General features: G+C 26.7%; 75 protein-coding genes and 1 pseudogene. 62 read left to right on the forward strand and 14 right to left on the reverse strand.

Annotated elements, in window-relative coordinates; genetic code table 11:
* The 30 genes from AJ939_RS07345 to AJ939_RS07495 form a co-directional block, all read left to right on the forward strand.
* The coding region (locus AJ939_RS07345; protein ID WP_186820913.1) for a hypothetical protein at window positions 1–305 on the forward strand (305 nt) is incomplete at its 5' end.
* A gap of 1,262 nt (window positions 306–1,567) precedes the next feature.
* Window positions 1,568–2,482, forward strand: a complete 915-nt coding sequence (locus tag AJ939_RS07350; RefSeq protein ID WP_070283402.1) for a ParM/StbA family protein — start codon at window positions 1,568–1,570, stop codon at window positions 2,480–2,482.
* A gap of 17 nt (window positions 2,483–2,499) precedes the next feature.
* The gene (locus AJ939_RS07355; RefSeq protein ID WP_070283403.1) at window positions 2,500–3,003 is read left to right on the forward strand and encodes a hypothetical protein; all 504 of its coding nucleotides are present in this window, start codon (window positions 2,500–2,502) and stop codon (window positions 3,001–3,003) included.
* Window positions 2,987–3,208, forward strand: coding sequence for a hypothetical protein (locus tag AJ939_RS07360; RefSeq protein ID WP_070283404.1), 222 nt, complete (start codon window positions 2,987–2,989; stop codon window positions 3,206–3,208). The genes AJ939_RS07355 and AJ939_RS07360 overlap by 17 nt, the downstream gene beginning before the upstream one ends.
* A gap of 54 nt (window positions 3,209–3,262) precedes the next feature.
* A complete protein-coding gene (locus AJ939_RS07365; RefSeq protein ID WP_070283405.1) occupies window positions 3,263–3,544 on the forward strand; it encodes a hypothetical protein in 282 nt (93 codons plus the stop codon).
* Window positions 3,525–3,908 carry a YopX family protein gene (locus tag AJ939_RS07370; RefSeq protein WP_070283406.1) on the forward strand — a complete coding sequence of 128 codons (384 nt, stop codon included), beginning with the start codon at window positions 3,525–3,527 and terminating at the stop codon, window positions 3,906–3,908. Before AJ939_RS07365 ends, AJ939_RS07370 begins: the two co-directional genes overlap by 20 nt.
* Complete coding sequence (locus AJ939_RS07375; RefSeq protein ID WP_070275216.1) at window positions 3,905–4,465, forward strand: hypothetical protein; 561 nt, start codon at window positions 3,905–3,907, stop codon at window positions 4,463–4,465. Before AJ939_RS07370 ends, AJ939_RS07375 begins: the two co-directional genes overlap by 4 nt.
* A gap of 12 nt (window positions 4,466–4,477) precedes the next feature.
* Window positions 4,478–5,143, forward strand: coding sequence for a hypothetical protein (locus AJ939_RS07380; RefSeq protein ID WP_070283407.1), 666 nt, complete (start codon window positions 4,478–4,480; stop codon window positions 5,141–5,143).
* Between the two features lie 190 nt (window positions 5,144–5,333).
* Window positions 5,334–5,684 (forward strand): hypothetical protein, encoded by a 351-nt coding sequence (locus tag AJ939_RS07390; RefSeq protein ID WP_070283408.1) that lies wholly within the window; start codon window positions 5,334–5,336, stop codon window positions 5,682–5,684.
* 183 nt (window positions 5,685–5,867) lie between these two features.
* The gene (locus tag AJ939_RS07395; protein ID WP_070283409.1) at window positions 5,868–6,308 is read left to right on the forward strand and encodes a YopX family protein; all 441 of its coding nucleotides are present in this window, start codon (window positions 5,868–5,870) and stop codon (window positions 6,306–6,308) included.
* Entirely contained in the window at window positions 6,305–6,796 is a 492-nt protein-coding gene (locus AJ939_RS07400; protein ID WP_070283410.1) for a hypothetical protein, read from the forward strand. The genes AJ939_RS07395 and AJ939_RS07400 overlap by 4 nt, the downstream gene beginning before the upstream one ends.
* Window positions 6,793–6,948: a hypothetical protein gene (locus tag AJ939_RS10940; protein ID WP_186820916.1), complete on the forward strand. Its 156-nt coding sequence runs from the start codon at window positions 6,793–6,795 to the stop codon at window positions 6,946–6,948. Before AJ939_RS07400 ends, AJ939_RS10940 begins: the two co-directional genes overlap by 4 nt.
* Entirely contained in the window at window positions 6,941–7,174 is a 234-nt protein-coding gene (locus AJ939_RS07405; RefSeq protein WP_070283411.1) for a hypothetical protein, read from the forward strand. The genes AJ939_RS10940 and AJ939_RS07405 overlap by 8 nt, the downstream gene beginning before the upstream one ends.
* Before the next feature lie 31 nt (window positions 7,175–7,205).
* Complete coding sequence (locus AJ939_RS07410) at window positions 7,206–7,685, forward strand: hypothetical protein (RefSeq protein WP_070283412.1); 480 nt, start codon at window positions 7,206–7,208, stop codon at window positions 7,683–7,685.
* On the forward strand, window positions 7,682–7,900 hold the full coding sequence (locus AJ939_RS07415; protein WP_070273888.1) for a hypothetical protein: 219 nt from the start codon (window positions 7,682–7,684) through the stop codon (window positions 7,898–7,900). Before AJ939_RS07410 ends, AJ939_RS07415 begins: the two co-directional genes overlap by 4 nt.
* 70 nt (window positions 7,901–7,970) lie before the next feature.
* Window positions 7,971–8,570, forward strand: coding sequence for a hypothetical protein (locus AJ939_RS07420; RefSeq protein WP_261666735.1), 600 nt, complete (start codon window positions 7,971–7,973; stop codon window positions 8,568–8,570).
* Window positions 8,571–8,921: 351 nt separating this feature from the next.
* Window positions 8,922–9,572, forward strand: coding sequence for a DNA/RNA non-specific endonuclease (locus tag AJ939_RS07425; RefSeq protein ID WP_042971654.1), 651 nt, complete (start codon window positions 8,922–8,924; stop codon window positions 9,570–9,572).
* 179 nt (window positions 9,573–9,751) lie between these two features.
* Window positions 9,752–9,970 carry a hypothetical protein gene (locus tag AJ939_RS07430; RefSeq protein ID WP_002801018.1) on the forward strand — a complete coding sequence of 73 codons (219 nt, stop codon included), beginning with the start codon at window positions 9,752–9,754 and terminating at the stop codon, window positions 9,968–9,970.
* A gap of 8 nt (window positions 9,971–9,978) precedes the next feature.
* Window positions 9,979–10,503 carry a hypothetical protein gene (locus AJ939_RS07435; RefSeq protein WP_070283413.1) on the forward strand — a complete coding sequence of 175 codons (525 nt, stop codon included), beginning with the start codon at window positions 9,979–9,981 and terminating at the stop codon, window positions 10,501–10,503.
* Window positions 10,500–10,967, forward strand: a complete 468-nt coding sequence (locus AJ939_RS07440; protein WP_070283414.1) for a hypothetical protein — start codon at window positions 10,500–10,502, stop codon at window positions 10,965–10,967. Before AJ939_RS07435 ends, AJ939_RS07440 begins: the two co-directional genes overlap by 4 nt.
* A gap of 20 nt (window positions 10,968–10,987) precedes the next feature.
* Window positions 10,988–11,422, forward strand: a complete 435-nt coding sequence (locus tag AJ939_RS07445; protein WP_070275208.1) for a hypothetical protein — start codon at window positions 10,988–10,990, stop codon at window positions 11,420–11,422.
* Complete coding sequence (locus AJ939_RS07450) at window positions 11,409–11,837, forward strand: hypothetical protein (protein WP_070283415.1); 429 nt, start codon at window positions 11,409–11,411, stop codon at window positions 11,835–11,837. Before AJ939_RS07445 ends, AJ939_RS07450 begins: the two co-directional genes overlap by 14 nt.
* 20 nt (window positions 11,838–11,857) lie before the next feature.
* Complete coding sequence (locus tag AJ939_RS07455) at window positions 11,858–12,250, forward strand: hypothetical protein (protein WP_070283416.1); 393 nt, start codon at window positions 11,858–11,860, stop codon at window positions 12,248–12,250.
* Between the two features lie 436 nt (window positions 12,251–12,686).
* Entirely contained in the window at window positions 12,687–13,085 is a 399-nt protein-coding gene (locus tag AJ939_RS10945; protein WP_171831880.1) for a hypothetical protein, read from the forward strand.
* Window positions 13,086–13,197: 112 nt separating this feature from the next.
* Window positions 13,198–14,202 carry a toxic anion resistance protein gene (locus tag AJ939_RS07465; RefSeq protein WP_052804590.1) on the forward strand — a complete coding sequence of 335 codons (1,005 nt, stop codon included), beginning with the start codon at window positions 13,198–13,200 and terminating at the stop codon, window positions 14,200–14,202.
* A 14-nt stretch (window positions 14,203–14,216) separates the two neighbouring features.
* On the forward strand, window positions 14,217–15,062 hold the full coding sequence (locus AJ939_RS07470) for a BspA family leucine-rich repeat surface protein (RefSeq protein ID WP_070283417.1): 846 nt from the start codon (window positions 14,217–14,219) through the stop codon (window positions 15,060–15,062).
* A 16-nt stretch (window positions 15,063–15,078) separates the two neighbouring features.
* Entirely contained in the window at window positions 15,079–15,471 is a 393-nt protein-coding gene (locus AJ939_RS07475; RefSeq protein ID WP_002794923.1) for a hypothetical protein, read from the forward strand.
* 1 nt (window position 15,472) lies between these two features.
* Window positions 15,473–15,868 (forward strand): hypothetical protein, encoded by a 396-nt coding sequence (locus AJ939_RS07480; protein ID WP_070283418.1) that lies wholly within the window; start codon window positions 15,473–15,475, stop codon window positions 15,866–15,868.
* Between the two features lie 437 nt (window positions 15,869–16,305).
* Window positions 16,306–16,647 carry a hypothetical protein gene (locus tag AJ939_RS07490; RefSeq protein ID WP_002897966.1) on the forward strand — a complete coding sequence of 114 codons (342 nt, stop codon included), beginning with the start codon at window positions 16,306–16,308 and terminating at the stop codon, window positions 16,645–16,647.
* Complete coding sequence (locus AJ939_RS07495; protein WP_023890799.1) at window positions 16,637–16,957, forward strand: hypothetical protein; 321 nt, start codon at window positions 16,637–16,639, stop codon at window positions 16,955–16,957. Before AJ939_RS07490 ends, AJ939_RS07495 begins: the two co-directional genes overlap by 11 nt.
* Window positions 16,958–17,203: 246 nt before the next feature.
* Here the strand turns inward: AJ939_RS07495 and cas9 are convergent, their stop codons facing one another.
* From cas9 to AJ939_RS07550, 12 genes and pseudogenes are all read right to left on the reverse strand, one after another.
* On the reverse strand, window positions 17,204–20,101 hold the full coding sequence (gene cas9 / locus AJ939_RS07500) for a type II CRISPR RNA-guided endonuclease Cas9 (protein ID WP_070283420.1): 2,898 nt from the start codon (window positions 20,099–20,101) through the stop codon (window positions 17,204–17,206).
* Window positions 20,082–20,351, reverse strand: coding sequence for a hypothetical protein (locus tag AJ939_RS07505; protein ID WP_070283421.1), 270 nt, complete (start codon window positions 20,349–20,351; stop codon window positions 20,082–20,084). The genes cas9 and AJ939_RS07505 overlap by 20 nt, the downstream gene beginning before the upstream one ends.
* A gap of 1 nt (window position 20,352) precedes the next feature.
* Window positions 20,353–20,568: a hypothetical protein gene (locus tag AJ939_RS07510; protein WP_070275201.1), complete on the reverse strand. Its 216-nt coding sequence runs from the start codon at window positions 20,566–20,568 to the stop codon at window positions 20,353–20,355.
* A complete protein-coding gene (locus AJ939_RS07515; protein WP_070275200.1) occupies window positions 20,565–21,461 on the reverse strand; it encodes an HDOD domain-containing protein in 897 nt (298 codons plus the stop codon). The genes AJ939_RS07510 and AJ939_RS07515 overlap by 4 nt, the downstream gene beginning before the upstream one ends.
* A gap of 18 nt (window positions 21,462–21,479) precedes the next feature.
* On the reverse strand, window positions 21,480–21,920 hold the full coding sequence (locus AJ939_RS07520) for a lytic transglycosylase domain-containing protein (RefSeq protein WP_070283422.1): 441 nt from the start codon (window positions 21,918–21,920) through the stop codon (window positions 21,480–21,482).
* Complete coding sequence (locus AJ939_RS07525) at window positions 21,917–22,213, reverse strand: hypothetical protein (RefSeq protein ID WP_002793632.1); 297 nt, start codon at window positions 22,211–22,213, stop codon at window positions 21,917–21,919. The genes AJ939_RS07520 and AJ939_RS07525 overlap by 4 nt, the downstream gene beginning before the upstream one ends.
* A complete protein-coding gene (locus tag AJ939_RS07530) occupies window positions 22,210–24,615 on the reverse strand; it encodes an HD domain-containing protein (protein ID WP_070283423.1) in 2,406 nt (801 codons plus the stop codon). The genes AJ939_RS07525 and AJ939_RS07530 overlap by 4 nt, the downstream gene beginning before the upstream one ends.
* Window positions 24,608–25,975: a type IV secretory system conjugative DNA transfer family protein gene (locus AJ939_RS07535; RefSeq protein ID WP_002800912.1), complete on the reverse strand. Its 1,368-nt coding sequence runs from the start codon at window positions 25,973–25,975 to the stop codon at window positions 24,608–24,610. Before AJ939_RS07535 ends, AJ939_RS07530 begins: the two co-directional genes overlap by 8 nt.
* 14 nt (window positions 25,976–25,989) lie before the next feature.
* Complete coding sequence (locus AJ939_RS07540; RefSeq protein WP_070283424.1) at window positions 25,990–26,718, reverse strand: Bro-N domain-containing protein; 729 nt, start codon at window positions 26,716–26,718, stop codon at window positions 25,990–25,992.
* A 17-nt stretch (window positions 26,719–26,735) separates the two neighbouring features.
* Window positions 26,736–27,539 carry a hypothetical protein gene (locus AJ939_RS10950; RefSeq protein WP_002840135.1) on the reverse strand — a complete coding sequence of 268 codons (804 nt, stop codon included), beginning with the start codon at window positions 27,537–27,539 and terminating at the stop codon, window positions 26,736–26,738.
* Window positions 27,540–27,619: 80 nt separating this feature from the next.
* Window positions 27,620–27,735: pseudogene (locus AJ939_RS11210) on the reverse strand (phage regulatory protein); the annotation flags it as partial.
* A gap of 17 nt (window positions 27,736–27,752) precedes the next feature.
* Window positions 27,753–28,442: a hypothetical protein gene (locus AJ939_RS07550; protein ID WP_070283425.1), complete on the reverse strand. Its 690-nt coding sequence runs from the start codon at window positions 28,440–28,442 to the stop codon at window positions 27,753–27,755.
* A gap of 267 nt (window positions 28,443–28,709) precedes the next feature.
* Between AJ939_RS07550 and AJ939_RS07555 the strand changes: the two genes are divergently transcribed.
* From AJ939_RS07555 to AJ939_RS07710, 32 genes are all read left to right on the forward strand, one after another.
* On the forward strand, window positions 28,710–29,279 hold the full coding sequence (locus AJ939_RS07555; protein WP_070275194.1) for a helix-turn-helix domain-containing protein: 570 nt from the start codon (window positions 28,710–28,712) through the stop codon (window positions 29,277–29,279).
* 1,222 nt (window positions 29,280–30,501) lie between these two features.
* Window positions 30,502–31,062 carry a hypothetical protein gene (locus tag AJ939_RS07560; protein ID WP_250540941.1) on the forward strand — a complete coding sequence of 187 codons (561 nt, stop codon included), beginning with the start codon at window positions 30,502–30,504 and terminating at the stop codon, window positions 31,060–31,062.
* A 344-nt stretch (window positions 31,063–31,406) separates the two neighbouring features.
* Complete coding sequence (locus AJ939_RS07565) at window positions 31,407–31,649, forward strand: hypothetical protein (protein ID WP_070283426.1); 243 nt, start codon at window positions 31,407–31,409, stop codon at window positions 31,647–31,649.
* Window positions 31,650–31,776: 127 nt separating this feature from the next.
* Window positions 31,777–32,226, forward strand: a complete 450-nt coding sequence (locus AJ939_RS07570; protein WP_070283427.1) for a single-stranded DNA-binding protein — start codon at window positions 31,777–31,779, stop codon at window positions 32,224–32,226.
* 95 nt (window positions 32,227–32,321) lie between these two features.
* Window positions 32,322–32,528, forward strand: a complete 207-nt coding sequence (locus AJ939_RS07575; RefSeq protein WP_070283428.1) for a hypothetical protein — start codon at window positions 32,322–32,324, stop codon at window positions 32,526–32,528.
* 256 nt (window positions 32,529–32,784) lie between these two features.
* The gene (bet, locus tag AJ939_RS10645; RefSeq protein ID WP_079861381.1) at window positions 32,785–33,666 is read left to right on the forward strand and encodes a phage recombination protein Bet; all 882 of its coding nucleotides are present in this window, start codon (window positions 32,785–32,787) and stop codon (window positions 33,664–33,666) included.
* A 133-nt stretch (window positions 33,667–33,799) separates the two neighbouring features.
* The gene (locus tag AJ939_RS07585; RefSeq protein ID WP_002897725.1) at window positions 33,800–34,381 is read left to right on the forward strand and encodes a hypothetical protein; all 582 of its coding nucleotides are present in this window, start codon (window positions 33,800–33,802) and stop codon (window positions 34,379–34,381) included.
* A gap of 11 nt (window positions 34,382–34,392) precedes the next feature.
* On the forward strand, window positions 34,393–34,524 hold the full coding sequence (locus AJ939_RS11215) for a hypothetical protein (protein ID WP_002897723.1): 132 nt from the start codon (window positions 34,393–34,395) through the stop codon (window positions 34,522–34,524).
* Window positions 34,525–34,619: 95 nt separating this feature from the next.
* Window positions 34,620–35,579: a PD-(D/E)XK nuclease family protein gene (locus AJ939_RS07590; protein WP_070283429.1), complete on the forward strand. Its 960-nt coding sequence runs from the start codon at window positions 34,620–34,622 to the stop codon at window positions 35,577–35,579.
* A 46-nt stretch (window positions 35,580–35,625) separates the two neighbouring features.
* Window positions 35,626–35,793 (forward strand): hypothetical protein, encoded by a 168-nt coding sequence (locus tag AJ939_RS07595; protein ID WP_186820915.1) that lies wholly within the window; start codon window positions 35,626–35,628, stop codon window positions 35,791–35,793.
* On the forward strand, window positions 35,783–36,193 hold the full coding sequence (locus tag AJ939_RS07600; RefSeq protein WP_070283431.1) for a hypothetical protein: 411 nt from the start codon (window positions 35,783–35,785) through the stop codon (window positions 36,191–36,193). The genes AJ939_RS07595 and AJ939_RS07600 overlap by 11 nt, the downstream gene beginning before the upstream one ends.
* Window positions 36,194–36,278: 85 nt before the next feature.
* On the forward strand, window positions 36,279–36,488 hold the full coding sequence (locus AJ939_RS07605; protein ID WP_070283432.1) for a hypothetical protein: 210 nt from the start codon (window positions 36,279–36,281) through the stop codon (window positions 36,486–36,488).
* A gap of 1 nt (window position 36,489) precedes the next feature.
* Window positions 36,490–37,323, forward strand: coding sequence for a hypothetical protein (locus tag AJ939_RS07610; RefSeq protein ID WP_070283433.1), 834 nt, complete (start codon window positions 36,490–36,492; stop codon window positions 37,321–37,323).
* A 1-nt stretch (window position 37,324) separates the two neighbouring features.
* Window positions 37,325–37,573, forward strand: a complete 249-nt coding sequence (locus tag AJ939_RS07615) for a hypothetical protein (protein WP_070283434.1) — start codon at window positions 37,325–37,327, stop codon at window positions 37,571–37,573.
* Between the two features lie 94 nt (window positions 37,574–37,667).
* Entirely contained in the window at window positions 37,668–37,964 is a 297-nt protein-coding gene (locus AJ939_RS07620; RefSeq protein WP_052795948.1) for a hypothetical protein, read from the forward strand.
* Window positions 37,965–37,973: 9 nt separating this feature from the next.
* Complete coding sequence (locus tag AJ939_RS07625; RefSeq protein WP_052804578.1) at window positions 37,974–38,264, forward strand: hypothetical protein; 291 nt, start codon at window positions 37,974–37,976, stop codon at window positions 38,262–38,264.
* Window positions 38,264–38,479, forward strand: coding sequence for a hypothetical protein (locus AJ939_RS07630; protein ID WP_052804577.1), 216 nt, complete (start codon window positions 38,264–38,266; stop codon window positions 38,477–38,479). The genes AJ939_RS07625 and AJ939_RS07630 overlap by 1 nt, the downstream gene beginning before the upstream one ends.
* A 9-nt stretch (window positions 38,480–38,488) precedes the next feature.
* Window positions 38,489–38,980: a thymidine kinase gene (locus AJ939_RS07635; RefSeq protein WP_070283435.1), complete on the forward strand. Its 492-nt coding sequence runs from the start codon at window positions 38,489–38,491 to the stop codon at window positions 38,978–38,980.
* Window positions 38,981–39,075: 95 nt separating this feature from the next.
* On the forward strand, window positions 39,076–39,501 hold the full coding sequence (locus AJ939_RS07640) for a hypothetical protein (protein ID WP_070283436.1): 426 nt from the start codon (window positions 39,076–39,078) through the stop codon (window positions 39,499–39,501).
* Window positions 39,502–39,679: 178 nt separating this feature from the next.
* Window positions 39,680–40,039 carry a hypothetical protein gene (locus AJ939_RS07650; RefSeq protein ID WP_002794775.1) on the forward strand — a complete coding sequence of 120 codons (360 nt, stop codon included), beginning with the start codon at window positions 39,680–39,682 and terminating at the stop codon, window positions 40,037–40,039.
* Window positions 40,040–40,054: 15 nt separating this feature from the next.
* Window positions 40,055–40,438 (forward strand): hypothetical protein, encoded by a 384-nt coding sequence (locus tag AJ939_RS07655; protein ID WP_002794777.1) that lies wholly within the window; start codon window positions 40,055–40,057, stop codon window positions 40,436–40,438.
* An 87-nt stretch (window positions 40,439–40,525) separates the two neighbouring features.
* A complete protein-coding gene (locus AJ939_RS07660) occupies window positions 40,526–40,933 on the forward strand; it encodes a hypothetical protein (RefSeq protein ID WP_070275182.1) in 408 nt (135 codons plus the stop codon).
* 98 nt (window positions 40,934–41,031) lie between these two features.
* Window positions 41,032–41,814 (forward strand): hypothetical protein, encoded by a 783-nt coding sequence (locus AJ939_RS07665; protein WP_002840595.1) that lies wholly within the window; start codon window positions 41,032–41,034, stop codon window positions 41,812–41,814.
* 289 nt (window positions 41,815–42,103) lie between these two features.
* The gene (locus AJ939_RS07670; protein WP_070283437.1) at window positions 42,104–42,688 is read left to right on the forward strand and encodes a hypothetical protein; all 585 of its coding nucleotides are present in this window, start codon (window positions 42,104–42,106) and stop codon (window positions 42,686–42,688) included.
* A gap of 43 nt (window positions 42,689–42,731) precedes the next feature.
* Window positions 42,732–43,205 (forward strand): hypothetical protein, encoded by a 474-nt coding sequence (locus AJ939_RS07675; protein ID WP_070283438.1) that lies wholly within the window; start codon window positions 42,732–42,734, stop codon window positions 43,203–43,205.
* Between the two features lie 2 nt (window positions 43,206–43,207).
* Complete coding sequence (locus AJ939_RS07680) at window positions 43,208–44,455, forward strand: hypothetical protein (protein WP_070283439.1); 1,248 nt, start codon at window positions 43,208–43,210, stop codon at window positions 44,453–44,455.
* 59 nt (window positions 44,456–44,514) lie between these two features.
* Window positions 44,515–45,681, forward strand: a complete 1,167-nt coding sequence (locus tag AJ939_RS07685) for a toprim domain-containing protein (protein ID WP_070275178.1) — start codon at window positions 44,515–44,517, stop codon at window positions 45,679–45,681.
* 11 nt (window positions 45,682–45,692) lie between these two features.
* The gene (locus tag AJ939_RS07690; RefSeq protein WP_070283440.1) at window positions 45,693–45,992 is read left to right on the forward strand and encodes a hypothetical protein; all 300 of its coding nucleotides are present in this window, start codon (window positions 45,693–45,695) and stop codon (window positions 45,990–45,992) included.
* Window positions 45,993–46,022: 30 nt separating this feature from the next.
* On the forward strand, window positions 46,023–46,388 hold the full coding sequence (locus AJ939_RS07695; RefSeq protein ID WP_070283441.1) for a DUF2493 domain-containing protein: 366 nt from the start codon (window positions 46,023–46,025) through the stop codon (window positions 46,386–46,388).
* 19 nt (window positions 46,389–46,407) lie between these two features.
* A complete protein-coding gene (locus AJ939_RS07700; RefSeq protein ID WP_070275175.1) occupies window positions 46,408–47,022 on the forward strand; it encodes a hypothetical protein in 615 nt (204 codons plus the stop codon).
* A 15-nt stretch (window positions 47,023–47,037) separates the two neighbouring features.
* A complete protein-coding gene (locus AJ939_RS07705; RefSeq protein ID WP_410002387.1) occupies window positions 47,038–47,514 on the forward strand; it encodes a hypothetical protein in 477 nt (158 codons plus the stop codon).
* Window positions 47,515–47,662: 148 nt separating this feature from the next.
* A complete protein-coding gene (locus AJ939_RS07710; protein ID WP_070283442.1) occupies window positions 47,663–48,151 on the forward strand; it encodes a hypothetical protein in 489 nt (162 codons plus the stop codon).
* Window positions 48,152–48,624: 473 nt separating this feature from the next.
* On the opposite strand, the gene AJ939_RS07715 is transcribed toward AJ939_RS07710, so the two are convergent.
* Together AJ939_RS07715 and AJ939_RS07720 are read right to left on the reverse strand one after the other, a co-directional pair.
* Entirely contained in the window at window positions 48,625–48,852 is a 228-nt protein-coding gene (locus tag AJ939_RS07715) for a WGR domain-containing protein (protein WP_002799350.1), read from the reverse strand.
* Between the two features lie 12 nt (window positions 48,853–48,864).
* Window positions 48,865–49,095: a hypothetical protein gene (locus tag AJ939_RS07720; protein ID WP_002779694.1), complete on the reverse strand. Its 231-nt coding sequence runs from the start codon at window positions 49,093–49,095 to the stop codon at window positions 48,865–48,867.
* Window positions 49,096–49,464 lie beyond the last annotated feature (369 nt).

Consider the following 49,464-nt stretch of genomic DNA (forward strand, 5'->3'; position numbering starts at 1 on the left):
TAACTAGCTGTCTAGCATTCATACTCTCAATCTATGGCAAAACAGATGAAAACAAAAGCAAAATGACACCTGCTGTTATAGCTTATATCAAAAAAACAAAAAACACTTTTATTGCCAAACTAAAAAGAGTTAAAAACCATGAGAGCATTATCGATTTACAAGCCAAATACCCAAAGCTTGATATAGTTTCAGCCTATCAATTCCTAACCCTCAAAGATAAATTCAAAATTACCAAATCAGAAATCCAAGATTTTGAAACACTAATCGATATTCTTTCAAAAAACGCCCAAAAATCAAAAAAATAACCCTAAAACGATAAAAACATTAAAAAAATCATTTTAGCCTTTTAAAGGCTAATTCTGTCATTTTAAACCCTATATCCATTCAAGATACCCACTTGCAATCAAAAAAAACACAAAAAAACCTACAAAAATCGCAACACAAAACAAAAACCACAGCCCATTTCAAAACTGCAAAGCATTTTTGAAAATTCGCAAGAACTTCTAAAATAAGCCCTAGCTCTCATATTATCGCTATAAATCAAGCACAATCAAAAATACACGCCATGAAGAAAATTTTGCAGTTTTTAGCTCTAAAGTCTATTTTTGCCAAAAATCTTACACAATAACTCGATTATCAACAATGCTTAAAAACCTACAAAATAGATATTTTAAAAGCTTTTTACAAATCGCAAAATGTCGGTAAAACATTGATGATTACTTGCCCGCAATAATAAGCTTTAAATGCCTATATTTGGGCTATATTATTGCATTATGCCCATTGGCTCAACTTTTTACATTTTTTTCAAAAAAAGCAAAAGAACCTAAAAATAAGGGTTTTAACATAATAAGCCCTAAATATTGATATTTTATTTTTTATTACACTTTTTAGTATATTTTTTCAACAATAAAAATTAAATTAATATTAAAAACCCTATAAAATAGTATTTTAAATAAACTCTTTTTTGTAGTTAAGTTGTAATAAAGTTGCACTCAAGTTGTAATAAAAATAACATTAACTACATATTAACTACACTTTTACTTCAAAAAACATGCAAATTTTCACATTTTTGTAGTTAAAGTGTAGTGAAAGTGTAATAAAGTTGAACTCAAATTGTAGTTAAGTTGAAAATAATTGTAATAAAGTTGCACTCAAGTTGTAGTTAAGTTGTAGTTAAGTTGTAGTTAAGTTGTAGTTAAGTTGTAAATAAAGTGCAGTTTATCAAGTAGCGTTTTTTTGCACTCAAGTTGTAATAAAAGTGTAGTGAAGTTGTAGTTAAGTTGTAAATAAAGTGCAGTTTATCAAGTAGCGTTTTTTTGCACTCAAGTTGTAATAAAAGTGTAGTGAAGTTGTAGTTAAGTTGCACTCAAGTTGTAGTTAAGTTGTAGTTAAGTTGTAAATAAAGTGTGATTTATTTCAAAAAAAAGTGTAATTAAGTTGTTTTTTATGTTTATTTTATGTTTCTTTTTATACAATTATATTATATATTTATTACAAAATTTAAAAAATATGTAATATAATTATATATAAGATAAAAAACAATTTTTTACCAAAAAAGGAGTAAATAATGTCAACACAAAAAATTGCCATTGATATAGGATATGGAGATACAAAAGTATTTTTCAATGGAAAAACTTTAAAATTTCCATCAGCTGTTTCTGAGGTGAGACAAGCTCAAGTAGATTTATCTGAAACAAAAACAGATATATATACCTATAATGGAACTCAATATAGAGTAGGGGAAAAAGCAATTACAAATGCTATAGCAACTAGGGGTTTTAATTTTTTAAATAAATACTCTCCTTTGTTAGTTTTTCATGCTCTTAATCAAGCAGAAGCAGATTTATCACAACCTATTGAAATAGCAACAGGGCTTTCTATTTTAAATTATCATAGCGCAAATGATTTTAAAGAAGTGATAGAAAATTTTACAATTAATAAAATTCATCTTGAACCAAGTGTATTTTTATTTGCACAAGGGCAGGGTATATTTTTAGAATATCCAAATCATGAAGATAGTCTTGTGGGTGTGATTGATATTGGCTACAACACTTTAGACTTTTTGGTTTTTGAAGATAAAGAACCAAGATCAGATCTTTGTTTTGCAAATCAAGGCGGAGCAAATCGTATTATAGTAGATTTACAAAAAATATTAACAAGAGAGTTTAGAGTAGATTTTAGTGAGCAAGAAGCTAAGAAAGTATTCTTAAATAAGGAAGTTAAAATCGCTGGTAAAGTAATTGATTTTAAAGATGAAATTAAATCCATGACTGAAAGATATATTGATTTTGTATTAGATGAATTTGCTAATAAGTGTGGTGATTTGATGGTGCGTTCTGATGGTGTTATTATAGGCGGAGGCGGCGCTTATTTCTTAGATCAAGAATATATAAAAGAAACGCACCCAAATATTATTTTAGCGCCTAGTCCGCATGAATTTTCAAATGTTAGAGGTTATTATAAAGGCGCTTTTGAAAACTAATATATAGGAGATAAATAATGTTTTCTTTAATACTTGATATAAATATTGATTATTTTATTATTATTTTGTCTTTAATGGCTTTAGCGAGCTTAGTGATATTCATGACAAAACGGTATAGTGAAAATATAAACTTTAAAACCACATTAGTTTTGATATACTTAGTGTTGTTTATTTGGTTTTTTGTAAGTTATAAGCTTTATAACTTTTTTTCTTATGAAACAAATAGCGCCAAAAAAGAAGCTGTTCAAAACTATATACAAACTATAGAAAACAAAATCGATCCAAGATTTAAAGATAAAATCAAAGAACAATTTAGTTCTATACCCAATACTTTTGGTTTTAATTTATGCTATGAGAATAATTATACAGGTAAAACTTGCTTAAACTATCTTTTTTATTTTGAAAACAAGATTAAAAATGAAGTTAAAAAAGCTAGGGAAGAGTTTGTTAAAGCTAGAGATATTAACAATAATATCAATGATAAATTCAACAAAGGAGAAGAAAATGAATCAAGAAATTAAAAATGTAGAAGTCCCAATGAATGAAAATGCTTATAAAAAATGGCAAAGAGTTCCAAAAGACATGCAAGAAAAAGCTATTGAAGCTGCTCTTACAATGTTATGGAGAGATGAAGTATTTTTCTATACTTTTTTTAATGGACACATTGAAGAAGGCGAGAATAGAATAGAAGCAAAGCGTGAAGAAAAAGTTGAATTTCCTTATTAGGATATTCAACGCATGAATCACTTTAGGCACATATTATAATACAGAAGAGAATATATGAAAACTTTTAATACTGATGATTATATTGCGATTGTAAAAATCATACCATTTAGTGAAAGAAGAAGTTGTTTTTGCGATTTTGCAAAACAGAATGAAATAAAAATTGAGAAGATAAATTGGAAAAATTACATAAACAAAGAAGATCTTAAAAAAGTTTATGCAATTTATAAAAACAAACCACATGAAAGAAATTTCTTTCATGAAAAAAAGCTTATTGTTAAAGCTTTTGAAGATGTTGAAAAATTTTTAAGGAGCGAGAATGAAATTAAAAGATTTTGATTTTAGGATTTGGGATAAACATCACAAGGGTTGTGGCAATAAGGATTGCAAATGCCAAACAAAATATGTTTATGGTGAAGAAGCCAAAACAAGGTTGTCCGAGTTTAAAGAAGATTGTGAAATAGAGCTTTTCACTGGACTTTATGATAAGAACGGAAATAAGATTTATGAAGGGGATATTGTTAAAACTAAAAGTCCATACGATTGCTTTTTGGCAAAAGTTAGCATTCATAAAGAAGGGACTTTTTATCTTGAGAGTAAAAGTAGAGATTACATAGGCTCTTTAATTTATTTAGTTAAAGATGAAGGATATGATACCGAAATAATAGGCAATATCCACGAAAACAAGGAGTTATTAAAATGAAAACTTTAAAAGAAAAAATAGAAGTTATGGAAGCTTTCAAAAACGGTAAACAAGTTCAGGTTAAAGATACAAATTCTGATTGGCATGATGTAAAGGAACCACAATGGAATTGGTTATCTTGTGATTATAGGGTTAAGCCTAGAGAAGAATTAAAATATAGCTTAACACAAGGGGATTATTATGTCTGTGTTAATAAAAGCAATAAGTATTACTATGGAAAAGTTTATAAATTCGTAGAATCTAAATTAGAAACTAAACAATATCTTTTTAGAAGCGTTGATACATTACATTGCGAAAAGTTTTGTAGGGAATATATACTTGAAGAAGATTTAAAAGATTTTATGAATATTTTAGATGATAGGATTTTTTGGTTTTGGGAGGTTAAAGTTGAAGATGAAGAAAATATAAAAGTTACACTTAGACGATTAAATTATAATGATATGAAAGAAAATGAAGACTCTTATAAAATAGAATATGCAAGACCTATATATTCTTTAGGTTTTATCTTAAGAGATAAAAAAGGCAATTTAGACTTAGACGGATTTTTTAAAGTATAAGGATAATAAAAAATGACAGAAATACAATTTAACGAAATTAAAGAAAAATTGACACAATGGAGACAAGAAAGACATTTAACCTATGAAAATCAGCAAGCAGAATTTTTGGGTAATGTTTTTGAAAAAGTAAGCGAGTATTTTAGAGCAAAAGATGATTTAGAAAGAGTTGAAGCACTTTGTGACATAGCAGTGTTTTGTTTTAACGTTTTTGATACTATAGATTTTGATTATTACTACGAATTTAGAAGCAGTAATGAGAATATAGAAATATATAAACTTACTGATGCGATTAGTGAAGTTTGTTACAGAGAAATTAAAAAAATATATGCAAAATCATATATACCTTTAATTATATCTTATTGTCAATATCTTTGTAAAAACTTAGGTTTTGACTTCTATAAATGTATGCTAGAAAAAATTAAAGAGATTGAAAGTCGTACAGGGTTTTATGATGAGAGATTAAATAGATTTGTCGAAAAAATAGGAGCTTATTGTGAAAGAGAGGCTTTTGATTTAGCAATTAATGATTTTAAATTAACAAATGTACCAAATAAATATTTTTTAGACAAAGAAGGCAGTGATTTTTGGTGTATAAGAATCGAAGATAATAATGGAGATTACGAAGATTATTATATTAGAAAATGGTATAAAGCTGATTATAAAAGTTACAGGTTATAAAATGTTAAATATCATCTTAGTTTTACTTTTTATATTATTTTTCATTCTGATGTTTTTTAACTATAAATATCAAAAAGCACAAGTTGAGCTTTTAGAACAAAACAAAAAAAACATTAGAATTAAATATTAAAATCTTGGAATTAAATATTAAAAAAATTGAGCTTTTAGAAAAAAGAATTAAGGAGAAACAATGAAAGATAATGAAAATAAATCAACAAGAGTAACTTTTTTTATAAATGATGAAAAAGTTGCTTCGATTTTAGAGCAATTACCGAAGGGCGTTAGGAGTATGTTTATCGAACAAGCCATTTTAGAATATTCTTCAAAAAAACCTAAAGTAGAATTCTTTTTTCATGGAATTACCAAGACAAGAAGAATAAATAAGGTAAAACAGCAAGATAAAAACTCTAAAGAGAATAATTTACAATCTAAAATTTCAAAAGAAAACAATGTTCAAACTAATATAAATGAGCCTAAAAATGATAATAAGGCTCAGAAAAAAAGCGGTGGAATGATGTTCAATTTTAGCCGCAAAGAGTAATACCAATTTCATTTGCCCTAAGTCCAAAGCTTAAAGTAAAATAAAAATAAAAAATTTTATTTAGCGGATTTAATATAAAAATATATATATTACACTAATATTTAAGCATAAAATAAGTGTTAATGATATATACTCTTTAAAGACAAAAAAGACAATTGCTAATGAAACTAACAAGGAGAAACAATGAGACTACAAGATTTTGATTTTAGAATTTGGAATAATAATTCTAAAACATATGAAGCGGAAACTATAGTAGAGTCGTTAGGCTTTATAACTGGCGTACTTAATCAATTAAGCTATGAAAAACCTACTATAGATTATGAAATAGAATTATTTACAGGACTTTATGATAAAAATGGTAAAAAGATCTATGAAGGTGATATTGTATCTTACATAACATTTCAAGGAACAACTCTTTTTTATTTTGTAACTATAAACAAGGATATTAATATCTTTGAGATATTTAGAATAGCTAATTTAGAAAAGTTTGAGCTATATAATACAACTGAAAGCGATAGATTTTCATTGTATTTATTCTCAAAAATTAATGATATGAAAGATATCGAAGTCATTGGAAATATACACAATAAAGCGGAGTTATTAGAAGTTAAGGAGTTAAAATGAGTTTTTATTATGATATATTAAATGCAGGTTTTTTTTATTTTGTATCCATTGTCACAGGTTTAACAATAATATTAACGATGGTTTTATTCTTAATGCTAAATAAGTTTTTTTCAGTAAAATTATTTGAATTCAATATCAAAAAAGAAATAATTAAAGCAATAATAATTTTCTTAGGAGGTATAAATATTATTGTTTTTATAGCCATTTTTATTTCTCAAGCCAGAATACCTAATCAAGCTTATATCTATAAATTAAAAAAAGAAAATATAGTTATAAAACCTTATGATTTTTTATATAGCAATTATAATACTTTAGGTTTTGGAATTTGTGAAAATGATAATTATACAGGTGAAACTTGCTTAAACTATCTTAAATATTTTGAAGAAATAGAAAAAAGGAAAGCATTAAAAACAGAAAAACAAAAAAAATCTTATGACGAAAAACAAAAAATTATAGAAGAGAATATCAATAAATTGGAGAAACAATGAGACTACAAGATTTTGATTTTAGGATTTGGGATAAACATCACAAGGGTTGTGGCAATAAGGATTGCAAATGCCAAACAAAATATGTTTATGGTGAAGAAGCCAAAACAAGGTTGTCCGAGTTTAATCAGAATAAAAGGAGAAAAAATGAATAACAAAAGAAAAGTTAGGGAATATGCGGAGAAATATATGTCTTATGTCTTATTTATTTGTATAAGTTCTTGTTTCGTTGCTTTAATGCTAAGTGCGGTCATTGATAGTGATTTTTACTCACTTTTTATTATTTTATTTTTAACAACTACGGTTAGTCCTCTTATTTGTATCGGGTTGTTTACATTAATAGAAAAATTGATAAAAATAATAAAAAAAGAAAAACAATGAAAATTGCATAAAAAATAAGGTGAGAACAATAATGCTTGATTATGAAAAATTTCAAACAATGAGTAAAGAAGAATATTTTAAAAAATATAATGTCGGAATTAGGTTTTTGTTTGGGTGCGATCTCAATCAAAAAAATGAAACTGAGATGATAAGTCTTAGAGTTTTTTTGCCAAAGAAGCACTTTCAAGAATACAAAAACATTGATATTTTTAAAACAATGGACTTGTTTAAAGAAACGCTATTGTTTAAAGGATTAACAGAACAAAGCATTAAGATTGATTTTGAAAAAAGAGAAATTGTAATGCCTGATTTTTTTATTAAACACGATATAGAAATCATTCCTTATTTTACGCAAGGTGGCGAAAAAGAAGAAGAATTAAGCAAAGAGAAATTTTTTGAACTTTTAAAGCAAAACAAGATTAAAGAATTAAACTATTTATGCTTTTTATTTTTCGGCTCTTTTTGTAAAGAAGAGTATGAGTATTTTTATAATCAGGAGTTACTAAAATGAAAATATTAGATTTATTTAAAGTCAAGGCTTATTATTTTTGTAGTTATAAGGCAAATAAAGAGGATAAAATTATAACAGGCAGTTGTTTAGTAGATTATAGTAGATATTTTTGGAAAAAAACAGATTTTGAAGTTGTTTATCATCTTATTTCTAATCAAATAAAAAAAGATTTAAAAGCTACTGGTATTTATTTCACGCAATTTCATAAATTATAAATCGGAGAATTAAAATGAATTATGAAGCATTAACCATTAAGCCAAAAGCTTTTGGGACAATTTTTGGATTATGTTTATTGGCAATGTTTTTTTAATGGTTACTTTTCTATGGATACCTATAGGTATTTATATAAAAAATTTTCTACCTAGCTACTTGTCTTTATTTTATGTAGTTGTTAGTCTTTTTGCTTTTGGTGTTTTGGTGAAAATTTTTAGCTTATTTGTTACAATATTTTTTGTAAAAGATAAAATGAACAAATTAAGAAGCATAAATGAATCGTTGTCATCTTTATTATTATCATCTTTAATAGGAATTGTTTTTACAGCTTTTCAGTCATTTTTTTCATTAGAACTATTTTTAAATGATAAACCTTATAATCCTGATAACATGATCTCGGTTGCATTATTTAGCTTAGGCAATTATTTTGTTGAAAATTCATATTTTTATTATTTATTGGGAGCTTCTTTGATAGCTTTTTTGTTTTTTAAGTTTTATTTGCTAAGAAATAAAATAGTATTAGAATTAGAAACAAAAGAAACTACAGAAACTACATTCTCGGAAAAGGAAAAATTCTATCTTAGTCTATTAGCTTGTGTAATATTGATATTTGTTACTGTAGGGACATTTTTTATGTTATTTTGGTTTTTAGTTCTATTGATAAATAAATAATTATATAAAGGAGAAACAATGAAAAAACTTACATAGGAAAAATCAATGACAAATCAAAAAATTATAACTAAAAGACATTAATCTAAATCAAAGGAGTAGCATGACAGAAGAGAAAGAAAATAAAGGAAGTTATAGCCTACAGATTAAAATTCCAAATGAATTAAAAGATAAATTAGAAAAAAAGCAGAAAAAGCTGGGGTATCTTTAAATCAGTATATAATGTATCTTTTTATTGATGATATAAAAGAGAAATGCAATTAGTTTTATTTTTCTCATTTTTGAGAAAAATAAAACTAAACTTTTCAACAAATTTATTGAAAAGTCTTAAATAAGAAACATAAAGGAGAAATAATGAAAAAACTTATGATTTTACCATTGCTAGTAACTCTAGCCTTAGCTGATTATACTCAATACAAACCAAGCGAAGATTTTGCTAAGTATTTTACTAAGCAAAGTTGTTCACAAGTTTTAGATAAGTTTTATTATCTAAATTGCTATGATTATAATTATAAAGGCACAAAAGCCGTAGCTTATAGATTAGAAGCAGATAATCTAAAAGGCGAACAAATCAAAAAACGCCCACGATTTGAAGATGATACAAATATACCTAAAAAATACCGCACTACATGGAGTGATTATAAAAATAGCGGTTATGACAGAGGACACACTCTTTCTAATGCTTCCATGAGAAAAACAACTCAAGCTCAAAGAAGCACTTTTTTAATGAGTAATATTACTCCACAAAATCCACAAATCAATCAAAGAGTTTGGAATAAAATTGAAAAAAGAGAAAGACAAGTAGCTTTAAAGCTTGGAAGTTTAGAAGTTTTAAATTTAGTTAATTATGATAACAATCCACAAAGAATAAGAAATCAAATTGCTATTCCAAGCTCTTACACTAAGATTTTAAAAGGTGATAATTTTAAAGAATGTTACCAAGTGCCAAATCATGAAGTAGAAGATGAGAGTATAAGATCTTATCAGATCAAGTGTCAATTCTAACACTCCACAAATATCAACCATGAAGCCCCTAGAAAATAGGGGAGATTTTCTACAATAATCTTAAATATAAATCCAAAGTTTAGTGTATTTAATATAAAAATATATTTAATACACTAATATTTAAGCATAAAATAAGTGTTAATAGTGTATGCTACATTAATAAAAATCAAGGAGTAAAAATGAAATTAGAAATAAATATAAGTGCAAACGATATCAAAGAAATTCATGTAGAAGATGTTGTTTATTTATATGAAAAATTAAATCAAGAACAACAAGATTTATTTCTTGGGTTAATTAATGCCACTAAAAATATGGGTGAAAATAAAACCATTAAAATTTTAAAAACTCACTTTAGTGGTTTAGTAAAAGATTTTATCCAAGAAATAAATAAAAAATAGGAAAAAAAGTGAAGCTAAAAATAGATAGCACAGGTTTAATATTACTTTTTATGATATTAATATCTTTAATTTTTATAAATATAGAATACTTAATAAAACCTATATACAATGAATTCTATAGAATATTTCTTACAACATTGATATGGATACTTTTATCCATATTAACTGAAACTAAGGATAAGAAATTTATTAAAGTTTTTTATAACTTAAAAGGTATTATCAATTCAATACTAATTTCATTTGTGATAGCAATAATCTTATCATATTTTATGGAATTTAATGATTCCTTTGGTAGTACTTCATATACTGTATTTATTGTAGTAATGAATTCAACAATGCTTGTAATAATAGTTAATTTTAATAGAATATTAATCATTTGTGAAAAAGATTCTTATGTTATCAAGCGTTCTAATGATATAAATATTGAAAGTTACATTCAAAAGCAAAATAATAAAATACTAATAATTGATAATACTCAGGATGATTTATTTCGTATTTCTATATCAGATTGGAGAAATCAGGAGTTAAAATGAACTTATTAAATTTTATTTTAGGTATAAGTGGATATGGTGATTTTGTTTTTATTTTATTCATATCTATGATTATTTATGCAATTGCTTTTTTAATTATTATTCTTTTATTTAATGTAATTTTTGAGTTATTTAAGTTTTCCGAAAAAAATACAAATATTATAAATAATAAATTAATATTTTTATTTTTTTTATCGTATTCTTGTTTTGGCATTGCATTTGCTTTGATTTTTATTGTTTTATTTGGAGAAGCTAATAAATCTTATATTGAAAAAATTAATAAAAAATATAATATCAATTTAGAGGCTATACAATCAATAGGCTTTGGAGTTTGCAATAATAGCGATTATAAAAGTCAAACCTGCAAAAACTATCTTAGATATTTTGAAAATTCTTTAGAACGATCAATAGCTCAAATTAAAAAAGAAGAGATTGAAAAAATATCACACGGAAAAAGTAAAAAATAAATTTTATTAAAGGAGTTCGTATGGAAAATAAAAAATTTATTTTAGCCTATATTATTTATATAGGCATTATTGCTTTTATTATTTTTTTTGGAAAAGATTTTCTAAATTTAACATTTTTAATATTTGAAAATTTATGGAACTTTTTTTCAGCGATAGAGGATGTTTATTATTATACAGGCATTGTTTTATTTTGTAGCCTAGCCTTTGTTTGTGTAACATTAATATGTTTAGAAAATAAAATAGTTGGCATTTTAATATTTTTATTAATTGCTACTCCATTGCTTTTTTTATTTTTTTATTATTCTGACGCTAATTTTAGTCTCAATTATTTTAGAAAACTTTGCGACTTGCAATTTTTTCCTATTAAATTTATTATACTTATTGTTATATTTTCTTGTTTTGTAACAGCAGTAATAGTTCATTTTACAGGATTAAATACCGATGAAAATCAATAAAATAATTTGGACTTGTATTAATTGTCAAAAGATTAATGATACAAGCTTAGGAAGTTTAAAAAGTTTAGAAAAAACAGAACAAATATTGACTTCTTTTAATGAAGAAGTAATCTTGCTTGCAAAATGTAAAAAATGTAAGAAAAATAATGAATTGCTTATGAAGTTTAAAATAATAGGATTAAGTCAGTTCCAAGATGAAAATAAGAGTAAAAGAACACTTAATATGGTTAAAATTAACAAAGAAAGAGCCAAGAATAAAAAGGAGAAAATTTTTTCCCTTTTAAGCGGATTGTTTTTAGATAGTTATAAAGATGAAAAAGGAAATTTTGATATAGAAAAAATAGCTTTACACGCAAAAGTAAATATAAAAACTGCAAAAAAATATATTTTAGAGTATGAAAAAATCATTGACTGAAAATATAAAAAGGAGTGAAAATGTATGAAAAAACAATGAAAGAAGTTTTAAGCGATATTTGGAATAGAGCTTTTGCCAAAAAAATAGGATTTAACGAAAAACACTTTAGTTTTACTTATAATAAAAATAAAGAAACTTTTCTAGTTATTATGCGTCTTGAATATACTATAAGCGATTGCGATTTATTTATTAATGAAATAAGTTATGAAATAACTAATGAAAAATTAGGAGGTCGTATAGTAAGATATGGTCGAATTTCAAAATTTAAAGGATTTTCACAAGAAAAAAGTTTTTATAATAAAACTAGAAAAGAGATTAATAGTACTATAGCAATTTATATGGATAAAGAAAGTTTTAAAAATTATTTACCATATCACTTTTTAAACGCTTATTATAAGAAGGAACCAAAATGAACTTATTAGGTAAATTAAAAAAAGAACAAATTTATTTTTTAGGATTGTTTTCGTTAGTTTTGATGTTAATATCTAATATTTTTAATATTGACATTTTGTGGGGTATTTCCTTATGTTTTCTTATAATTATTTCTTTGGCTTTAATTAAAAAAGATAAGAATTATAAGGAGTAAAAAATGATTAAAAATATGGATATATTAATTAATATTTTGACTAATTTAAGTTTTTTGCTACTTGTAAATATCATATTTATATTTATATATGATGCAATTGATAAAGAGATATAAAAGGCTTTAATTTCATTGGGAATGCTTTATCTTTCACTTTTATAGCTGTATTATCAATTATGGCTGCAATAGGTTCAATAATGTTTTTAGGGCTTTATACTTATAGATTAGAGAATTTCTAATTAATTATTAAAACTAAAGGAATAAAAATGGAAATATTATTAACAATAATACCGCGAGTATTTTATGAAGAAATGATTACAAGCTCACTTATTTTATATTTTACGGCAGCTATTTATCTTGCAACATTATCTATTTTGTTTATGTATTATAAGGAAAAAAATAATATTCCTCATCAGGCAGTTATGCTAGGGACTTTTATTTTTTGCATTATTTTTAATGGATCAATAATTTATGTTATTTGCTCTTTTATTTTTCAATATTACACAACAGAAATGCCGTGTTTATTTTTATGGAAAATTTTTATATTTATAATGGTTATTTCTTATGTTTTGATTTTTTTACTATTTCCACAATCTTGCTTTGGTGGATTAATTATAGTAATCTTTACAGCTTTTGGTAATCTCATTTTTATTCCTCTATCATAATAAAAAATATTTTAGTGTATTTAATATATAATTATATCTAATACACTAATATTTAAGCATAAAATAAGTATTAATAATATACACTACAACAAACAAAATTCAAGGAGAGAAAATGAGTTCAACTCAGCAATATGAAGCAATGAATGAAAAAGTAATGGTATTATTAAAAAAAGATAGCGAAAAAAGCTCTGCTGTATCTGCAAGTCCGTTAATTAAAATTTCTATGGATCAACTTAAAAATACAGATAATGGAGAAGTCTATAAAAAGCTTGACGAGCTTCAAGTTTTAATTGACAATGTAAGCCCATATAGGAATAAATCTGTTTTTGGCAAAGCAGGGGTTATCCCAAAAATTTTATCCAAAGCTTTTAAAATCAACCATCTTTCGAGATATATTGATAAATTCGAAAATTCATCTAAGTTAATTGATAATATTATTCTTTATTTAAATAAAAGTAAAGAAGAGCTTGAAAATGACAATAAAGCACTAAAATTAGAAATTGAAGGCATGGCAATTAAACGCAATGAACTTAAAAATTTAATTGAAGAATTGTCTCAAGCACAACAAGAATGCGATGAATATTTGTCTATTAATAAAAAAGATGAATTTGAAATAAATAGATTTAAAAGTGATACCTATTTTCCTTTATTGCAGAAAATGACTGATGTAAAGCAAAGAGTAATGGTAATGGAACAATCAGTGATTGCATTTACAACTCTCATTGCAAACAATAGAGAGCTTATCGTTTCTTTAGATAGAGCAAAAGAAGTCACAGTTGAAGCCTTAGGGGTCGCTATCTTGATGGCTCAATCATTGTCAGAACAAGAAAGAATATTAAATAGCGTAAATGGTTTAAATAGAGTAACTTCTGATTTGATTAAACAAACTTCTACACAACTTAAAAATCAAGGTGCAAGTATTCAAATGCAAGCCTCATCAGCAATGCTTGATATGCAAGCTTTAGAAACTTCTTTTAAAGAATGTTTGGAAAGTTTTGAGAAGATTAAAGACTTTAGAATTAAGGCTACAGATGATATTAAAAAGCACTTGCAAAATTTTGACAAATTAATGGATGAAATTAATTCTAAAAATATGTTAATCAATCATGTTAAATAAAAACGGAAAGAATTATGTTTGAATTAAGCAATGAGCTTGCTCTTTCTTTTGAAAAGATAGGGCTTTATTTTTTTATTTTTATCATCTCTATTCAAACACTATTTATCTTTTGGAGTTTTACAACAAGTTTTGATTTTTGTAAAAAATATTGGAAAGAATCTATTACATTCGGATTAAAAACATTAATGGTAGAGAAATTTAAAAAAGATAAGGTTATCACAGTAGTTTCTCAAAATCCAAAAATTCTAATTATAGATAATACTATGGAAGATTTACTTGTATTAAAAAAGGAAAGTTTTATTGTTGAAGAAGTAAAAATCATAAAAAAATGCAAATACACGCCTAAAACCAAAGAAGAGCTTCAAGCTCTAGTTAAAGATGAAAGTATTTATCTAGGTGATATTGATACAAGCGAGATCACCGATATGAGTTATTTATTTACTGGATCCACTCGTACCAATTTTTCAGGTATTGAAAAATGGAATACAGGTAAAGTAAAAACCATGCGTAGTATGTTTGAATGTAATAAATTTTTTAATGAAGATATTGGAGCTTGGGATGTAGGTGATGTTAGAGATATGGCTTGGATGTTTTTGAATTGTCCAAACTTCAATCAAAATATATCTGAGTGGGATGTTAAAAAAGTTGAAACTATGAGTGGAATGTTTTGGAATTGTGAAAGTTTTAACCAAAATATACGCAAATGGAATATAAAAAAGGTTTGGGATATGAGTTATATGTTTAAATATTGTAAATTATTCAATCAGGATTTAAGCTCATGGAATACAAAAAGGATACGCACCTATAATATGTTTAGTAGATGCCCTATAGATGACTCAAATAAACCTAAATATATATAAATACAAAGGAGTAAAAATGAAATTATACATGAATAGCGATAAATTAAATAGCATTGAAAATAATAAATTAAGAGCCATATATAAAGATATTAAAGAAAAACTTATTGATATTATAGTTTATATGGATACAATCAATTTAGGAAACATTAGCAAAGGTTATATTGAAAAAGAATTAAATAGCATAATTTTAATTCTTAATCAGAATTGCAAAGAATATTTTTTAATTAAAAATAAACTACATACCTCAGATTTGGAAAGAAATGAGGAGCGATTGGTTCAGCAAGCTCAAAAGTTGTTTGATAAACTTAAAAATTTAGATTTTAAAAAAGAAATTAACATTGAAAAAGATATCAAACTAGATCATATTGAAAATTCACTAGACAACAGTATAAAAAATAGAGTACAATAATATGATTGTATTGATTTTTAAAATTTTAGGTTTTATTGGTCTTTGGATAAGCGTAATAGTGCTGTTTTTTAATCCGCCATTAGGCGCAATTTTTATGTTATTAGCATCATTATTGACTGTAGTGGGCATGATAATTGAAGAAGGAAACACTATTAATCTATCTTATTCAATTATGGAATGGATTTGGAATGTTGGTAAATATGTTTTAGTAATATTTGCTATCATGATGGTTTTTGCTGTTGTATTGGAATTAATAAAGAAAATTAAATCAAATAAAAGAGTAAATAAGAAGATAGATATAAAAAATAAAGAAGAACAAGATTATAAAATTCTAATCATAGATAACACCATGGAAGATTTACTTGTATTAAAAAAGGAAAGTTTGTATGAGAAATAAAGAATTGAAAATAATAGAAGCTTATGGGGCTTTTATGTCAATATTATTTAGTTTTTTAATCGTATATGAAAATGTTTGGACTAATATTTTAAAAATATTTCTCTACACAGAAATTCAAGCTTTTTTTATTTTTTTTGTTAGAATTTTTATGATTTTACATATGATATTATTTATGGGTTTTTTATTAGATGCAAAGATTAAAGCCGAACACAATCAATTAATAAAATTGCTTGCTGATAAAAAAAAGAAATTGACTGTTATTTTTCTCATACCTTTGCAAATTTCTTTTCTTTGTTCTGTTGTGCTGGTTTTTTTCTTTAATATTTTTCCAAATATACATTCATTAGATTTTAGCTTTTATACAATTTTTATTTGTGTTATACTATTGTATAATCTTATATTGTTGTATAATTTTACAAAAATTATTAGGAGTTAAGATGAATAAAATTTCAAAAGAAGAACTACAAAAGGCTACAGAGGAATCATTGGCTAATGTTTATTCTTATGATCCAAATTCGCCAAGTGGCTATAGAAAAGATTTATTTGATATTTCAAATGAAGATTTTGTTGAAAAATATGAATTCATAGATAGTCCTACTTCAGATGACATGGTGAAATGCAAACAAAGCGATGAAGTTTTTCAGGTGTTTTATAAAAAAGATGGGAAAATAAGATTGCTTAGAGTTAGCAATGTGCAAGCTTTAAATCATTTTGATAAACTTAAGGGTGTAATGACAAAAATAATTTTAGATAGTGGTTTCAAGCCTGATGAACAATGATGTCCAAATTTCACAAATTACTAATATCCCTTATTTCACTATTAGAGACTGGAAACAAAAAAAAGATAATTGGAGGGAAAAAATATATCTTTTTTTAAAAAACACTAATCAAGAAGAATTAAAAGAAATATTTTCAAATTCTATTAATTCTTCTAATACAGGCTTAAGTGATTCTAAAATTGCCAAAATTACAACGATTCCATTGCCAACGCTAAATACTTGGAAAAAGGATAAATCAACTTATAGAAAGAAAATCTATGATTTTTTGAAAAGTTGTGATGAAAGTAGATTAAGAAATATTTTCTTATGAATTTAAATATTTAAAAGCTATTTTTAGCCTATTATTAATTATCCATATGATAAAATTTTTAAAGTTTGCAAAATTGATTTTGAAAGGTTTTAGCCTATTATTAATTGTTTACATGATAAAATTGGTAACGCAATTTAGAGAATCAACAATCGTTTTAGCCTATTATTAATTGTTTATATGGTAAAATAGACTTATCTCAAAAGCCTATTTTATCAATGTTTTTTCTTATTTTTTGAGCAAAAATATCTAAAACCATTTACGCTCTTCGTTTTCAATTAAACTTAATTCACCTGAAGGACTTATACTGTATTTTTTAATTTCAAGTATTTTTCCTACCACTATAGATTCTTTATCATTTTTTCTAAAAACAACCATTTCATCTTCACTAAGGTTGTGATAATTGTTGTCGTGTTTTTTATAAGTTATTTTACTTCCTGAAGTATTAAAACCATGATAATAACAAATGATAGGCTCTTTCATGCCCTTTATTTTTACGCTAATTGGAGTATTTTTATACAATGACATGCAAAAGTTATAATTTTCATTCATTTCAATGCCTTCTTTGGTTTCTCCATTTGATGTAGTTGCAGGGGTTTTATTTGGAAGTTTTTTTGTAGAAAAATCTGCTTTATAAATAGACACTGCATGGAATTTATTTTCTTTATCTACAAATAAATCAGTTCTTACTAAAGAACCCTTAGCATTCGCATAATATTTATCATTATATTTTCTTATTTTACCTAATTTTACCGCAAGATCTAAATCACCATATGTATTTTTAAGTTCTTTTATTTTAAGTGGTGTTAGCTCATGCAAAGTGCCTTTATTTTTAATTTTTAAAGAATGCGAAACAAAAATATTTTTTACTTTTTCAAGTGCTTGCTCTTTAAAACCACTAAAAGGTGGTAAAAACTTTCTTTTTAACAAATAATCACTTTCAGATATTTTGTTTGCGTAAAATTCAGCTTTTGCTAAATCTAATTCTTTTTTAAAATTATTAAAAGCAAAAATAATAGAATTGGTTGTAAAAGCTACTATAATGGCATCCATAGCATTGTTTTTATAATCTTTGTGATTTTTAAAGCCTAAATACCAAAAATTTCTTAGCATTTGAGTAATCATCCCTGAGCTTAAAACGACATGTTGTTTACTTCCTTTTTTTCCATAGCCTAAGGCTGTATTTTCATCTTCACTGATAGGCAAAAATGAAAGATACTCGTTAAGATAGCTCGCAACAAGTTTAGTTAGCCATCTTGTATCTTGTAAGGTTTGTTCTGTAAAATCAAAAGGCTTTTTATCCTTAAAGAATTTGTCAAAAATTTTAAATCTTTTTTTGCCATTATATTCTTTAATTCTCTCATTGATTTCAGTCCAAAGTTTTTCATCTTCTCCAAAAGCTTCAAAAGGTGTTTTTCCTTGTTTTAAATCGCTTAGTTTTTTAAAAGTTAAAATCTTATTGCTATAACTATCATCAAGACTTCTATTATAAGGGCGTATATAATCAATTACTAATTCATCAAGGCGATTTAAATCCATTTTTAAGCCTGAATAAGGACATATTCCTTTTTGATCTTCAAATAATCTAACTATTTGTATGTTTTTAGAAGTTTCTTCTAGTTTTAATTCTTTTATTGCTTCTAAAGCTTTTATACGACTTTGTTTGTTTTGTTCAATTTCTTTGATTATTTTTTTTCTATCGTTAAAACTTATCCCAAAATCTCTTGTTAGTTCTAAATGAATTTTATGGACACTACCATATCTTCTTATGATGTCATTAAGCAATTTTCTAAACTCACAAATAGCTCTAATAACCACAGGAGAAGAAATATCCTTAGCAAAGCGTGTTTTTTCAAATAAAGGCAAATATTCGCTTTTTTCTTGATTTTTAGCAATTGCAAAATTGCAAAGCTCACAAGCTTCATCGTATCTTTTACCTTCATACATTAAAGGTATGATTTGTTTTAAAGCCTTTAAAGATAAATTAATATGATCATTAAAAACAAGTTCTGAGAGTTTTTCGATTTGTTCTGCATTTAAAACATTATAATTTTTTAGCTTTTCTTTTAAAGTTGCTGTGTCTTTGGTTAAGGTGATATCTGTAGCAATACTATCAAGTATATCTTTATCTAAATTAGCAAAACCATCGCCTAAAGCTTTTTTAAATTCATTAAGTTTTTTCAAATCTACAAGTTTGGAGTTTTCAGCATTATTTTTTGAATAATCTAAGCCTTTAAAGTTTATGTCTTGTGGAAGATTTAAAATATCTCTGATTTTTTTATAACTAATGCTTGTTTTATCTAAAATAATGCTCATAATCTCATTAATGCTATCTTTTTCATAAACTATACCTATATCTTTTTCAATGCTTTTTAAAAGGTTTACAACTTTTCCCAAAGCAACAAACTCACAAGCGCTTATGGTATTTTTAGCAGCTCTTTTTTCGTTTTCAAAGAAAATACAATTTCCTATTTTATTTGAAAAATCTTTCAAAGGGCGTTTAAAAAAGATGATTTCAAATAGTTTTTCTTTAAAATCAGCATTTTTAATTAATCCTAATTCTTTTTGTTTATCAAGAATAAGATCAAGTTCTTGCTTTAATAAACTTCTTGGAACAGAATTAGAATAATCTTCTGTGGTATTTCTTATTTTTTTAACTTCTTTATTTTGAACAAAATTTTTATAAAAATATTCACCTACGCTTTTAAATTTAAGCATTGCTTCTTTGTTTTTATTTAGGGCTTCAATAATAGTTCCATTTTCATTTTTCAATGCACTATCATCATATCCTCTATGCTTAGCAATGTGTAAAATAATAGCAGATAATTCTTCTTTGCTGATTAAAGAACTTAAAGCTTTGGTTCTTAATTCGTAGATAGATTGAGTTGATCCGATTAAAAAAAGTTTGGATAAATCAACATTAAGCTCTTTTTTTAAAAAAGTTTTAGTTGCAAGCATTCTTGCTTTTTTTCTTTTGACTATTTTCATATGAGCTTTGTTTTCTCGGCGTTCAAGGGCTAATGAATTACCATTTTTTGGATTTTCAGGTATATCAAATACTCTTACTCCGCAATCTATGATTTCATCATTTTCTCTTAACGCCCAACCGATATTAGCAATACCTAAATTAAATCCTATGATTTTCATTTTTTTCTCCAAATTCTTTTTGAGATTTTTCTATTAATTGTGAATATGTTTTAATTGCTTTTTTGGCGCTAAAAAAACCTATTACACAAATAGTGAAAAAAAGCCCAAAAAACAGGGCAAAAAATGTTAAAAAATTATAATCTAGTTTCTGATTATTAAACATATAACTTATAATTGATAATATAGGCAATACAATTATTCCTGCTGTATAGATTTTTAACTCTCTTCTGAGTTTTTGTATTGTATTCATTTTAATCCTTTAAAATTTTCCATTCATCAGATTTTAAATCATCCAGTGTGAGTGTATAAGGAAGACTTTCTTTATTTTTAGAATTAGCTTTAAAAAAATAAAAATATTTTTTATTTTCACCTAAACACATGTAAAAGCAAGCGCCTTCTCTTATAATTTTAAGATTTTGTGGATTTTCAATATTTTCTATTGTTTTCACAAGATCAACTATATTCATAATTGTTCCTTGCTTTTGCTTAAAATTTCTATAAATTTTTCAGGCAATTTATTTAAAAAATTTTCTAAATTAAAATCAACTCCATTTGCCTTACCATCCTTTAAAATTTGATAAGCTTTTTGTACACAAAAATCATCATAAGCGTTTTTTTCAGGGCTAAAAAGGGCTTCAATGGCAGCTAAAGCGTATGTTTCTTTTTTTACTTTTGTGCTAGTAGAACCAAGATAATCAAGAGAGCTTATAATTTCAATAAGATCTTCATCTAAATTCCAAACTTTAAATAAGTTTGATAAAAAAGATATATGATCAACTCCTAAGAATTCTCTTTCTAGTCTTAATATATTATTAAAATTATTCTTGCTTAAATGCAATAAAAATTTTTTATCTATGTTGTTTTGAATTAAAAAATTTGAAAACACCATGATGCCTAATCTTAACATCATAACGCATGGAATTAGATTGTAACATAATATTTTATCTTCTTCTATTAGCCAAGTAGAAATAAAATTGGTTTGCTCATGAATCAAAGCTAAAAAACGATCAGTTTCTATGCCATAAGGACTTAAGTTAATTACAAAAGAACTTTTTGCATAATCAGCAATGATCATATTTTTAACATTGCTTACCCCTAAAAGAACCAAGGCTTGATTAACGGTTTTAATTTCTTTTGAAAAACCATAATAAGCTGAATTAGTTAAATGCAATAAATTAGCCGTAATTAAAGGATCTGTGCTAATAATATCTGCCACTTCATCAATAACAATATTGCTTCCATGTGTAGCGATATATTCTTGTAATTTTTGAATGGTTTCAGGTAATGGCGGTAAATCATCCAAGCTTTTAATGAGCATTTCATTAATCTCATTAATATTTTTTTCTAATAAATTATTCATTATGTCTCCTTTTGAAATTTAATTAATTTTTCCATTTGTTATTCTTGCTTTTTTGAGTAATTTAATTACTTCTTTTCCGTAGGGATTATTGATAATTCTTCCATTGTAACAAGTAATACCCTCTTCATTTAATCCGTGTTTATCTAAACACATTTTTAATATTTCAGCTCCTACAAAAATATTAATTTTAGGTCTTAATAAATCATTTTCATTAATACCATATTGTTTTTTTAATCTTGGTAAATGAATGCTATTAATTTGCATAATGCCTATATCATAAGTACCATTTTTATTTGGCTTGCTAATAATATTGGGCGTTAAGCGACTTTCTTTATAAGCAATGGTCCAAAGCAATTGCGGATTGATTCCGAATTTCTCTCCTGCCTGTGTAAAATAATTTTTTTGAGCAAAGAGCAAATTAGCAAAAAGTAGGGAGGTTAAAAAAAAGATTACTTTCATTTTTCTAATTTCTCACGAGCTAAAGTTATTGTAAAGGGTTCATCATATTTCATGTCTATTTTCTGCGAAATTTGTTCAAGAGTTTGTGAACTTTTGACTAATACTAAATTCCACAACATTAGCATTTCATCTGCATCTTTAAAATCCAAACCCACGCCTGCAGTTTTTTTAAGTTTTAAAAAAATATCATTGGCTTTCATTGCCAAATCAACCATAGCTTCAGATTCCAATGTATCCGCAAGCACGATTTTTGAATTGTGTTTTTTAAGTAAATCGGCTCTTCTTTTTTTCATTTTTCCTCCTTTTTTACATAAGGCTTAACAATACAATTTCTTAATCCGCTATTATCCTTATGAATACTAAGTTCTGAAACACTCATTCCAAAAGCTCTTTTGCAATCAAAAGGCACACAAAAGAAAACTTCATCTTGCTTTTCATCAAATCTTAAAAGATAAGTTGAATAGTAAAAGCCTTTGTCCACATTAACAAACCAAATCAGTCTTTTGTTTTCATCAGGATGATTTCTATAATAACGAATTAAAAAATTAAGTTTGGCGTTCAAATTTTCATTTTTAACATTAAGTGCTTTAGCAAGACTTTCTAAAAGACATTCGTGGCTGAATAACACAAATCTTTTAAAGCTTATAGCTTGCGGAATCTTAGTAAAACCTTTACGCTTAAAAGTGTTAATTTTGGACTTTATAATTTCAATAAATTTTGCTTCAATTAGCGGAATGTCAAAATTTTCTTCTTGACTTAAAGAATATTCAACTTCTTGAACCTTGTTTTCAATCATTTCAAACATATTTTTTATGATTTGAGTATCAATAGTCTTTTGTTTTAATGTATCAATCTCTTCTAATGTATTAACTTGATTATCTGTAGTGATTGTATCTGTTTTTTCTTGGATTTTTACACTCTCACTTATCTTAGCTTCTGTATTATCTGAAATTAATATTTTATCACTATTTGATATTTTTAAATCTTTATAATCATAATAAACAACCTGATTATTATTTTTGGCGTATTCTAATGCTTTTTTACAACCATCAATAGCTTCATTTATATCTTTGCAATCTCTAAACATAGCAAATCCTATTTTAATCTTCTTATTTAATTTTTTATTAATCTCATCGCTCAAATCATAAAAATAATTCATGGTATCGGTTCTGTTTCCATTAATCACGCCGCATTCAACAAGTATAAATAAATCTTTTTTATTTTTATAAAATTCTTTTTCTGTATTTTTGAAAGCGAATGTATAAACAAGTTCTTGGAATTCTTTTGAATTATCTTCGGCTACAAAAAGGAAAAATTGCTTTTTAAATTCATTGAAATTAAGAACAAATCGATCTTGAAGCTCTTTTAAATCTAAAATTGAAATTTCATTTTCAGCGCTTTCATTTTGTGTTTTATTTTGAATGGTTTGAGTTTTCTTTTCTGGTGTTTTAGAAATTGTTTTTTGGGTATTTTCATACGCTAGATTATTTTTTTGCGGAACTGTTGTAATAATACTTTCTAATTCTTTATTTCTTATTTTCTCAAACTCTTCGCTATTTTGCAAATAAGCATCTAATTCATAATCTCTTGTTTGTTTGTCCGCATCAATTAATAATTTCAAAAGTTTATCATCTTTATCAATACTACCTAAGTGATGCCCTTGAACAACGGTAGCAAGTTCTTTTAAATCAGGATAGTTTTTAAAGAGTTCGTAAAAAATTATATAGGAGATTTTTTGATGTTCTTGCATTCTTTTTAAATTCATAAAAGCTTGTTTTGAATCACCTTTTAATCTTTGTTCTTTGATATAGCTTTCTCTTAGTGTAAAATTATTAATCTTGCCTATATCATGTCCCAAGGCTACAATAATTGCTTTACCAAACAATGTTTTTTTAAAAGACTTGTATTCTTTACTTTCGTTTAGTAATTCAATAATCTTGTAAGCTACATTTAAAGAATGTCTTAAAAGACTAATTTTTTCATATATATCAAAGCGAGTTTTTCCATCAAGAGTAACTGTATCAACCCTTTCACCATCTTTTCTTCTAGCAGGTATTTTTCCATAAGCGCTATTAGGATCTCCTTCAAAAAGTTGCACAACACTTGGACAAGCAATATTTTCTTCGAGCAATTGAAGTAATTTAATAATCATTTCAAGGTGCTTTGGATGGATCTTTTCGCGATTAGGTTTAATAATATCATTTAAAAAGATTTGACTTATGTCTTGTTTTAAATTAGCTAAAGAAATAATAGAATCACGCACTTGCTTATTTACCATAATAATATTAGCTTTTTCAGTGGCTTGTCTGGAAGTATCGATCATAGGAGTATTGTCATTTTCAAGCCAAATTTTTGCAAGCTCTTTAATATGTATATGTGCTACTTCTTTATCATTTGATGGATTTTTGAGTTTATTGTTCATATACCATAACAATAGAATAAAGAAAGCTTGTTCTATGATTAGAAAATAAGCTATTTCTCTTGAATACTCCCAAAGTAAAAATATATAGGCTTGTAAATTTAATAATAGACTAAAATTAAAACTTGAGTATCCCATTTTTTCTAAATTTACCCAAAATAAAAAGGTTAAAAAAAGAAAAATAGATACGAAAGTGATTATAATTTGCCAAACAACCTTTCTAATGAGTTGATGGCGATAAATAAAACTCATCACATTTTCAATTAAATCAAACATTAAAATCCTCGTTTTTTTGAGTTACATTAGGCATATCCACAACTAATTTTCCATCATTCACTTTTAAAGTCTTTCCTTTAAAACGCCCTTCAAAACCAAAATAAAAAAATTCTCTTTTTTGTAGGTTAGTCACATCATCAACCTCAATATTTAATTCTTCAACCTCTCTTGAAGTAATTCCTCCTTCTACGGTTAAAAAATAAGAATAAGCTCTTTTTTTACCCCCTAGATCTGAAATCATTTTAGAGCTTTTTGTATCATTTAAGCGCATAATTATTTTAGTGTTGGTGAGTTCTAATAATCTGTTTGCCCCATCTTGTCCTATTTCAGCCGCTAAGTCAGCTGCTGATTGAGTTAACCCCATAATAGCTACTCCTGCACCCCTTGCTTGAGCATATAAAGTTTCTATACCTCTATACACAGAAGAAGCAGCTTCATCAATGTAAATTTTTAATGTTTTATCAAATTTTTTTCCTGAGGCATAAACCCTACCCACGCAAGATTGAATCATAGAAATGGTTACTTTGGAAATAATACTTGACACTTGTCTTGTAAGCATAGAACCTGTCATAATATATAAAAGCACGCCTTGATTTTCTTGTAATCTTTTAATAAAAGTATTTTCTTGGGCGGTGCCTATGATTTTACCTACATTACCCATGGTCATTTGAGTAAGCGTGGTTCTAAGAGTTGATGAAACTTTGGCAAAATAATCTTGTGGTGAGGATAAAACCCTATCGTATAAAGCAAGCAATCTAGCAATCTCATCATCTTCAAAACCATTGCTTTGTATTTCTTTTAATTCTGATTGAAGCTCTTTTAAACCTTCATAATAAACTTTTTCAGCAATTTCTTCAAAATTTAAAGGTTTTTCTAGCTTTTCATAGCGCCTAATGATAAGCAAAGCTTTTACAACAGCCGTGGTTGTTTCATTTGCAACATTATAAAAGAACTCATCTTTTGCAGGAACACCTGAAACAATATGAGCAATGATTTCTTCTTCCATGTAGTAATTTGCTAACGGATTAATTTTGATCGAATATTCAGGATAAATAGGACTTAAAAACATAAGTTCTTTTTCTCTATTACTTTTTTTAGCGATTTCAACCATTTTTGAAAACAGCCCTATATCACCTTTAGGATCAATGATAACAACATTTTTCCCTTTTGGAATATCTTGTTCAATAAGCCCTTCAATGAGTCTTGTTTTACCTACACCTGTGGAACCAAATACAAAAGTGTGATTTTTAGAATTATCATCGATTTGATATATTTCCAAAAGCTTTTCTTGTTTTTTATCTTCTAATTCAAAACCTATGCCGATAAATGTTTTTTCTTCTTCTGATTTTTTAAGAAACATTTTTACACTTTATTTTAAATTAATTTTCTACTTAGAAAATTATTAGATATTGCATCATTGCATAAATCTATGGCATATTTTAAGTATCTAGGATTAGATTCTAAATCGCTTATATCAAAATCATTATAAGTTGGACACATAAATTCTATAGCTATGGTTTTGTAAATATAATCTAGTGCTTTGCTTTTACTGTTTTTAAAATGAATCTTAGAGAATGTATTTAATTTATTTAGAAATTCCAAATAAAGCTCTCCATTAATATGGCGTTTTAAGTTAGTGTTTTCAGATTTTAGTTCTTTATTCTCAATTAATAATCTATCACATAATTCTTTGTAGTATATATTAGAATCAATGGTTGTATTGTTTTTATTAATACTACCATAATAACCTTTTTTTCTAATGCTTGGTAAAACTTCTTTTGTTACCCACATTCTAAAAGGTTTTGCGTTTGGTTTGTCACTTCTCATTAAGATGAAATAAAGCTGTGGTTCATCTATCATAGTGAATTCTTTGATACCAAAACCTGTATCAAAGCTATGTAGATTTAATCTAGATAGCTCAAACTCCCTTAAAATGGTATTTTTAACATCTGTAGTATTTTGTATATCTAAAATCTTACAAATATCACTCAAGCAAAACAAAGGCTCATTATTTTCATCTACAGCTACTCTAACTTGCCCTAACTCTTCATTTTCAAAAAGAACAATATTGTTATTGCTCACAACTTCGGTTTCTAAAATCATTTTTTCTCCTTTTTAAATTAATAATTTTCATACGCATCTTTATTTTCAAATCGCTTAACTCTTTCTTTGTAGCCTTTGTAAAAAATTGTTAAATAAGGCAATATAGCAAAGATACACATAGAATAAAGCAATTCATAACTAGCATCATGCAAAGCAGGAATGGCATATTTATAGTAAAACACATAAAGTTGTTCAGTGCTGACATTAGGTTTGAAATATTGTATCAACCATAGTGTCCAATCTGCCCAAGAATATACAGTGCGTGGATTATTAATTGATATTTCTTTTAGCCATGAAAATAACCAAAATATAGCAAAACCTTTAAGCAAAAATGAAAAACTTCTGCCATTCATTAAGGCAAAAATAGCCCTGCGAGTAAGCAATCCTTTATAATACTTCGAGATATAAGCCATAAACAAAGTAGAAACTAAAATAGGAGCATAAGACAATAAATCAAAAAATAGTTCTTCATTTTTACTCAAAGGAGAATCTAAAAAATAATATTTGTAACTTGGATAAATAACTTGTAAAAAACATAAAAGCCCTGTAAAAATAAAGCTTTCAAACATACCGCTTTTAAAGCCTATTTTCAAATAGTCTAAGATTTGTTCAATGGTAAAATATTCTTTTGGAATTTCTTCACTGCGATCTTCGATAACATGATATCTTTGAATTTCGCTTAAAGCATGAAAAATATGTCTACCGCTTCCGCCCTGTCTCTCCTTTAATTCCCCAAAATCTAAATTAGGATGTGCAAATCTACCTGAACCATAAGAATTTATATCGCCTTTATTGCCTATATTACCGCTACCATTCTCCATTATATTCTCCTACTATCTCATAAAAATTTATCAATACCTGTAATTTTTTCAGTTCTTTGTTAATTTCTTTCATTGAACTAATGGTAATGATTCTTTCCAAAAACCTTAGCCACATCCAAGCTTGTGCAAAAAAAACTTGTTCATCTTTGTTTTCAAAAACAACTTCTTGATTATTGATAAATACTACATTGTTTATTTTTCCTCCTTTTTAAATTAGTTTCTTACTTGAATGTCAAGAAAAGTATTTGCTGCACGCATTGTGTTTTTAATTTGATCTTTTGTAGGCATTTTTGTACAAAAGATAGATATTTTTCTTGCACTTATTTTTTCAATGTAATACACGCCACAATCGCTCATGTTATTCATAACTTCATATTCTAAAATATTCATATTTTTCCTTGTAAAAACCAAACAACCATTAGGAGCTTTTTTTGAGCCTTTAAACTTTTTGATAGCAAGGTATAGCTCAGTTCCCAATTGTATTCTTGTTAAATCTTTCCGTAAAATTTCGACTTTCGGCAAAAATCCAAAACCTATACTTGAAGAAACTTCAAAACCTGATTTTAAGACTTTTTCTATCTTTCCTTTAAAAATCATCGATTTTAAAGATTTAACTTGTTCTCTCTTTTTTTCTAAAGAATAAGAAATTACAATACTTATAAATCTATCTTGGACTGCTTTATAATTGTTTCTTTTAATTTGAACAAATTTTTTGCGTTTCTCACCAAAACGATTATAAATAATCTCATAGAAAAAAATTTTTTCATTTGAAAAATCAGCATGTAATTTTCCACATTTTAAAACAACTTCAAGAGCTTGTTTAAGCGCTGAAAACACTTCAGATACTTCAATGTTGTAATTATTAGCAATTTGTAAAAGCTCCGATGTCCTTTTAAAATTCATTTTTTTTCCATAACATTTTTATATAATTATATCATACAAAAATTAAAAATTTATAGTTTTATATAATATAAATATATATTACTATAAATACAACTAAATGCCTAAAAATACACATATATCATCTTAAAATATATAATATAAATATATAAAAATAAGAAATATATAATATAAATATATACTATTTTATAACAGTATCAAATTATATTCTGCAAATAGATTTTAGATAAAATTAAAATAATATTTTAGCTACAAGGAAAAATAAAAATAATGAGAAAATTATTTGTAAAAGGCAATAAAGGAAAAAATAAAAGAAGCTATGTTCAAATAATGGATATTTTATTAACACAATTAGAGGAAAATTTACCTTCTAAAGTGGTAGCTTCAAGATATGATGTTACTTTGCAAACTGTCTATAAATGGAAAAAAATATATGCAAAGCATTTAGAAGATTACAAAAAATTGAAAGAAGAAGCTAAAATTAAAAATGCAGATAAAGAAAGCAAAGATTTACAAGAAGAAAAAATTCATAACGCAGCTTGTGGAAAGAGACTAAGGCTTTTAAGAACTTCCCTTAATTTAAGTCAAGATCGTATAGCAGAAATCTTAGGCATAACAGTAGCTATTTACATGAGAATGGAAAAAGGATATACAGTATTAAACAGCTACATAATTACAAAACTTTATAAGTTCTTAGGTATTAATCCTATTTATTTAATTACAGGTGAAGGAGATTCCTTTCTAATTAAAGATCCTGACTTATTTAAAAAAATTAATACAGAACAAAAGAAGTACAGCAATAGAAATAATACTAAAGAAAATGAAGAAGATTTATTCTGATTCACTTCTAAAAATACTAATTTCTAATTGACAAATTTATCTTTAAGAATATTAATCTAATATATAAATTTATCTTTAAGAATATTAATCTAATATATAAATTTAACTCTCTTTTTTTAATAAACTAATCTCTTAAAATAAATTCTTAAAGGGGGTTATTATTACAGTTCCGTTTTTTATTATTACAGTTCCGTTTTTTTTAATTAAAATAATTTTAAAATAACTAGCATAAAGTGATTTAGTCTAGCTTATTTTTTAATAAATAATAATAGTTTTTTTCCAAAACTATTTCTAAATGCTAACTAATAGATATTTGAGCTTTAAAAATTATTTTTTTTGATTATTATTACAGTTCCACATTTTATTATTACAGTTCCACATTTTTTTAAAAAAAGAGAGTTTTTTACTTATAAAAAACTTAAGATTATGGAGAATAGGGATAAATTCATTATTATAACAGTTCCACTTGTGATAAAATAGATATTAGAAGGGTGAGAATTAAGATAAAAAACTTAATTAAAATTTAAAATTATGTAAAAATAGAGATTTTGAATTATTATAACAGTTCCACTTGTGATAAAAATATGGAAAAATAGATATTTATATGGTTTTTTAAAAAAAATAATAAAAACTATTGACTTTTTAAAAAAAACAAAATATAATTTGCCTATTAACTTTTTATTAAGTTCGGAATAGCAATAAGGAATGACAGGTCCACACCTCCTGCCTTATATAGCTTTGTGATGAGCGAGTCACATAGAAACAGGTTGTGATATTGAAATTCGGTTAGCTCTTAGCCGATTAATTCCCTTCTAATTGCTGGGAAGAGCTGGTCAAGAACATTACGATGTGGAGATCAGACAGATTCGTAAGTCTGCTCGCAATTACGCTAAGATATAGTCTTAGATAGGATTGATATACCAAGCTTTAGTAGAAATACTATTGTTTCCTAATTGGATAGGTAAAAAATATCAATTCATGAGTCAGTCAGCAGCTAAGATTCTAAGTTTAAAATATAATTTGAATTTGTAGAGTTTGCTAAAGTATTGCTTTTAACTTTAAAGGGTACTAGCCCAAATCTTAAAAAATTGAAACAAAGGATACTTTTAGTATCCTTTTAAGTTAAAACAATACCAAACTCACGAGCGAATTCTGCAAATTCAAATTTGTTTTAAATATGAATAAAGTTCAGAGACTATCGAAAGGGTATCATCTTTTTTAGATGAGAGAACCAAGTAGAGTAGGTTATAAGCAATATATTCAAATCTTTTTTAATAAACCCCATTTCATTCAATTTAAACTTTCAAAGTATTTAAACAAACAAGGAAATTCTATGGCAAAAAATAAAAATCAAAATGAAAATACAACTCAAACAAATGAAAAATCAAATGTTACAACTCAAACAAATCAAAATTCAGAGAGGATATCTAGGGCAGAGTTTTTAAGAAGAAGAATCGAAGGCAAAAAAAGAACTATCGATTTAAATTCAAACGCTCAAGTATTTGTTAGTGATTCCATAGCAGGTACTGAAATTTTTTCTGATTTGAGAATGTTAGATGCAATGGACTCAACCATAAGAAAATTATGGGGAAACGGAGTTGATTCTAAAGATGCAGAAACATGGGTAGAAGAAATCAATTTAATTAAAAAAAGCATCAATGAATTGCAAAATAAAGGTAAAGAAATTTTAGTAAAAGTTGGAAATGTAAGACATATCTCCAATAATGTTTTAAGAAGAACAATTCTTAGAGAAATTCAAGCACAGAATGTTAAAGCTGAGTAGTTTTTGAAATGGGGTAAAAAGGATTTTTTTATATAAGATAACCCAAACGGAGGGGGCTGTTTTGTTACAGTCAAGATATAGTCCGTTCTTTAGCGTGAGCTAAAGCTGCCAAATAAGCATTTTAGTCCTTTTAATGTTTATTTTGGCGTACGCAAAGTTGCGATTTGCGTAGAACGCAAAGTAAGTTTATACATGGGTATTAATTTAAACGAATAGGAATCCATTAGATGGATAAATGTTCTTAAATAAGAACGCAAATTTTATCTCATCTTTTGGTGAAGTATATTCCTTGTGTTTTTATTTAAGAATTTTTTATTCTTGAAATTATACACAAAGGACTTATTATGATGACAGATTTACTTGATGAACACATCGCTCTTTTAGAGCAAATGGAACTTCACTACCTAGAAAAAGGTGATGAAAAAATGAGCTTAAAGATTCATTCTCAGATTATTAAAGCTGTAGATTCTTTAGGTTTTTGGTCTGCTGTTGAAGATGGTTATTATATTCATAAGAACTATTCTTCTTTTAAATACAGATTTTTACACTTTGCTTTTAAAGTGTTTCGCCCTTTTTTTAGAGCATAATTTAATCCCTTTTTTAGGGATTTCTTTTTTGTTTTATAAAAGCAAAAAGAATATCCCTATTTAGGGTGTGTTCTCTTTTGTTTTTATAAGACAATGTCTTAAATAATTTTTTTTTAAAGGAGAACACATGTTCAATCAAATTACAGTTATAGGCAATATTTGCCAAGATATCGAGTTGAATCGCTCTCAAAGCGGCGTATCTTTTATAAATAATGCTATTGCTAGTAGTTATAAATATACTGCTAACGATGGCACAGTTAAAGAAGAAGTTTGCTACTTGAGCTTTAGTGTCTTTGGTAAATTAGCCGAAAATATGAATCGATACTTGCATAAAGGTTCAAAAATCTTTTTACAAGGAAGAATGGTTCAAGAAAACTATATAGATCAAGAAGGAAAAAATAGAACTAAGTATAAGATTGCTGTCGAAGCTATGAAGTTTTTAGATAGCAAACCTGCTGATAACAATCAATCAGGTAAAAATGTTCAAGAAACTTCTACTCCTGAAGCTAGTCAGCCTGTAGAGCAAGCTCCTGAAGCTAGTCAGCCTGTAGAGCAAGGAGAGAATTTTCCTTTTTAATTAATCAGCCCTAAGTTGGGATAGTTTTATCCCACTAGGGGTATTTCTATCCCTTGACTTCTAACATTTTTTATGTTATAAGATAAGGAGAAAAAATGAAAGATTTTTTCAAAAAAATGGTAATATTTGCAAAAATACCTACAAAAGCAATTTTAAGATTTATGGAGTCTATCGGCATAGGATTGTTTGTAAATAGTCTTTATGGTTTACAAACAGGTGATAGTAGAGCTTTTATTATCCTCATCGAAAGTTTGCTAATTTTAACGGTAGTTGCATTATCATCAATCTTTCTTAAAGATTGAACTTTTTTTGAAAAAAGGAGAAAAAATGGATGGTTATAATATAGCTATTTTAATTGGCGCTATCACTCTTGTTTTTGGCACATTGGTTTTAGTAGCTCATTATCTCAACGATAAACACACTAACGAAAGTAAAAGTTAATTTTTAGCTTTTAGCTTAACACGCCCTATAAGTTGGGAATAGATTTTTTTATTCCCTTCTTGGGCAATATAAATTTCTATTCCTTTTTTTATTTAAAATACAAAAAAGGACATAAAAATGAACACAAAAATTACAAATACTCAAAATCAAGCTGTCAGTACTTCTTTCACACAAGAAAAAATTGAACTAATTCGAAAACATTTCTTTCCTGTCAACGCTAAAACTGTTGAAATGGAATATTGTCTAAATATTGCTAATAAGTATAATTTAGATCCGTTTTTGAAACAGATATTTTTTGTACCAAGAAGAGCGCAGGTTGAAGTTAATGGTAAAAAAGAGTGGGTTGATAAAATTGATCCTTTAGTGGGAAGAGATGGTTTTTTAGCTATTGCCCATAAAACAGGAAAATTTGGCGGAATTCGCTCTTATAGTGAAATTAAACAATTTCCACGATTAAATAATAAAGGAAAATGGGAATACATTCAAGATCTAGTTGCTGTTTGTGAAGTCCATCGCACTGATAGCGATAAACCTTTTGTCGTAGAAGTTGCTTATAACGAATATGTGCAAAAGAAAGCATCAGGCGAAGCTACTTCATTTTGGACTACAAAACCTGATACCATGTTGAAAAAAGTAGCCGAGTCACAGGCACTTAGAAAAGCTTTCAATCTTAGTGGGTTATATTCTGCTGAAGAAATGGGTGTTGGAATGACTGAAAGTAACGACATTATTATCGATATTGAAGCCGAACAAAACAATACTCAAGAAAACAAAAAGAAAGTTGATTTCTCACAAAACTTTTCACAATCAAACGCTACAACTTTTAGCGAAGATGAAAGACAAGTTTTGTTATCTTTGGGACTCGAAGTGAAAAATGAAGATGGTTATTATTGGATTGTAGGAAATACCTATGGTTTAAATGAAAAAATCAAGCAATTAGGTTATAGATTTCACTCTAAGAAAAAAACATGGTGGAAACAAATTGGAAATGTAGCCTAATGACAGAACATTTAAAATAATACTCTCGCACTAGAACAATCTAGTGCTAATTTAATCCTAAGTTGGGATAGTTTTATCCCAGCTAGGGATACTTCTATCCTTTTTTTTGTTTTTGATAAAAAAGGAAAATACAATGAATTTATTAGGAAAAATAAAAAAAATCGAGCAAGAAAAAAAGAAACTTCTTAAGGCACATAAAGGCTTATTTGAGGCTTCTAATGAAATTGATCTTTACAACCTTATAGTTAAAAAGGAATTTTCAAAATTTTACAAAGCTGTAAATGAGAAATATCTTTGCAAAACTAAAGAATGGGATGAGAGAATGGTGTTTGCTCAAGATTATAGTGATTTTTTAGAAAAAATCGCAAATATTGAAAAACTTCAATCTCTCATCAATAAAAAAAGTAAAGACAATGTGGATGGTTATAAAGTAGGAGATTTTCTCTATTCAAGTTGGGGATACGAACAAACAAATATTGATCTTTATCAAGTTGTAGCTACAACTGAAAAAACCATTTATCTTGCAGATATAAAGGCAGATGTGAAAATAACAGGTTGGGAACGAGGTCTAAAAAGTCCATGCAAAAATGCTTTCAATTTCAACAAGGTAGCTTTTAAGACATTCTCAAAATATCCGCAGGATTCAAGAGGCGGTTATACTAAAAGTCTTTGTAAATACAAAGGCAAAGCTCTTGAATTCACAAGTTACTATTAAAAAGGAAAAAAATGAAAAAAACACAAAGAGATGTGATAGTACTAGCTTCTTATCGTAGAGAAATTTCTCTTAACACTCGTATGAGCAAAGATAAGACTAAGTATAGTCGCAAGCAAAAACATAAAAAAGCTTATTACGCTTAATCTAAATTAAACAGCCCTAAGTTGGGATAGAAACTATCCCAACTAGGGATACTTCTATCCTTTTTTAATTTAAAAAATATAGAAAAGGAAAAATTATGAAAAAAAATAAATTTGATGAATTTGTAGCAAAAAACTTACCAAAGGCTTTGAAAAAAGATACTGAACAGAGCTTAGGAGATAGATCTAAATATATTGGATCATCTGACATAGGTGGTTGTCTTAGAAAGGCTTATCTTGATAAAACAACTAATTATGAACACGATTTAGCCACTCTTATTCGCTTTCAAAGGGGACATGTTGCTGAAGGCATTATTGAAAAAATGCTTGATGGACTAAATCCTACACTTCAAAAAGAAGTTAAAGTGACAATAGATGGTTTTGATCTAAAAGCTCACATAGATTTTTGCTTGGAAAATAAAGATGAGATTGTGGTTGTTGAAGCTAAAAGTGTTAATACAGCTGTTGATAAGCCTTATGACTCTTGGGTTATGCAGGTTAATTTTCAGCTTGCTATGCTTGCAACACAAACACAAAAAAAGTTAAGAGCTTATGTTGTTGCTATCAATCTAAATACAGGTTGGTTTAAATCGTTTGAAGTGAATGGCAATCAAGTGCATGAAAAAATGGCAATTGAGAATGCTCAAATTTTAGCAAATGCTCTTTTAAACAAAGAAGAGCCTATTGCTAGCGAACAACTTTATTGTTCTACTTGCCCTCATAAAGGTTCTTGTCCTTTAATGGTAAAGAAAAGTGAAGGTAGTGAACTAAGTGGTGATTTGCTTGAGGTAGGCAAAAAAATAATTGAGTTAAATGCTAAGAAAAAAGAACTTGAAAAAGAACTTGAAGAGAAAAAAACCTTGATTGAAGAGTATATGCGAACTTGCGGCACTAAGAAAATCAAGATCGATGATAGTTTTATTTCTTTATCAAACGACACCACAAGCGTAAGCTTTGATACAAAAGCTTTAAAAGATAATGAGCCTGAGCTTTATGAAAGTCTTTTTGAAAAATATCAAAAAACTTCTCAAAGAAAAGGCTATTTAAGTATTAAGTAGGATTAACACTCGAGAAAAAGAGTTATTTTTGCTTTTCAAGGAATTTATGAAAGAAGTTGAGGAAATAGAATTTTTTATATTTCAAAAAATAAAAAATTCTAAAGAATTTAAAAATGATATTTCAAAGCTAGAAGATAGGAATCTTCCGAAACTTTTTAGCGATGAAAAATTAAAAGTGCAAAGCATTTATGAAAGGATTAAAAATGAAATATAAAAAAAAGAATTTTAGCGTTTGTAAAAAAAGCTTTGATATAGCATATGTATATGTTGTTGAAGCTTTATGCAATGATTATCTTTCAGAGCGGTATAGAATTGGCGTTTTTGCTAGTTTTGATGAAGCTTTGGATTTTGTTGCCAAAAATTTTTACAAAAGCAAAAAGTCTAAAATTTCTTATTCAAGAGAATCAAATGACACTTGGGTTATTGATAATGATGAAATCAAAAATCAAAGTATCAGGAATAGAATAACAGATAGTTACATTGAAAATGTGAATATAGATGCAAGAGAGATCCGTATTAGGGTTGATACTAGCAATTTTATTCTTTTAAATGATGGAAGATTGATTCAAATTATAGAACCTTTTTTTCACGATGAAATTGTCTGCTTAAATTAATCAGCCCCTAGTTGGGATAGAAACTATCCCAACTAGGGATACTTCTATCCTTTTTTAATTTAAAAAATATAGAAAAGGAAAATTTATGAATAAAGGAAAATTAGAACAAGAGTTTTGGGATTTTGTAGCCATGATAACGCTATTTTTTGTTTGCACAGTTATTTTTGCATTCGCTAAATTAGCAATATTGGCAGCTGCTTGTTGGATAATGTTTTTATTTTTCGCAAGCGTTTATCCTGTTAAATGGATAATTCAATTTATTTTATTTTTATTAAAAAGAAAAAAAAGGAAATAAAATGGATACAAGATCTTGGATTGCAATGGAAACAGATAGCGGTTATTATGTAGATCATATCTATTGTCATTATGATGGATATGTAGAAGGTGTAGGATATACTCTTTTACAATATTACAATGATCCTGAGTCTGTTAAAAAATTAATGAAGCATGGTGATATTAGTTCTTTAAAAAAAGAACTAAATCAGTGTGAAAAATTAGAAGTTGATCAAAGCGATAAAATGCTTTTAACGGAATTTTTAGATTTTACCGAAGGCAACGAGTTATGTGATATAGAGTATTTTTATCTCTATTCAAAAAATCGTTGGCATTATTGCAAAGCTTCTGAAGGATGTATCTTAACGCAAGAGCTTTGTTTTAATTACAATAAAGAAAAGTTATTAGAAGAAGCAAAAGAATATGCGTTAAAACAATTTGAAAACAATAAAGAACTTTGTTTGGATACAAATTTGGCTAAGTTTTTAAATTATGATTGGGAATTAGCTTATATTAATCAAGACAAAGCTTATGAATTGTTTGAAAAGGAAATAGTTGATTTAAAGTTAAGTTACAAAGAAATAAAAGACAATCTTGAATTGCTAGATGTTGAATTTGAAGAGAAATTGAGTGATGAATATTTATCAAAAATAATTGCTCAAAAAATTTTCGAACTCTATTTAGAAGAAGAAAGAAGTGTCAATCTAGTAGGAATTTTCGATGAAAAAATCGATAATCTTATTCGTAAATATTTCTTTAGTTACACTGAAAATCTTAGCTTTGGCGAAGAAGCTATTTTAGATAAATTCGTTAAAGAAAAACAAATTGATTTATTAAAAGCTTATTTTGGAGAATAAAATGGAAAAAATTATCATAATTGCAAAAGAATCGGATATTAGGGCTTATAAGAATCCTAATATTGCAAAAAAATATTTGAAAAAATATTTTGATGAGTTTGCAGATAAGGCATATACAGATCATGATTACGCTTCAATAGATAGTTTTGTTGATAAACTTGATACAACTGAGAATACTATTGAATTCTTGGTTAAAGATAATTATGATTTATCTCCTGTAGTATTCACAGGTAAAACATACTTACTTTGATTTTTTAAACAGCCCTTAGTTGGGATAGAAACTATCCCACTAGGGATACTTCTATCCTTTTTTTAATTTAAAAAATATAGAAAAGGAAAATATTATGGGATACAGATGTCATATAGCAACTCATTATGAAGTTAAATATACAGGTGGTTATTTTAATAACAGTGAAAATGAATTATTGGAATTGTTAGAAAAAGTTGAACTACTTGATGATACTTGGATGAATGAAGGGCGTGAAGAATTTGAAGTTTCTACCGAAGATGTTCTTTCTCTTGATTTAAAAAAATATGATTTAAACGAGGATGAAAAAGACTTCTTAAAAGATTTAATTAAAGTTGCAAAAACAGCGCCTTATGCTAAAAATAGTGGCTATATTAGATTATCATGGTTTTAGGAGCTTAATATGAATTTTAAATGTTGTATAGTTGAGAAATATGAAATAGTTTATGGTAAAGGGTATTTTCAAAATGAAACGCAAAAGCTTGAGGATTTATTTGAAAAATTACAAATTGATTATTCTGAGCCAAGTGATTTTATTATAGAAATCCCTACAGAACAGTTGTTTAGCTTGAAATTATCTGATTATCAATTGGATAGCGATGAGCTAATCTTTATGGAAAATCTTATAAAAACAGCTAAAACAGCTAAATATTGTAAAGATTTTGGTTTTATTAGAATAGATTGGAGAGAATAATGAGTGGTTTTAAAATTATACCAAGCAAACATTTTGCGGAAAGATTACAACAAAGAAAAGTTGATCTTAGCCTTGTAGCTTTGATTTATCAAGAAATTGCAAAAAATCCATTTCAAAAAAGCTACAAGCTTATAAACAATAACTCTGCTATTGTTTTTGCTGTAGATAGAGATAATGGAGTTATTACAATTATCACAGGTTATCCTGTTAAATAAGGAGTTTGCATGCTTAAAATGATTTTAGGCACTATGAAAGCAGGTAAATCTGCCAAACTTATAGATGAAGCTTCTAATATATTGTTTCAAGATGAAGTTATCATTATTCGCCCAAGTTGTGATACAAGGGAATTCTTTACAAGAAAATACAAGAATGATGATCTTAAGCGCTTTAATTTTGGAAATGAAAATACAAGCTTAAGTTCGTACAGATTTATCTTTGTAGATGAAATACAATTTTTTAAGAAAGATTTTTTAAAACAAATTATCAATCTTTCAAGAAAAAAAGAAATAACTATAACAGTAGCAGGTTTGCTTAATGATGTAAAAGGAAATGCTTGGGATAATGTGGAAACACTAAAATCTTATGCAGGTGAAATTTTACATTTAAAAGCGGACTGCGATCGTTGCGGCAAAAAAGAAAGTGCAATTTTTCATATAGGCGATGGTGGTATTAATAATAACTACTTTGTCTTTTGTGAAGAATGCTATAAAATGTAGCTTATTTTACTTAAAACTCGCCTTTAGGGGATGCTTTTATTCCCTAAAGGGGTTATTAGTATCTCTTATTGGCTAATCAATTAGGAGATACAAAAATGTTAACTTATACAAACGAGCTTGTTGTAGCTAAGCTTGCAAGAGCTTTAGCCTATAAAGAAGCTAAAAAAGACAAAAACAAAGTTGATTTTTTAATAAATCTTTTTAAAAAACAAATCCAAAACTGCATTAAAGCAACAGAACATTTTACAGATCGTGTATCACAAAGATTTGAAGAAGTCGAAAATGATACATTATCAGTTGCTATTTCAAGAGCTATTAGAGACACCTCACCTTTACAGCGTGGTGCTGATTATCATATCGCAACAACTCAAAAATATTTTGATGAAGATAGCAATATTGTTGTCGTTCTTGAAAGACAAGGCGAATTTGGGGCGGTTTTAGTTACCACATATAAAAGGGGACAAGAAAATTTGCTTTCTGATGAAGAATTGGCTGATCTTAAAAAAAGAGGAGTTTTGTAATGGGCATAATATGTATGTTTGGGATATTTAGTTTGGCTTATGTTTTAATTTGCCTTTTTTGCATGTTAATTATGATGTGTTTTGGCAAGTTAAAGCCTATGAGCTTATTAAGATTTTTAATGTTTTTCTTAACAGTACCTTTGGTTTGTTTAGAACTAATTTTTGAAGGAAAAAAGAAATGAACATATTACTAAGAAATGATATTGATGACTTAAATTTAAAAGAATTTAAAAAGTTTCGTGAATGTGAAGAAGCATTTCGTCTTAGAGGAATGAAGAATAAAAATCAAGAAATCTTTGTCAAAAGAATGGCAAAAGGTGAAAAGATTATAGCAAGAATTTCCTGCGTTATAGATGTGAAAGAAAAGATTAAAATTGAAATTCTTAAAATCTCTCGCAAAGAAAAAGAGATTAAAGAAGAAATTTTATTCGAAGAAAGTTTTTTTACAAATTATCATGAAACACAATTCCATGATTTTCATGGTTTTAGAATTTACAGAATCATCAAATTATTCTTAAGAGATTATTTAAAATTATAAAAAAGGAGACATAGAATGGAAAAAAATTACGAAGATTTTAAAGAAGCGCTTTTAAAAGGCAATCTTGCACTTGTTTTAACAAGTGTTTCAAAAAGTGGAATGACACGCACTTTTAAAGTGTTTTATAAAAATAAAAAAGAACAATATTTGCCTATTCCTGATGAAATTGCCAAGGCGGTTTCAGATAGAAAAGTAGATGAAAAAGGCATTGCCATTAGAGGTTGCGGAATGGATATGAGTTTTGCTTTATGGCTTAATATTGCAAGCCATTTAAAGTGTTATGATGAAGCTTATCGCAATTATTTTTCTTATAAGCCTAATAGAGGTAACTTTAATCCATTTTATCCTAATATGGAAACTTTTATTAATGAAATAACAAAGAATCAGTCTATAGATTGATAATCAGCCCCTAGTTGGGATAGTTTTATCCCAACTAGGGATACTTCTATCCTTTTTTAGTTTTAAAAATATAAAAAAGGAAAAATTATGAAAAATGATGAATTAATCCATTATATTAATCAGAATTTTCAAAAAGACTGGTTAAAAATTGAAAATGAAAAACTTGTATTAATTTATACAGGTGAATTAAAAAAATTTTTAGACAATAAAAATATTCAAAGCGAATTGGATTTACATTCAAATCGCAATGAGAAATCTTTTCAGAGATTTATAAAATCAAGAATAACTTATGTATCTAATAATGAAAAGTTGTATCCAAACAGTTTTGGATTAACAAATGCACCTTTATTTATTTTCAATAAAATAAATAACAAAAACAAACAAATTGCTGTATTTGCCTATATGGATTATGCTGTATTTGATTGGGTTGATTACTTAAAAAGATATAATGAAGTTAAATTTTCTGGTTTTTTGAATTTGCTGGAGAGTGTATAATTTTTTAAAATTAAACAGCCCTAAGTTGGGATAGAAACTATCCCACTAGGGATACTTCTATCCTTTTTTAGTTTTAAAAATATAAAAAAGGAAAAATTATGGGAACAAGGTCTTTTATAGCAAAAGAAAGATATGATGGATCGGTAGTTGCAAAATATTGCCATTGTGATGGATGTTTATCTTGGAATGGTGTTATTTTAAACAAATTCTATAACAATAAGGAAAAGGTAGATGAGTTGTTTAAAAATAGCAGTTCACTAATTTCATTGAAAACTACAGTCAATGAAAGTGAATTTCATGAAAACAGTCAACACATAAATATATTTAAAAACAGTGAAGAATATTTTAAAAATAATCCGTTAGAAAATTTATTAAAATTTTCTAATATAGAATATTTTTATCTATTCAGGAATGGCAATTGGTATGTAAAAAACTATAAAGAAACTAATGATGAAGTTAAATTGCTAGATGAGATTTTGCAAGAAACACACTTTAGAAAAGCTTTTTCTATGCTAAGAAATAAGAAAGCTTACTCTTTAATAGGAAAAGAATTAAAAAGTGGCAAAATCAAAGCTTTAAAATGTCAATTTGCGACACATAACGATGAATTTGATGATGATTCAAGATTGATTTTTAACTTTAAATACAATAATCAAATCAATAAACTATTAAAACTAAGGCATATAACTTCTTTAGAAAAAGATATAAAAAACATAACAGTTTTTGATGATGAGGCTAAAAATATTTACTTTAAGAATGAAAAAGATTTTGTAAATTCCAATGATGAATATATTTATAAGTATCTTTTTACATTAAGAGGTTCTGTTCAAGTTATTTTTAATGATAAATATGCCTCATTTATGAAAAACAATGAAATATAAGTTGATTAAGAAATTTTAATCTTGATGTCTATTTTTACAAGGATTATTTAGAACTTCAATCCATTCGTAATAAAGACATGATTTTGTTTGTTTCTAAGAATGAAAATTTTAGTAGAAATAACAAATTACCTACAGAAAGCATTCAAAAGCTAAAAAAAGAATTATTAGAATATATTAAAGCTAATAATTTGACTATTAAATAATCAAGCCCTTAGTTGGGATAGAAACCTATCCCACTAGGGATACTTCTATCCTTTTTTAATTTAAAAAATATAGAAAAGGAAAAATTATGAAAATAAATGTTTTAGAAAATATGTTTGAAAAATTAATGCACAAAGGTAGCAGTGTTTTTACTTTGGATGGTAAAAAAATAAAAATCGAACGAGATGAATTTTATAATCCGTTTGATGATTGTGGAAATCCTTCTTTTTTCAACCTTTTAAAAGAATATAATATTGGTGAAAAAGAGATAGATGGATTAAATTGCACAGATTTTGAAAACATTCAAGAAATAGAAAACTATTTGAATAGCAAAGGTTATATTTGGATTAGAGTAGGAGCTTATATTCATAGTGGCATAGCTTTGTATTCTGAAGGAAATAAACCTAGAAAATATTCTTATGGTTGGGATTATGGATGTGCAGGATACGCTTATTATAAAAAAGAACAAGTGAGAAAAATTTTTGGTGTAAAAAGAATCAGTGCAAAGCTTAAAGACAAGCTTTGCAAAGATATTGAGTTTTTCATCAAAGAACTTGAAGCTTATTTGGAAGGAAATATTTATACGCTTTATGTAGATGATATTCCTGAAGAGACATTTATCGGTTACGATGAAGAACAAATGCTTCAAACACTTGAGCGTTTTGCTGCCTAATTAAATACAAATACTACATTTTAAACAATACAAAGGAAAGTATATGAAAAAATTCACAGAAATGTCTAAGGATTTAATCAAACACTATGGCTTAGAAAATGTAGCAAATGAAACTGAGATTAATGCTTTAACTTATGCCTTACAAGATTGTTGTGCAATGTACAATCAAGAAAATGTCAGCTTAACAAAAGAACAAGTTGATGATTTCAAACGCTTAATTGTTGACAATTATGTCAAAGGCGATAATGAGCCTAACAATGAACAAAGCGTAGAGGATATAGTTTATAGCCTCCATTATTCAATGCTGTTAAGCTCAGTTCCTGAAGAGATTGTTGATGATATAGACAGAGATCTATTCATTAATAAAGTCGAAATGGGAATTGATGGCAGATATCAAGTTTCTTTTCTTTGCGATGATGCAGAATCTTTTTTAAAAAGAATAAAAGAATATGTCATGCTTGACAATGAGCTTAACGAATATACAAAATTTTGTCTTGAAAATATAGAAAGGAATTAAAAATGAATACAATGAATGAAATAAACGCAATAATTAAAACCGTAACAGGGCTTGGTTATAAAATAGACTCAATAAAGGCTTATGACTATCAATTAGAAAGTGAAGAGCTATTTAAAATATATAGAAAATGCTCTCAAGAGCTTATCAAACTTGCTCCTATAGCATCAAAAAAATTTGATAAAGGGGCAAGCATTGCTTTGTTAGATCATCACATTCTTAATATTGCTAGAGAAGGTTTTGACAATGCGTTTAAAATATACGAAAATAGAAAAAGCATTAAAAATGTGAACACAGAACTTCCTGTTTTTATTAATATTGATGCTTTGAATAGGCTAAATGAAGGTAAAAATGAATGCGATGATAGGTTTATAGGCTTCTTTAAAAAACACAACTATACACCTTATACTTTTTCTTATAAAGATTCAACTTATTATGTTTTAAAAGATGATGAATTGGATATTTTTGAAAAAAACTTCGCAACAACAGGTATTTCAAGAAACGCTTTTGAAAAGAGCTTGAGTGATCTTTATAAAAAGACTTTACAGTCTTTAATAGATGATTATCTGTGTTTTAATCATTCTTGCTTGGTTATTGATAAAAATACTGAAAAAATCACAACACCTACTAATCTATTGGATGTAAGAATTGTAGAAATTCTTAACTATATGGATTTTGAGGTTAGAGAAGGAAAAGATCCTTTAGGATATACAGTTTTTTTTCTATGGGACATTCAAAAGCAAAAATATTATTTACAAAATATAGAAGATTTGGAAAAAGTAAAAATGGAGTTGGAAGAAAACAATATTGATTGTGAAGTGCATGATAATTATTGCTTGGTTGATGATTTAAAAGTCATTAATTGCTATTGCGGTAGCAATGTCCAATCATTATTGGAGTTAATTCCTGATGGTTATTTTAAAGATTATGAGATTGATCAAGAAAACATGCTTACTTTAGAAAAATCTTTTTTGCCTGAAGATAAAAAGGTTAAAAAAGTCTATGCAATTCTTAAGCAACCGCTAATCAATCAATGCGAATTTGATATTGAGAATGCCGTAATGCTTTATGATGATTACAATGAAGCTTTAAAAGTTTTCATAGACAATGTTCAGCTTGACTTAAAACAGTATGGCATATATAGGGTTCTTGAAACAGAAGATGATGTAAATGATGCTTGGGAAGAATTGATATATAAGTTTGAAGGTTATTTAGAATATTACGAAGTACTTAAAGCTTTGAAAGTAAACTAATTAATTTTTAATCTTGTGCCAAACTTTTAAGTTTGGTGCTAAACTAAGAAAGGAAAAATATGAAATACGACATAGAAAGACTCAATAATATTCCTATTATGGATGTGTTGGAGTCTTTAGGTGCAATTAGCGACAAAAATAAAAGGATTATACACTGCTTTAATATAACCGCACATAAAAACAACGATCATAATGCTTCTTTAGGCATTTATGAAAACACTAATACTTGTCATTGTTTTGCATGCGGAATAGGTGGAAATCCTGTCAATGTTGTAAAAACCATCTTTAATGGTAATTTTAAAGAAGCTTGTGAATATTTGCATTCACAATTTAATATTCCATTCTTAAATGGAATACAAGCAACCTATAAAAAGGTGTTTGAAAAACCAAAACCTAAAGCAAAGGATTATGTGTTTTTTGAACCTAACAAAAAATATGTAGAAGTTGAAAAATTAGCCCCTTTTGTGAAAAATTATTCAACATTAACAAAAGCACAAAAATTAAAGTTAGTTTACACAACTATCTATCGCTTTTCTTTATCAACTGAGCAAAAAGCAAAAAACCTTTATTACCTAAAAAGGGGTATTAAAGATTTGAGCTTAGTTGAAAAAATTGGTTTTTTAAATTTTAACAACATAAAAGAACTTGAAAATCTTTTAAAAGAATATTTTCCTATAGAAGATTTAATTGAGTTTAAAATTTTCAGTAAAGAGAAACAAGCTTGGAAATATGCTTTTAATGTAGCTCTTGTTCCAAATTTTGATCTTTACTCAAATATGGTTGTGGGTTTTTCTCTTCGCGTTATTGATAGTACCTATAATGGAGCTAAAGAAGTAAATATTTCCTGCGGTAATATTGTTTTTGCAACGCCTTTTGGTTTAGAAAATAAATTATTAAAGGAATGTGAAAAAATAGTAATCACCGAAGGACACATTGATTGCTTATCAGCAAGAAACTACTACAAACAAGATTCAAAAACCTTGTTTATTAGCTTTGCAGGAACTTTCAGTTTTAGAGAAGAAATACTCACTGTGTTTAAAGATAAAAGAATTATGCTTTGTTTTGATAAAGATGAAGCAGGGGTAAATGGAGAAAAAAGTTTAAGCGAGAAATTAAACCTTTTGAATATTAAAAACTATAGCCTTACTTGGGATATAGCGGATGGAAAAGATTTAAATGACTTGCTTTTAGCAAATAAAATGAATAGCATTAAATTAAAAGCTTAGAGGAGTACAAAATGGCATTAAGCTACGAATTATGTTGTAAATTATTTGATAAAAATTTTGAAAATCTTAACTACACAAAAGAAGAACTTTTCTTTATTAGGGAATGCTATTCTGAATGTAGCAAGGTTATGAATATGTTAGATGAAGATCTAGCTATTAAGCTTTATCGAGATTACAATGACTTCATATGCGATAATTGTTCAAGTGATATTAGTGATTTTTTTACAAATGAATTATTAGTAGCTATTAGAACAATTGTTGCAGAATGTATTTTTCAAGCTGCTTATACAATTATCACAAAAAAGAATTAAAAATGACAACAAAGAAAGGTATGAAAATCAATGAAATTATTAGTATGTGGAGGAAGGGATTACAAAGATGTAGAACATTTCAATAAAGAAATGAGTGATATATTTTCTTTGTATCAAAATCAAATAGATACTATTGTTGAAGGTGGGGCTAGTGGTGCTGACAATATGGCTAAAAATTATGCTTTAAAAAATAAGATTAAACTTATTGAGGTGAAGGCAGATTGGCAACATTTTGGAAAAGCTGCAGGTCCTATTAGAAATCAAAGAATGTTATCTATGTTAGATAGCAACGATTGTGTTTTGGCTTTTTGGAATGGAGTTTCAAAAGGAACAAGGAATATGATCGAGATAGCTAGAAATAAAAACATAAAAGTAATAATCATCAACATAAAATAGAATAAAAAAAGGAGAAACAATGAAAAATAATGAAATTTTTACCAAAGCTTTTAGATTTACTGATGAAGGTGATTTAGTTATCACTTTAACACCTGATTTTGAATGCTTTTTAGCCGAAAATCAAATCAAAAATAGTCAAGATTTTGCAGATAAATTTAGTGATACTCTTGATGAAAATAGATATTTTGATATTCCAAGAATTCTTTGTTACAAAGAAGACTTAAAAAGCACACCTTTTGAAGATTTTGATAATGAATATTTTGTGTTCGTTCCAAATGATACAAATATTGACTTAGATAGCTTAAGTTATGCTGTTAGTGCTTTAAATCCTTCAATTCAGAAAGATTTTTTAATTGAAGCCATGAAGACAAAAATTAAAGAAGGTGAAATCAACAAAGAGAATCTAAAAGAAAATTTAGAGAATGAAATCAAATACATTAGTGAACAAATTCCTATTGTTTTTGAAGGGAAAGTAGGTGAAGATACAATAGAAAAACTTTTGAAAGAGAAAGAAACTATCGTGCTTCCAAATGTAACAAAATATGCAAAAAATAGCATTAATGAGTATTTTGAAAATGAAAAAGATGAAATGCTTGAAGAATTAAATGCTATATGTAAAAAAAATATGATATAATCAAGGAGAAATACAATGCAAGGCAATATAGTGAGAAATTATTATATTTCAGAAGGTGTAAAAGCTTTATTTTCTGTCTATTTTAAAGATCAAACTGAAGAAAATTTTATTAAAGCTCTTAATGAATTCAACAAAGAAAATCAAATAAATTCTCAAGAGATAAAAGATGAAGCTCTTAGAGAAATTAAAGAAGAGCTTTCAAAATTAGCAACTACAGATCTTTTGAATGCCAAAATCGATAAGGTTGAAGCCAAAATCGATAAGGTTGAAGCTTCGTTGAATGCCAAAATCGATAAGGTTGATACTAGAATCGATAAGGTTGAAGCCAAAATCGATAAGGTTGAAGCTTCGTTGAATGCCAAAATCGATAAGGTTGAAAACAAGCTAGATAATTTTAAAACAGAAGTTAAAACATATGTAATTATTCTTGCTGCTTTAATGTTTATTTTGCAGCCTACAATTTTTGATTTAATTAAATCTATTTTTAAATAATTTTTTAGAGAAGTAAGGCTTTTGTCCTTACTTGCTCAACCTTTTTTCTTTTAAAGTTCTTTGCGAAGAATTTCAAAAGAAAAAATTTGGTTTTTGAAATCAAAAGTATTTTTTGCTAGAATTTAAAAAAATAAAAAAGGCAAAAAATATGAAAGATGATAAAATCTTATTACCCCAAAAAAGTCAATTTGGTGATAAATTCTGGCTAATACGAGATAATTTAGCAGTTTGTGAAAATGGCAGAATTTTTGATTATGATGATTTAGGAAAATTGATAGAAACTCAATATGAGTGCATTTTAGATAATGTTTCCAAAGTAAGTTCTAAAAAAATTTTAGCAAATATAATAGATTTGAAAAATATCATCATTGATAATTATTTTATTAATTTGATAGAACATACTATAGATGGTAATAAATTTGAATTTAGCCATGATATGAATTTAATCAAACATAAAGGCTATGTAGCAAATTTAAACACTTTAGAGATTGCAGGACTACCGCAAGAGATGGAAAAGGTAGGAGATGAACTGATTTTGTCTGATTTTCCAAAAAGGCTAGATGAAAATCTTATAAGAGAGTTTCAAGCCCTGATAAAGTTAGTCTTTAGAAAGGATTGTAATAAAATTAAATTGTAGAAAACGCACTTTTTAACGAATAAACGCTCAGGTGAAGTGCTAAACCTTTATTTTAGCCTATTATTAATTGTTTTATGAAATTGTAATATTCTTTTACTTAAAAAAATATTATATTTTTAAATAATACTTTATTAAATATTTGCATAAAAAAATAAATATAAAATATTATGCAATATGTTTGAAGTTTTAGCCTATTATTAATTGTTTATATAGTAAAATTGGTAAAATTCAGATAATTTAGAACATACAGTTTTAGCCTATTATTAATTGTTTATATGATAAAATTAGTATTCTTTGCGCGGTCGACCTTTTGTGTTTTAGCCTATTATTAATTGTTTCCATGGTAAAATAAAAGGAGTTTTTTATGTTCAAAGAAGTTGTTTTAGCCTATTATTAATTGTTTACATGGTAAAATAGACTTATCTCAAAAGCCTATTTTATCAATGTTTTTTTCTTATTTTTTGAGCAAAAACTTACGCATACCCTTTTTTCATTTTTTGTTTCTTTAACCTCTCAAAAAAAATTTGCGCCTCATTAAAACTTGGAAATACATTATTTTTTCTTCCTGTACAACTTTTAAAACGCACATTTCCGTAAACTCTCTCAACCATATATTCCTCAAATAGAGTGGCAATAATTTCTATGCTATAATAGCGAATGTTTCCTTTCTCAGTTATTCTGTGCAACAAAACATTATTCATAAAAAAACCTAATTAAAAATTATTTATTTTATTCAAAAAATCATTTTTAAACATTTTTTCTATAGCAAGCTTAATCATTTGATTAATTTTCTCATTTTCTTTATTTGTATTAGAAATTTCATCTTTGTAAGTAGGAATCATCATTTCTATCATTTTTAATGTTTTTTCATCAAATAATACTCTTTTTGGAATTAATATTTCATTTTTTTGAATATTTTCATTATTTATTGTATTTTTTTCCATTTTTATCCTTTATTTGTTAAAATATATAAATTATACCATAATTTTAATAAAAAATTGTATAAATAGACAAATAATGCAAAAATATAAATATTTTTATGGTATAATTTAAAATATATAACATAATCTTATATCAAAATAAGCCTATTAAAATATATATTTTGATATTAACACAAGCAAATAAATATAACATAATTGCTCATTATGTTATAAAAAAAAAGGATATAAATAAAATGAAACTTAAAAATACTACAATAAGCGAAGATTTAGAGCGTTGGATAGAAGCTTATTTGAAACATATTCAAGCATTATCCTATTCAAATAATACTTTTTTACTTTATAGGCGTATTTTACTAGAATTTGTAGAATATT

This window comes from Campylobacter sp. BCW_6889, from assembly GCF_001762535.1.
In the GTDB taxonomy this organism is placed as follows: domain Bacteria; phylum Campylobacterota; class Campylobacteria; order Campylobacterales; family Campylobacteraceae; genus Campylobacter_D; species Campylobacter_D jejuni.

Excerpts from the sequence above, each read along its gene's own strand:
- AJ939_RS07350 (WP_070283402.1), top strand. The coding sequence starts at position 1,568 with ATGTCAACACAAAAAATTGCCATTGATATAGGATATGGAGATACAAAA.
- AJ939_RS07355 (WP_070283403.1), top strand. The coding sequence starts at position 2,500 with ATGTTTTCTTTAATACTTGATATAAATATTGATTATTTTATTATTATT.
- AJ939_RS07360 (WP_070283404.1), top strand. The coding sequence starts at position 2,987 with ATGAATCAAGAAATTAAAAATGTAGAAGTCCCAATGAATGAAAATGCT.
- AJ939_RS07365 (WP_070283405.1), top strand. The coding sequence starts at position 3,263 with ATGAAAACTTTTAATACTGATGATTATATTGCGATTGTAAAAATCATA.
- AJ939_RS07370 (WP_070283406.1), top strand. The coding sequence starts at position 3,525 with ATGAAATTAAAAGATTTTGATTTTAGGATTTGGGATAAACATCACAAG.
- AJ939_RS07375 (WP_070275216.1), top strand. The coding sequence starts at position 3,905 with ATGAAAACTTTAAAAGAAAAAATAGAAGTTATGGAAGCTTTCAAAAAC.
- AJ939_RS07380 (WP_070283407.1), top strand. The coding sequence starts at position 4,478 with ATGACAGAAATACAATTTAACGAAATTAAAGAAAAATTGACACAATGG.
- AJ939_RS07390 (WP_070283408.1), top strand. The coding sequence starts at position 5,334 with ATGAAAGATAATGAAAATAAATCAACAAGAGTAACTTTTTTTATAAAT.
- AJ939_RS07395 (WP_070283409.1), top strand. The coding sequence starts at position 5,868 with ATGAGACTACAAGATTTTGATTTTAGAATTTGGAATAATAATTCTAAA.
- AJ939_RS07400 (WP_070283410.1), top strand. The coding sequence starts at position 6,305 with ATGAGTTTTTATTATGATATATTAAATGCAGGTTTTTTTTATTTTGTA.
- AJ939_RS10940 (WP_186820916.1), top strand. The coding sequence starts at position 6,793 with ATGAGACTACAAGATTTTGATTTTAGGATTTGGGATAAACATCACAAG.
- AJ939_RS07405 (WP_070283411.1), top strand. The coding sequence starts at position 6,941 with ATGAATAACAAAAGAAAAGTTAGGGAATATGCGGAGAAATATATGTCT.
- AJ939_RS07410 (WP_070283412.1), top strand. The coding sequence starts at position 7,206 with ATGCTTGATTATGAAAAATTTCAAACAATGAGTAAAGAAGAATATTTT.
- AJ939_RS07415 (WP_070273888.1), top strand. The coding sequence starts at position 7,682 with ATGAAAATATTAGATTTATTTAAAGTCAAGGCTTATTATTTTTGTAGT.
- AJ939_RS07420 (WP_261666735.1), top strand. The coding sequence starts at position 7,971 with ATGTTTATTGGCAATGTTTTTTTAATGGTTACTTTTCTATGGATACCT.
- AJ939_RS07425 (WP_042971654.1), top strand. The coding sequence starts at position 8,922 with ATGAAAAAACTTATGATTTTACCATTGCTAGTAACTCTAGCCTTAGCT.
- AJ939_RS07430 (WP_002801018.1), top strand. The coding sequence starts at position 9,752 with ATGAAATTAGAAATAAATATAAGTGCAAACGATATCAAAGAAATTCAT.
- AJ939_RS07440 (WP_070283414.1), top strand. The coding sequence starts at position 10,500 with ATGAACTTATTAAATTTTATTTTAGGTATAAGTGGATATGGTGATTTT.
- AJ939_RS07445 (WP_070275208.1), top strand. The coding sequence starts at position 10,988 with ATGGAAAATAAAAAATTTATTTTAGCCTATATTATTTATATAGGCATT.
- AJ939_RS07450 (WP_070283415.1), top strand. The coding sequence starts at position 11,409 with ATGAAAATCAATAAAATAATTTGGACTTGTATTAATTGTCAAAAGATT.
- AJ939_RS07455 (WP_070283416.1), top strand. The coding sequence starts at position 11,858 with ATGTATGAAAAAACAATGAAAGAAGTTTTAAGCGATATTTGGAATAGA.
- AJ939_RS10945 (WP_171831880.1), top strand. The coding sequence starts at position 12,687 with ATGGAAATATTATTAACAATAATACCGCGAGTATTTTATGAAGAAATG.
- AJ939_RS07465 (WP_052804590.1), top strand. The coding sequence starts at position 13,198 with ATGAGTTCAACTCAGCAATATGAAGCAATGAATGAAAAAGTAATGGTA.
- AJ939_RS07470 (WP_070283417.1), top strand. The coding sequence starts at position 14,217 with ATGTTTGAATTAAGCAATGAGCTTGCTCTTTCTTTTGAAAAGATAGGG.
- AJ939_RS07475 (WP_002794923.1), top strand. The coding sequence starts at position 15,079 with ATGAAATTATACATGAATAGCGATAAATTAAATAGCATTGAAAATAAT.
- AJ939_RS07480 (WP_070283418.1), top strand. The coding sequence starts at position 15,473 with ATGATTGTATTGATTTTTAAAATTTTAGGTTTTATTGGTCTTTGGATA.
- AJ939_RS07490 (WP_002897966.1), top strand. The coding sequence starts at position 16,306 with ATGAATAAAATTTCAAAAGAAGAACTACAAAAGGCTACAGAGGAATCA.
- AJ939_RS07495 (WP_023890799.1), top strand. The coding sequence starts at position 16,637 with ATGAACAATGATGTCCAAATTTCACAAATTACTAATATCCCTTATTTC.
- cas9 (WP_070283420.1), bottom strand. The coding sequence starts at position 20,101 with ATGAAAATCATAGGATTTAATTTAGGTATTGCTAATATCGGTTGGGCG.
- AJ939_RS07505 (WP_070283421.1), bottom strand. The coding sequence starts at position 20,351 with ATGAATACAATACAAAAACTCAGAAGAGAGTTAAAAATCTATACAGCA.
- AJ939_RS07510 (WP_070275201.1), bottom strand. The coding sequence starts at position 20,568 with ATGAATATAGTTGATCTTGTGAAAACAATAGAAAATATTGAAAATCCA.
- AJ939_RS07515 (WP_070275200.1), bottom strand. The coding sequence starts at position 21,461 with ATGAATAATTTATTAGAAAAAAATATTAATGAGATTAATGAAATGCTC.
- AJ939_RS07520 (WP_070283422.1), bottom strand. The coding sequence starts at position 21,920 with ATGAAAGTAATCTTTTTTTTAACCTCCCTACTTTTTGCTAATTTGCTC.
- AJ939_RS07525 (WP_002793632.1), bottom strand. The coding sequence starts at position 22,213 with ATGAAAAAAAGAAGAGCCGATTTACTTAAAAAACACAATTCAAAAATC.
- AJ939_RS07530 (WP_070283423.1), bottom strand. The coding sequence starts at position 24,615 with ATGTTTGATTTAATTGAAAATGTGATGAGTTTTATTTATCGCCATCAA.
- AJ939_RS07535 (WP_002800912.1), bottom strand. The coding sequence starts at position 25,975 with ATGTTTCTTAAAAAATCAGAAGAAGAAAAAACATTTATCGGCATAGGT.
- AJ939_RS07540 (WP_070283424.1), bottom strand. The coding sequence starts at position 26,718 with ATGATTTTAGAAACCGAAGTTGTGAGCAATAACAATATTGTTCTTTTT.
- AJ939_RS10950 (WP_002840135.1), bottom strand. The coding sequence starts at position 27,539 with ATGGAGAATGGTAGCGGTAATATAGGCAATAAAGGCGATATAAATTCT.
- AJ939_RS07550 (WP_070283425.1), bottom strand. The coding sequence starts at position 28,442 with ATGAATTTTAAAAGGACATCGGAGCTTTTACAAATTGCTAATAATTAC.
- AJ939_RS07555 (WP_070275194.1), top strand. The coding sequence starts at position 28,710 with ATGAGAAAATTATTTGTAAAAGGCAATAAAGGAAAAAATAAAAGAAGC.
- AJ939_RS07560 (WP_250540941.1), top strand. The coding sequence starts at position 30,502 with ATGAGAGAACCAAGTAGAGTAGGTTATAAGCAATATATTCAAATCTTT.
- AJ939_RS07565 (WP_070283426.1), top strand. The coding sequence starts at position 31,407 with ATGATGACAGATTTACTTGATGAACACATCGCTCTTTTAGAGCAAATG.
- AJ939_RS07570 (WP_070283427.1), top strand. The coding sequence starts at position 31,777 with ATGTTCAATCAAATTACAGTTATAGGCAATATTTGCCAAGATATCGAG.
- AJ939_RS07575 (WP_070283428.1), top strand. The coding sequence starts at position 32,322 with ATGAAAGATTTTTTCAAAAAAATGGTAATATTTGCAAAAATACCTACA.
- bet (WP_079861381.1), top strand. The coding sequence starts at position 32,785 with ATGAACACAAAAATTACAAATACTCAAAATCAAGCTGTCAGTACTTCT.
- AJ939_RS07585 (WP_002897725.1), top strand. The coding sequence starts at position 33,800 with ATGAATTTATTAGGAAAAATAAAAAAAATCGAGCAAGAAAAAAAGAAA.
- AJ939_RS11215 (WP_002897723.1), top strand. The coding sequence starts at position 34,393 with ATGAAAAAAACACAAAGAGATGTGATAGTACTAGCTTCTTATCGTAGA.
- AJ939_RS07590 (WP_070283429.1), top strand. The coding sequence starts at position 34,620 with ATGAAAAAAAATAAATTTGATGAATTTGTAGCAAAAAACTTACCAAAG.
- AJ939_RS07595 (WP_186820915.1), top strand. The coding sequence starts at position 35,626 with ATGAAAGAAGTTGAGGAAATAGAATTTTTTATATTTCAAAAAATAAAA.
- AJ939_RS07600 (WP_070283431.1), top strand. The coding sequence starts at position 35,783 with ATGAAATATAAAAAAAAGAATTTTAGCGTTTGTAAAAAAAGCTTTGAT.
- AJ939_RS07605 (WP_070283432.1), top strand. The coding sequence starts at position 36,279 with ATGAATAAAGGAAAATTAGAACAAGAGTTTTGGGATTTTGTAGCCATG.
- AJ939_RS07610 (WP_070283433.1), top strand. The coding sequence starts at position 36,490 with ATGGATACAAGATCTTGGATTGCAATGGAAACAGATAGCGGTTATTAT.
- AJ939_RS07615 (WP_070283434.1), top strand. The coding sequence starts at position 37,325 with ATGGAAAAAATTATCATAATTGCAAAAGAATCGGATATTAGGGCTTAT.
- AJ939_RS07620 (WP_052795948.1), top strand. The coding sequence starts at position 37,668 with ATGGGATACAGATGTCATATAGCAACTCATTATGAAGTTAAATATACA.
- AJ939_RS07625 (WP_052804578.1), top strand. The coding sequence starts at position 37,974 with ATGAATTTTAAATGTTGTATAGTTGAGAAATATGAAATAGTTTATGGT.
- AJ939_RS07630 (WP_052804577.1), top strand. The coding sequence starts at position 38,264 with ATGAGTGGTTTTAAAATTATACCAAGCAAACATTTTGCGGAAAGATTA.
- AJ939_RS07635 (WP_070283435.1), top strand. The coding sequence starts at position 38,489 with ATGCTTAAAATGATTTTAGGCACTATGAAAGCAGGTAAATCTGCCAAA.
- AJ939_RS07640 (WP_070283436.1), top strand. The coding sequence starts at position 39,076 with ATGTTAACTTATACAAACGAGCTTGTTGTAGCTAAGCTTGCAAGAGCT.
- AJ939_RS07650 (WP_002794775.1), top strand. The coding sequence starts at position 39,680 with ATGAACATATTACTAAGAAATGATATTGATGACTTAAATTTAAAAGAA.
- AJ939_RS07655 (WP_002794777.1), top strand. The coding sequence starts at position 40,055 with ATGGAAAAAAATTACGAAGATTTTAAAGAAGCGCTTTTAAAAGGCAAT.
- AJ939_RS07660 (WP_070275182.1), top strand. The coding sequence starts at position 40,526 with ATGAAAAATGATGAATTAATCCATTATATTAATCAGAATTTTCAAAAA.
- AJ939_RS07665 (WP_002840595.1), top strand. The coding sequence starts at position 41,032 with ATGGGAACAAGGTCTTTTATAGCAAAAGAAAGATATGATGGATCGGTA.
- AJ939_RS07670 (WP_070283437.1), top strand. The coding sequence starts at position 42,104 with ATGAAAATAAATGTTTTAGAAAATATGTTTGAAAAATTAATGCACAAA.
- AJ939_RS07675 (WP_070283438.1), top strand. The coding sequence starts at position 42,732 with ATGAAAAAATTCACAGAAATGTCTAAGGATTTAATCAAACACTATGGC.
- AJ939_RS07680 (WP_070283439.1), top strand. The coding sequence starts at position 43,208 with ATGAATACAATGAATGAAATAAACGCAATAATTAAAACCGTAACAGGG.
- AJ939_RS07685 (WP_070275178.1), top strand. The coding sequence starts at position 44,515 with ATGAAATACGACATAGAAAGACTCAATAATATTCCTATTATGGATGTG.
- AJ939_RS07690 (WP_070283440.1), top strand. The coding sequence starts at position 45,693 with ATGGCATTAAGCTACGAATTATGTTGTAAATTATTTGATAAAAATTTT.
- AJ939_RS07695 (WP_070283441.1), top strand. The coding sequence starts at position 46,023 with ATGAAATTATTAGTATGTGGAGGAAGGGATTACAAAGATGTAGAACAT.
- AJ939_RS07700 (WP_070275175.1), top strand. The coding sequence starts at position 46,408 with ATGAAAAATAATGAAATTTTTACCAAAGCTTTTAGATTTACTGATGAA.
- AJ939_RS07705 (WP_410002387.1), top strand. The coding sequence starts at position 47,038 with ATGCAAGGCAATATAGTGAGAAATTATTATATTTCAGAAGGTGTAAAA.
- AJ939_RS07710 (WP_070283442.1), top strand. The coding sequence starts at position 47,663 with ATGAAAGATGATAAAATCTTATTACCCCAAAAAAGTCAATTTGGTGAT.
- AJ939_RS07715 (WP_002799350.1), bottom strand. The coding sequence starts at position 48,852 with ATGAATAATGTTTTGTTGCACAGAATAACTGAGAAAGGAAACATTCGC.
- AJ939_RS07720 (WP_002779694.1), bottom strand. The coding sequence starts at position 49,095 with ATGGAAAAAAATACAATAAATAATGAAAATATTCAAAAAAATGAAATA.